Annotated in this window: 49 protein-coding genes, 1 tRNA gene and 2 CRISPR repeat arrays (1 of these 52 running past the window's edge); of the genes, 41 read left to right on the plus strand and 9 right to left on the minus strand. The window is 56.8% G+C overall.

Features of this window, described 5'->3' with window-relative positions:
- A protein-coding gene (gene gyrA / locus ABIK48_00790) for a DNA gyrase subunit A (GenBank protein ID MEO0020698.1) crosses the window boundary here: on the plus strand, positions 1-140 show its final stretch. The gene continues 2,287 nt to the left of window position 1, outside the view; only the last 140 of its 2,427 coding nucleotides appear in the window; its start codon lies off the left edge, out of view; it ends in the stop codon at positions 138-140.
- Here the strand turns inward: gyrA and ABIK48_00795 are convergent.
- The 3 genes from ABIK48_00795 to ABIK48_00805 are packed head-to-tail and all read right to left on the minus strand — an operon-like array spanning position 137 to position 3,814.
- Entirely contained in the window at positions 137-847 is a 711-nt protein-coding gene (locus ABIK48_00795) for an HAD-IA family hydrolase (GenBank protein ID MEO0020699.1), read from the minus strand. The genes gyrA and ABIK48_00795 overlap by 4 nt on opposite strands.
- A gap of 4 nt (positions 848-851) precedes the next feature.
- Positions 852-2,261: a hypothetical protein gene (locus ABIK48_00800; protein MEO0020700.1), complete on the minus strand. Its 1,410-nt coding sequence runs from the start codon at positions 2,259-2,261 to the stop codon at positions 852-854.
- Positions 2,261-3,814, minus strand: a complete 1,554-nt coding sequence (locus ABIK48_00805) for an NAD(P)H-hydrate dehydratase (GenBank protein ID MEO0020701.1) — start codon at positions 3,812-3,814, stop codon at positions 2,261-2,263. The genes ABIK48_00800 and ABIK48_00805 overlap by 1 nt, the downstream gene beginning before the upstream one ends.
- A 106-nt stretch (positions 3,815-3,920) precedes the next feature.
- Here ABIK48_00805 and ABIK48_00810 point away from each other — a divergent pair, with 106 nt between their 5' ends.
- Genes ABIK48_00810 through panC form a run of 5 tightly spaced genes read left to right on the plus strand, consistent with a single transcriptional unit; the run spans position 3,921 to position 7,059 of the window.
- Entirely contained in the window at positions 3,921-4,130 is a 210-nt protein-coding gene (locus tag ABIK48_00810; protein ID MEO0020702.1) for a cold shock domain-containing protein, read from the plus strand.
- Between the two features lie 55 nt (positions 4,131-4,185).
- Positions 4,186-4,707, plus strand: a complete 522-nt coding sequence (gene folK / locus ABIK48_00815) for a 2-amino-4-hydroxy-6-hydroxymethyldihydropteridine diphosphokinase (GenBank protein ID MEO0020703.1) — start codon at positions 4,186-4,188, stop codon at positions 4,705-4,707.
- Positions 4,692-5,360 carry a deoxynucleoside kinase gene (locus ABIK48_00820; protein ID MEO0020704.1) on the plus strand — a complete coding sequence of 223 codons (669 nt, stop codon included), beginning with the start codon at positions 4,692-4,694 and terminating at the stop codon, positions 5,358-5,360. The genes folK and ABIK48_00820 overlap by 16 nt, the downstream gene beginning before the upstream one ends.
- Before the next feature lie 3 nt (positions 5,361-5,363).
- Positions 5,364-6,188 carry a 3-methyl-2-oxobutanoate hydroxymethyltransferase gene (gene panB, locus ABIK48_00825; protein MEO0020705.1) on the plus strand — a complete coding sequence of 275 codons (825 nt, stop codon included), beginning with the start codon at positions 5,364-5,366 and terminating at the stop codon, positions 6,186-6,188.
- Between the two features lie 4 nt (positions 6,189-6,192).
- Positions 6,193-7,059, plus strand: a complete 867-nt coding sequence (panC, locus tag ABIK48_00830) for a pantoate--beta-alanine ligase (GenBank protein ID MEO0020706.1) — start codon at positions 6,193-6,195, stop codon at positions 7,057-7,059.
- Here the strand turns inward: panC and ABIK48_00835 are convergent.
- Complete coding sequence (locus ABIK48_00835; GenBank protein ID MEO0020707.1) at positions 7,019-8,305, minus strand: MFS transporter; 1,287 nt, start codon at positions 8,303-8,305, stop codon at positions 7,019-7,021. The two genes, panC and ABIK48_00835, sit on opposite strands and share 41 nt — an antisense overlap.
- Positions 8,306-8,425: 120 nt before the next feature.
- On the opposite strand from ABIK48_00835, the gene fbp reads away from it, so the two are divergent.
- Genes fbp through ABIK48_00860 form a run of 5 tightly spaced genes read left to right on the plus strand, consistent with a single transcriptional unit; the run spans position 8,426 to position 14,200 of the window.
- A complete protein-coding gene (fbp, locus tag ABIK48_00840; GenBank protein MEO0020708.1) occupies positions 8,426-9,535 on the plus strand; it encodes a fructose-1,6-bisphosphate aldolase/phosphatase in 1,110 nt (369 codons plus the stop codon).
- A 33-nt stretch (positions 9,536-9,568) separates the two neighbouring features.
- The gene (locus ABIK48_00845; GenBank protein ID MEO0020709.1) at positions 9,569-10,573 is read left to right on the plus strand and encodes a MoxR family ATPase; all 1,005 of its coding nucleotides are present in this window, start codon (positions 9,569-9,571) and stop codon (positions 10,571-10,573) included.
- Between the two features lie 33 nt (positions 10,574-10,606).
- On the plus strand, positions 10,607-11,137 hold the full coding sequence (locus ABIK48_00850; GenBank protein ID MEO0020710.1) for a DUF177 domain-containing protein: 531 nt from the start codon (positions 10,607-10,609) through the stop codon (positions 11,135-11,137).
- Positions 11,138-11,191: 54 nt separating this feature from the next.
- A complete protein-coding gene (gene hutU / locus ABIK48_00855; GenBank protein ID MEO0020711.1) occupies positions 11,192-12,898 on the plus strand; it encodes a urocanate hydratase in 1,707 nt (568 codons plus the stop codon).
- On the plus strand, positions 12,899-14,200 hold the full coding sequence (locus ABIK48_00860; GenBank protein MEO0020712.1) for a hypothetical protein: 1,302 nt from the start codon (positions 12,899-12,901) through the stop codon (positions 14,198-14,200). It abuts the gene before it with no gap.
- On the opposite strand, the gene ABIK48_00865 is transcribed toward ABIK48_00860, so the two are convergent.
- The 4 genes from ABIK48_00865 to ABIK48_00880 form a co-directional block, all read right to left on the minus strand.
- Positions 14,180-14,716: a methyltransferase gene (locus ABIK48_00865; protein ID MEO0020713.1), complete on the minus strand. Its 537-nt coding sequence runs from the start codon at positions 14,714-14,716 to the stop codon at positions 14,180-14,182. The genes ABIK48_00860 and ABIK48_00865 overlap by 21 nt on opposite strands.
- A 13-nt stretch (positions 14,717-14,729) precedes the next feature.
- On the minus strand, positions 14,730-15,329 hold the full coding sequence (locus ABIK48_00870; protein ID MEO0020714.1) for a hypothetical protein: 600 nt from the start codon (positions 15,327-15,329) through the stop codon (positions 14,730-14,732).
- 19 nt (positions 15,330-15,348) lie between these two features.
- Positions 15,349-15,708 carry a 4-fold beta flower protein gene (locus tag ABIK48_00875; GenBank protein ID MEO0020715.1) on the minus strand — a complete coding sequence of 120 codons (360 nt, stop codon included), beginning with the start codon at positions 15,706-15,708 and terminating at the stop codon, positions 15,349-15,351.
- A gap of 263 nt (positions 15,709-15,971) precedes the next feature.
- On the minus strand, positions 15,972-16,094 hold the full coding sequence (locus ABIK48_00880) for a hypothetical protein (protein ID MEO0020716.1): 123 nt from the start codon (positions 16,092-16,094) through the stop codon (positions 15,972-15,974).
- A gap of 103 nt (positions 16,095-16,197) precedes the next feature.
- Positions 16,198-17,177: a CRISPR direct-repeat array (repeat unit 37 nt; unit sequence GTCTGAATCCTGTCCCTGATTCAAAAGGGATTGCGAC).
- Between the two features lie 45 nt (positions 17,178-17,222).
- Here ABIK48_00880 and cas6 point away from each other — a divergent pair.
- From cas6 to ABIK48_00930, 10 genes are all read left to right on the plus strand, one after another.
- A complete protein-coding gene (gene cas6, locus ABIK48_00885) occupies positions 17,223-18,137 on the plus strand; it encodes a CRISPR system precrRNA processing endoribonuclease RAMP protein Cas6 (protein ID MEO0020717.1) in 915 nt (304 codons plus the stop codon).
- Positions 18,134-20,473: a type III-A CRISPR-associated protein Cas10/Csm1 gene (gene cas10 / locus ABIK48_00890; protein ID MEO0020718.1), complete on the plus strand. Its 2,340-nt coding sequence runs from the start codon at positions 18,134-18,136 to the stop codon at positions 20,471-20,473. The genes cas6 and cas10 overlap by 4 nt, the downstream gene beginning before the upstream one ends.
- The gene (csm2, locus tag ABIK48_00895) at positions 20,433-20,903 is read left to right on the plus strand and encodes a type III-A CRISPR-associated protein Csm2 (protein MEO0020719.1); all 471 of its coding nucleotides are present in this window, start codon (positions 20,433-20,435) and stop codon (positions 20,901-20,903) included. Before cas10 ends, csm2 begins: the two co-directional genes overlap by 41 nt.
- A gap of 3 nt (positions 20,904-20,906) precedes the next feature.
- Positions 20,907-21,698, plus strand: coding sequence for a type III-A CRISPR-associated RAMP protein Csm3 (csm3, locus tag ABIK48_00900; protein MEO0020720.1), 792 nt, complete (start codon positions 20,907-20,909; stop codon positions 21,696-21,698).
- Positions 21,695-22,645 carry a type III-A CRISPR-associated RAMP protein Csm4 gene (csm4, locus tag ABIK48_00905; GenBank protein ID MEO0020721.1) on the plus strand — a complete coding sequence of 317 codons (951 nt, stop codon included), beginning with the start codon at positions 21,695-21,697 and terminating at the stop codon, positions 22,643-22,645. The genes csm3 and csm4 overlap by 4 nt, the downstream gene beginning before the upstream one ends.
- On the plus strand, positions 22,642-23,625 hold the full coding sequence (csm5, locus tag ABIK48_00910) for a type III-A CRISPR-associated RAMP protein Csm5 (protein ID MEO0020722.1): 984 nt from the start codon (positions 22,642-22,644) through the stop codon (positions 23,623-23,625). The genes csm4 and csm5 overlap by 4 nt, the downstream gene beginning before the upstream one ends.
- Positions 23,622-25,022: a hypothetical protein gene (locus ABIK48_00915; protein ID MEO0020723.1), complete on the plus strand. Its 1,401-nt coding sequence runs from the start codon at positions 23,622-23,624 to the stop codon at positions 25,020-25,022. Before csm5 ends, ABIK48_00915 begins: the two co-directional genes overlap by 4 nt.
- Before the next feature lie 181 nt (positions 25,023-25,203).
- Positions 25,204-26,350: direct repeats of the CRISPR family, unit length 37 nt; unit sequence GTCTGAATTCTGTCCCTGATTCAAAAGGGATTGCGAC.
- Between the two features lie 68 nt (positions 26,351-26,418).
- Entirely contained in the window at positions 26,419-27,417 is a 999-nt protein-coding gene (locus ABIK48_00920) for an FAD:protein FMN transferase (protein ID MEO0020724.1), read from the plus strand.
- On the plus strand, positions 27,414-28,415 hold the full coding sequence (gene amrS, locus ABIK48_00925) for an AmmeMemoRadiSam system radical SAM enzyme (protein MEO0020725.1): 1,002 nt from the start codon (positions 27,414-27,416) through the stop codon (positions 28,413-28,415). Before ABIK48_00920 ends, amrS begins: the two co-directional genes overlap by 4 nt.
- A 51-nt stretch (positions 28,416-28,466) precedes the next feature.
- Entirely contained in the window at positions 28,467-28,748 is a 282-nt protein-coding gene (locus tag ABIK48_00930; protein MEO0020726.1) for a DUF4321 domain-containing protein, read from the plus strand.
- A gap of 57 nt (positions 28,749-28,805) precedes the next feature.
- On the opposite strand, the gene ABIK48_00935 is transcribed toward ABIK48_00930, so the two are convergent.
- The gene (locus tag ABIK48_00935) at positions 28,806-32,819 is read right to left on the minus strand and encodes a FlgD immunoglobulin-like domain containing protein (protein MEO0020727.1); all 4,014 of its coding nucleotides are present in this window, start codon (positions 32,817-32,819) and stop codon (positions 28,806-28,808) included.
- Between the two features lie 328 nt (positions 32,820-33,147).
- Between ABIK48_00935 and rpsJ the strand changes: the two genes are divergently transcribed.
- The 20 genes from rpsJ to ABIK48_01035 all read left to right on the plus strand — a co-directional run.
- Positions 33,148-33,471 carry a 30S ribosomal protein S10 gene (rpsJ, locus tag ABIK48_00940; protein MEO0020728.1) on the plus strand — a complete coding sequence of 108 codons (324 nt, stop codon included), beginning with the start codon at positions 33,148-33,150 and terminating at the stop codon, positions 33,469-33,471.
- Complete coding sequence (gene rplC, locus ABIK48_00945) at positions 33,468-34,088, plus strand: 50S ribosomal protein L3 (protein MEO0020729.1); 621 nt, start codon at positions 33,468-33,470, stop codon at positions 34,086-34,088. The genes rpsJ and rplC overlap by 4 nt, the downstream gene beginning before the upstream one ends.
- Positions 34,089-34,724 carry a 50S ribosomal protein L4 gene (gene rplD, locus ABIK48_00950; GenBank protein ID MEO0020730.1) on the plus strand — a complete coding sequence of 212 codons (636 nt, stop codon included), beginning with the start codon at positions 34,089-34,091 and terminating at the stop codon, positions 34,722-34,724.
- Entirely contained in the window at positions 34,725-35,012 is a 288-nt protein-coding gene (locus ABIK48_00955) for a 50S ribosomal protein L23 (GenBank protein ID MEO0020731.1), read from the plus strand.
- Position 35,013: 1 nt separating this feature from the next.
- Positions 35,014-35,838, plus strand: a complete 825-nt coding sequence (gene rplB / locus ABIK48_00960; GenBank protein ID MEO0020732.1) for a 50S ribosomal protein L2 — start codon at positions 35,014-35,016, stop codon at positions 35,836-35,838.
- A 1-nt stretch (position 35,839) separates the two neighbouring features.
- A complete protein-coding gene (rpsS, locus tag ABIK48_00965) occupies positions 35,840-36,136 on the plus strand; it encodes a 30S ribosomal protein S19 (protein MEO0020733.1) in 297 nt (98 codons plus the stop codon).
- 3 nt (positions 36,137-36,139) lie between these two features.
- A complete protein-coding gene (rplV, locus tag ABIK48_00970) occupies positions 36,140-36,496 on the plus strand; it encodes a 50S ribosomal protein L22 (protein ID MEO0020734.1) in 357 nt (118 codons plus the stop codon).
- 2 nt (positions 36,497-36,498) lie between these two features.
- Positions 36,499-37,143, plus strand: coding sequence for a 30S ribosomal protein S3 (gene rpsC, locus ABIK48_00975; GenBank protein ID MEO0020735.1), 645 nt, complete (start codon positions 36,499-36,501; stop codon positions 37,141-37,143).
- Positions 37,144-37,146: 3 nt separating this feature from the next.
- Complete coding sequence (gene rplP / locus ABIK48_00980; protein ID MEO0020736.1) at positions 37,147-37,575, plus strand: 50S ribosomal protein L16; 429 nt, start codon at positions 37,147-37,149, stop codon at positions 37,573-37,575.
- Positions 37,562-37,774 carry a 50S ribosomal protein L29 gene (rpmC, locus tag ABIK48_00985; GenBank protein MEO0020737.1) on the plus strand — a complete coding sequence of 71 codons (213 nt, stop codon included), beginning with the start codon at positions 37,562-37,564 and terminating at the stop codon, positions 37,772-37,774. Before rplP ends, rpmC begins: the two co-directional genes overlap by 14 nt.
- Entirely contained in the window at positions 37,767-38,006 is a 240-nt protein-coding gene (gene rpsQ / locus ABIK48_00990) for a 30S ribosomal protein S17 (GenBank protein MEO0020738.1), read from the plus strand. The genes rpmC and rpsQ overlap by 8 nt, the downstream gene beginning before the upstream one ends.
- On the plus strand, positions 38,003-38,371 hold the full coding sequence (rplN, locus tag ABIK48_00995) for a 50S ribosomal protein L14 (protein ID MEO0020739.1): 369 nt from the start codon (positions 38,003-38,005) through the stop codon (positions 38,369-38,371). The genes rpsQ and rplN overlap by 4 nt, the downstream gene beginning before the upstream one ends.
- On the plus strand, positions 38,371-38,694 hold the full coding sequence (rplX, locus tag ABIK48_01000; protein MEO0020740.1) for a 50S ribosomal protein L24: 324 nt from the start codon (positions 38,371-38,373) through the stop codon (positions 38,692-38,694). Before rplN ends, rplX begins: the two co-directional genes overlap by 1 nt.
- The gene (gene rplE / locus ABIK48_01005; protein MEO0020741.1) at positions 38,691-39,239 is read left to right on the plus strand and encodes a 50S ribosomal protein L5; all 549 of its coding nucleotides are present in this window, start codon (positions 38,691-38,693) and stop codon (positions 39,237-39,239) included. Before rplX ends, rplE begins: the two co-directional genes overlap by 4 nt.
- 1 nt (position 39,240) lies before the next feature.
- Positions 39,241-39,426: a type Z 30S ribosomal protein S14 gene (locus tag ABIK48_01010; protein ID MEO0020742.1), complete on the plus strand. Its 186-nt coding sequence runs from the start codon at positions 39,241-39,243 to the stop codon at positions 39,424-39,426.
- 11 nt (positions 39,427-39,437) lie between these two features.
- Positions 39,438-39,827 (plus strand): 30S ribosomal protein S8, encoded by a 390-nt coding sequence (gene rpsH, locus ABIK48_01015; protein ID MEO0020743.1) that lies wholly within the window; start codon positions 39,438-39,440, stop codon positions 39,825-39,827.
- A 1-nt stretch (position 39,828) separates the two neighbouring features.
- Positions 39,829-40,398 carry a 50S ribosomal protein L6 gene (gene rplF / locus ABIK48_01020; GenBank protein MEO0020744.1) on the plus strand — a complete coding sequence of 190 codons (570 nt, stop codon included), beginning with the start codon at positions 39,829-39,831 and terminating at the stop codon, positions 40,396-40,398.
- A 60-nt stretch (positions 40,399-40,458) separates the two neighbouring features.
- Positions 40,459-40,533, plus strand: a tRNA-Glu gene (locus ABIK48_01025).
- Between the two features lie 11 nt (positions 40,534-40,544).
- The gene (locus tag ABIK48_01030; GenBank protein MEO0020745.1) at positions 40,545-41,525 is read left to right on the plus strand and encodes a beta-ketoacyl-ACP synthase III; all 981 of its coding nucleotides are present in this window, start codon (positions 40,545-40,547) and stop codon (positions 41,523-41,525) included.
- A gap of 218 nt (positions 41,526-41,743) precedes the next feature.
- Positions 41,744-42,540: hypothetical protein (locus ABIK48_01035; protein ID MEO0020746.1), on the plus strand; the 797-nt coding region annotated here is incomplete at its 3' end.

The raw sequence follows: 42,540 nt of genomic DNA on the forward strand, positions 1-42,540 counted from the left end.
CGCGTCAGGGGGCGGTGATCCGGGTCAAGTGTTCTGATATCCGCAGGTGCGGCCGGGCGACTACTGGGGTCAAGGTGATGGCGGTGGAGAAGGGTGATGCGGTGGTCGATGTCGCCCTGATCGAAGAGGGTTCGGTTTAAGCCCGGCAGTTTTCCAGAAGGATTTTCAGGTCGCCGACCGTCCGGACATAGAGCCGGGCAGAGGGCATCATTCTGATAATGTGTTCCGGTCTTACTGCCTCAAGATGACGGGTTAAAAGCACCGGGGTCATGCCGGCACGCCGGGCACCATTGAGTTCATCTGAGCCGCCGTTGCCAATGAACAGACAGTTCTCCGGTTTAACGCCAAGCTGTTTTGCAGTAAGATGGTAGATTTCCGGATCCGGTTTCTTGAGCCGGACCTGGCAGGAGAAGACCGCGGTATCAAAGAGCGGGGCAAGCGGAGACTCGTGCCAGTGGGCAACTTCATCAAAACCGCAATTTGAGATCAGTCCCAGGCGGTAGCCCGCTTTGCGCAGGGCTTGGAGTCCAGTGAGTGTTTCCGGTTCGATGTTAGTAAGTGCATGGCGAAAGCGCTGGTGCCGGACCTGCATTGCGGTTCTGAGCTGTTCCTCAGTTACCTGCGGATTGAGCTGACGCGCCAGCCGGGCGATCGGGATCTCCACGGGCACCAGGCCGAGGCAGTAGTCCGGCGGGTCCCTGAGCCAGTGTTCATTCCAGACCTCACGGTCAATCCCCAGCAGTTCGGCGGTGTGACTCCCCGGTGCACCGGCAACCTCAAGTGAGGTCAGGGTGTGAAACAGGTCAAAGAGCAGAGCGGTAATCTTTTGCGGGCAGGAGATGTTCATCAGATCAGCGGAGCTGGCGGCGGTATTCAAACCGGCTTAAAAAACGGGAGCCGGCAATCCAGAGGTAGCGCTCATCGGCAAACAGGGCGGTGATCTCTCCTTCCGGCAGCCCGGTGCTGCGGTCAATGACAATCCACGCATCATTTTTCAGATTGAGCGTGTGAATTGTGCTGCCGTCGGCAATAAAGAGATAGTTTCCTCCTGCGGTCATTGTCCGGACCGGTCTTGACAGGTCAAATCCCGGCGGGATGATCTGGGTCCAGGTATTGGTTGTATCAAGCCGCAGAATCCGGCCCAGGGTGCCGAAGAAGAAGGTCCTATCCGCCCGGACGATGGAGTAGACACCGAAATCAAATCGGGCAAACGGGTCGGTGACCGGGATCAGGCTGTCGTCAGTCACCAGGAGCAGGCCCTCGTCGGTTGCCACAAGCAGTGTATCCCGAACCAGGCTGAGGTCGTTCAGTCCGCGTTCAAGTTTCCAGAGCAGGTTGAGTTTACTGTCCGGACTTATGGTGTAGACGCCGTTGGCGGTGGCGATCAGAGTATTGCCGGCATAATTCAGCATGCCGAGGATTTTTTCGCGATGGTGAAGTTCCAGCACCCGGTCCAGAGCGGGCAGGAAATTGATGTGCAGTGAACTTCCTGTCCTGGATGTGTAATACCAGTTTTTCATGGAGTCAATACCGGCGGCGCCGTCTTCGGTAAGAAACCACAGTTGCTGATCATACCGCAGGATGCGGGTAATCGGTCCTGCCGGTGGTCCGGGACGGAGCTCGCGTTCCTTTAAGCCGGAAAAGAGATTGTAGACAAGGATCCCATAGCCGGGGCTGGCAACATAAAGCCGGGCTAACCGTTCGTCGGGCCAGGCTTTGGTCAGTTGCCGGATGTTCAGGTCGGCGTCAAGGATGTGATAGGGTGTCAGGAAGGTCCAGCGCCGGATTGGGGTGGTATCCTTCTCTCCAAACCAGCGGACCGGCGGTTGAAGCTCTCCAGGCGTCCGGAACTGGTCCAGGGATCTGATTTTCTGAAACATGCCCTTTTCGGTGTCAAAGAAGGCACCATTCTGAGCGATTCCGATTGAACGGAGCTCGCTAAAGGGCGGATTGAGCGGCTGAAGCTGTCCGGTGCCGGGGACGAAGCTGTAGAGGCGGTTTGTGCCGGCGATCAGGAGTTCACCGCCGAACGGGTTGTAGGCACAGAACCGGATCCGGTCAGTTATGCCGTCGGCAGAGGTCAGGGTGCGCAGGTGCTGGTAGCTGTAGCGGTCAAGGATGTAGATGCCCTCCGGGACCGCGATGTAAATCTGCCGGCTGCTGAAGCTGACCGAGCCGATCTCCTCCAGCGGAGGATAGTGCAGCCACAGTTCCGGCTGATAGAAAAGAGTGAAGAAAAGCGAAATGAGGAGACCGGACATCAGGCTCCGGTTGCGGTGAGCAGCTGGTGCATTGCCTGCGGGATCAGGCTGAGGAGATCGCCCGCTGCCAGCGAGTATTCGGTTAACCGGGAGGCACCGATGTCTGCTGCCAGCCCGTGGATAAACACCGCACTGATGGCGGCGTTCAGGGGCGAAGCACCCTGAGCCAGCAGACCGGCGAGCAGTCCGGTCAGGACATCGCCCGTGCCTCCAGAGCCCAGACCCGAGTTGCCGGTGGGGTTGATAAATACCCTGCGGTCAGGAGCAGCGATGACGGTCGGGGCACCCTTGAGCACGAGAAAAAGGTTATGCAGCGAGCTGAACTCCCGGGCGATCTCAACCCGGCGCCGGTTGATCTCCTGGACCGGGATGCCGGTGAGCCGTGACAGTTCGCCCGGATGCGGAGTGAGGATCACCGGCGGTTTGAGCCGGCTGAGCGTTGTAACTTCACCGGCAAGATTGTTCAGACCATCGGCATCAATGACGAGCGGTTTTTCAATTCTGGGCAGCAGTTCCATAAGCAGCTGGCGCGTTTCAGGATGAGTTGAGATACCGGGACCGATGGCAACTGCATCCGCACCGGCAGTAAGCCGAGCGAGCGGTTCAAGTGCCTGCAGGCTCAGTGTTTTCTCTTTGGTTTCCGGCAGGGGATGCTTTACCGGCTCCAGCACAGCTGACTCAATAATCGGGCTCAGACTTTCCGGATAGGCGAGCCGGACCAGCCCGGCACCGGCGCGCACCGCCGCCATTGCAGTCAGACAGGCGGCACCGGTAAAGCCCCGGGAACCGCAGACAAGCAGGCAGGTGCCGAATGTGCCCTTGTGTCCATCCGGGGGACGGAAAGGCAGGAGTTTGCGGACCGAATCGGCGTCCACCAGAAATGTATCCCCAGCCTCCTGAAGCAGTTTCCGGGGTATTCCGATGTCGGCGATCAGCAGTTTTCCGGCACAGCTTTTTCCTGGATAGAGCAGCAGCCCCAGTTTGGGTAGCGCCATCGTGACCGTAATCCGGGCACGGGCCGCCGGTTCGAGGACCTCACCGGTATCGGCATTCACTCCGGACGGTATGTCGACACTGACAACCTGGGCACCACTCTGATTAATCAGTTCGATTGCCTGGGCATAAATGCCAGTCGGCGGGCTGGCAAGCCCGGTGCCGAAGATGGCGTCGATTATGACCTTTTCTCCGGAAAGCAGACAGGAGAGCTGTTCCATGGCGGTAATTTCCACCAGCGGGAAGCCGGCGTTGAGCAGGATTTGGGCATTGGTCCGGGCATCGCCTTTGAGTTCTGTGATCTTGCCGAGGACCGCACATTCAACCGGCAGATTGCGGTTCAGCAGATGCCGGGTTATCACCAGCCCGTCGCCGCCGTTATTGCCCTTACCGCAGATGACAAGAAACCGCTGATGGGGAAAATCGGAGAGTTCCGCAGTAAGATAGTCAACGACACTCCGGCCGGCGTTTTCCATCAGCACCAGCCCGGAAATACCCCAGTTTTCCATTGCCAGGCGGTCGATCTGCTGCATCTGTCTGCCGGTAACGACCGGAAGCATCAGCTGATTATAAGATACAGAATCTGCCAGTCAATTGAGCGATACCGTCCTGATTGACAATTCTGGCCGGGGTGGTAAATTAATCTGAAGCAGAAAAGGAGTGTGAATGCAGCATGGTGCGGTAAAGTGGTATGATGCAGAGAAGGGGTATGGATTTATCAAGCCGGAGCTCGGTGACCGGGATGTCTTCGTCTACGCCTCGGACATCACCGGAACCGAGGAGCGGGCACTGAAGCCCGGAGAGCGGGTAAGTTTTGAAATTGCTGAGACCGTGCACGGACCGCGGGCGATCAATGTCCGCCGGGAGGCGGTCTGAATTCTGTTCCTGCCTCATTTAGTTGACAGTCAAAGATAATCAAATAGTCTTTTAAATGGTGACAGAAGTGTATCTGGGCGTGGGCAGTAATTCAGGCGACCGGGAGGAAAATCTTTACCGGGCGCTTGCCGAACTGGTCAAGCTCGGTCCGCTCCAGCGGTCCGCATGGTATGAGACCGAACCCGCAGGTATGTCGGCAGGAACTCCGCATTTTCTCAACGGCGCAGTCCGGCTCTGGACCGGATTGAGTCTTGAGGCGCTTCATGTCCGGACAGGTGAGATTGAAACCAGGCTCGGCCGGGAACCGGCGCGGTCTCCAGACGGACCGAAACGGTCACGGGCCATCGATATTGATATTTTATTTTTCAATCATCAGGTTATCGGCTGGCAGGCAGATAAACCTGACCTTGGGGCACAGCTCATTGTGCCCCACCCGCGCCTGCACGAGCGGGCGTTTGTGCTTGTGCCCCTTGCCGAGCTGGCGCCGGACTTCAGGCATCCGGTGCTGGGATTGACGGTGCGGGAGCTCTTGGCAAAGGTTGATACTTCGGGGGTGCGACCTTGGGAGCGCAGCTGAGTTATCTGGCGATTGAAGGGCCGATCGGCGTCGGGAAAACCGCACTGGCAGAACTGCTGGCAAGGCGCCTGCAGGCCCGGCTGGTGCGTGAGGTGGTGGAGGAGAATCCGTTTCTGGAAAAGTTTTACCGGGATATGCGCGGCTATGCGTTTCAGACGCAGCTGTTTTTTCTGCTTTCCCGGCACCGGCAGTTGCAGGAGGTATTCCAGTCCGGGATGGTGCTGATGGAAGGGGCGCTGGTGCCGGAACAGGCGGTGGTCAGTGACTATCTGTTTGAGAAGGACCGGATATTTGCCACGCTTAATCTGACCGAGCATGAGCTGGCGCTCTATTACCGGATTTATGAGCTGATCAGGCGGGATATTCCCAAGCCGGATCTGGTCGTATATCTGCAGGCACGGGTGGAGGTACTGCTGGCGCGGATCCGGCAGCGGGGCCGGCCGTTTGAGGTGGATATTGATCCGGAGTATCTGGGCACGCTGGCAAATCTCTACAATTCATTCTTTCTCCATTACGAAGAGGCGCCGGTGCTGATTGTCAATACCGACCGGCTGGACTTTGTCGCCAGTCAGGATGATTTTGAGGAGTTGCTGCGGGCGATCCTGGAACACCGTTCGGGCAGGAAATTCTATTCGCCCCGGAGCCGGAGGTAGCAGATGGCTGCCGATTCCGGGAAAATTACCACCCGCCGGCTGCGGAAAATGAAGGCGCTCGGGGAAAAAATTGTCTGTCTGACTGCGTATGACTTCACCTTTGCCCGGATTATTGACCGCTCCGGGGTGGATGTCATTCTGGTCGGCGATTCGGCGGCAAATGTCGTCTACGGCATGCGCACAACCCTGACGATCGGGATGGAGGAGATGCTTCTGCACACGCGGGCGGTGGCAAGCGGGGTTGAGCGGGCGCTCGTGGTCAGTGATATGCCGTTTCTCTCCTTTCAGGTGTCGCCGGAAAGGGCGGTGGAGAATGCCGGCCGGCTGCTTCAGGCCGGGGCAGAGGCGGTCAAGGTCGAGGGTGCGGGTCCGGTGCTGGAGGTGGTCAGGCGGCTGGTGGCGTTCGGAATTCCGGTAATGGGACATCTCGGACTGACACCCCAGGCGGTTCATCAGCTGGGCGGTTACCGCCTACAGGCAAGAAAGCCTGAGGAGCAGGAGAGGTTGCTGGCGGATGCGCTGGCGCTGGAAGCAGCGGGCTGTTTTGCGCTCGTCTTGGAAAAGGTGCCGGCGGAAGTGGCGGCGACTGTCACGCGCCGTCTCCAGATTCCGACTATCGGTATCGGTGCCGGACCGGAGTGCGACGGTCAGGTGCTCGTGCTTCAGGATCTGCTCGGGCTGAGCGATGAACCCCGGCTCAAGTTTGTCAAGCAATATGCTGAACTCAGCCGGATTGTCCAGACGGCGGTTGCGGAGTACTGTTCCGAGGTGCGCAGCGGCAGGTTCCCCGGAAAAGAGCACAGCTTCTATCTGGATGAAGGAAAATAACCGGGTGCGGGTAATCCGCAGTGTCCGGCAGATGCAGCTGCTTGCCGACCGGCTCCGGACACAGGGCCGGATTGGTTTTGTGCCGACGATGGGGGCACTCCATGCGGGACATCTCGAACTGGTCCGGGTTGCCCGGGAAAATGCCGATTTCACCGTTGTTTCCATCTTTGTCAATCCAATTCAGTTCGGACCCAAAGAGGACTACCGGCAGTATCCGCGGGACTTCACCCGGGACCGGCGGCTGCTTGCCGGACTCGGGGTGGATGTGATTTTCTACCCGGATGCAAAGGCGATGTATCCTGAAGGGTTTGCCACTTATGTTGAGGTTGATGGGCTCACCCGTTATCTCTGCGGCCGGTCCCGACCGGGACATTTCCGCGGGGTGACTACCGTGGTGGCAAAACTGTTTAACATTGTCAAACCCCATGTTGCGGTCTTCGGGCAGAAGGATGCTCAGCAGGCGCTGGTGATCAGACGGATGGTCCGGGACCTGAACTTTGATCTGAAGATTATCGTGGTGCCGACCGTGCGGGAGCCTGACGGTCTGGCACTCAGTTCGCGCAATGCCTATCTCACCCCAAAACAGCGCCGGCAGGCGACCGTGCTCTATCAGGCATTGCAGCTGGCTCAACAGCTGATCAGAGCCGGGGAGACCGAACCGTCCCGGGTCAAGCGGGCGCTGCGCCGGCTGATCCGCACTCAGCCTGAAGCCCGGATTGATTATGTGGAAATCGTTGATACCTCCCGGCTGGAGCCGGTTCCAAGGATTCAGGGCGAGGTGCTGGTTGCGCTCGCGGTCTATTTCGGCCGGGCACGGCTAATTGACAACCTCATTGTCCGTGCCCCGCAGTCCGGCGGTAAAAACTCCTGATACCCAGCAGCGCGGCCGTCCCCAGGAGCAGAAGCACAATTCCAATTACCACCAGTGCCAGCCGGTGAGAGGTGAGGTCACCGAGGGTGCCGATGAAGAGCGTGGTCAGAAGAAAGGTGGCGTTGGTGATGAACTCGCGGGTTGAGAATATCCTGCCCCGGATATTTTCCGCCACCTCCTCCTGCAGCATCGTATTCTGGACAACGCCGAGCCAGGAAAAGGCGATGCCGGCGATTACCGCAACCAGGATCATAAACCAGAGGGTAATGAGCCAGTTGCCGATGAAAAACAGCAGACCATAGATGAGAATGATGACGGCGACAATCAGCGGGCGGTTGATGTTTTTCGGCATCAGTCCGATGACCACTGCACCGGCAATCATCCCGATGGCGAGGATGCCGGCAAAGATGCCGACGCCAGCGGTGCCCATTCCCAGCACCTGCTGGACGAGGTAGATCAGAATCGTATAGGCGACGGCGGAGATGAAGGTGGAGACGACGATCGAGCCGAGCACAAAGGCAACCAGCCGATTGATGAAGACGAGCCGGATAACTTCTGCCAGTTCCCTGAAAAACTGAACAAAAGCGTTGACAATCTCCTGGACCAGGTTTTGCTCCGAGTGTAATCCGTGTGCCAGCGGGTTTGCTGAAAGCGGACGAGTGATACTGGTACCGATGTTGAGCACCAGGATACCGGCAACCAGATGACACGAGGCGTCAATCCAGATTCCCCGCTGCCATCCGACCCATTTGATGAGAAACCCGCCGATCACCATGCCCAGCACAGTGGCGATCCGGGAAAAGAACAGACTGGCGGAGTTGGCGGCAAGAATTTCATCCCGTGCGACAAGGCTGGGCAGGAGTGCGGGGTTGGCGGTGTTGTTAAAGATATCCAGACCGAAGAACAGGGTCAGGGCGATCCAGAACGGCACAAAAGAGCGGGTGAGGGCAATGGCGAACGGGGTGAGGCCGAGAATGGCGGTCTGGATGAAATGGGTACGGGCGATCGTATTCCGCCGGTTCCAGCGGTCAACAAGCACGCCGGCAACCGGTGAGAGCACAAGTGTTGGAATAACAAAGGCAAGCGAACCGCCGGAATAGGCGAGCAGTTTTCCGGGAGCGGACATGCCGATGACGGTAATCAGCAGCATGTGAGACAGCCGGTCGCCGAGCTGGGACATGGCACCGGCGAGCGCCAGGTAAAGGAAGTTGCGGTTTTTCAGAACCGTAATCAGTCGGGATGGCATTTTAAGCGAGTTTAGCAGAAATCGATGCAATTGCAATCCGGAAATAGCGGACAGGAAAATCCTTGACCCCGGAGCAATTACTGGTATAATGACATTTTAACTAACCAAGGAGGAAATCCGATGAAGGAAAATTCCCAGTCTCCGATTACGATTTCCGTGATCAAAGCCGATATCGGCGGCTATGTCGGGCATTCTGCCAGTCATCCGGAAATTATTGATCTGGCTGAAGATAAGCTGAAGAAGGCAAAAAAGGAAGAGCTGCTTATTGACTTTTATGTCACCAGCTGCGGTGATGACCTGGAACTGATCATGACCCACCGGCAGGGAAAAGACAGTGAAAAGATTCACAAACTTGCCTGGGACACCTTCATGGCCTGTACTGAACTTGCCCGGGAACTCAAACTCTACGGTGCCGGGCAGGACATGCTCGCCGATGCCTTCAGCGGTAATGTCAAGGGAATGGGACCGGGCGTGGCAGAGATGAGCTTTGTTGAGCGCAAGTCCGAGCCGGTGATCGTCTTCTGCGGGGACAAGTGCGCACCCGGCGCCTGGAACCTGCCGCTTTTCCGCATCTTTGCCGATCCGTTCAACACCATCGGTCTGGTGATTGATCCGACGATGCATGACGGCTTCCGGTTCGAGGTTCATGATGTATTTGAGGGCCGGGATATGGTCCTCTCCTGTCCGGAGGAGATGTATGACCTCCTGGTGCTCATCGGCTCACCGGAGAATTATGTCATCAAGAATGTCTACAAGAAGGACGGTGAAATCGCCGCCACCAGTTCCACCCAGAAACTGGCACTGATCGCCGGCCGGTATGTGGGCAAGGATGACCCGGTAATGATGGTGCGCTGTCAGTCCGGATTTCCGGCGGTGGGAGAGGTGCTGGAGGCGTTTGTCTTTCCCCATCTGGTTTCGGGCTGGATGCGCGGTTCCCACTACGGTCCGCTGATGCCGGTTGCCCAGCATCAGGCAACGCCGTCAAGGTTTGACGGTCCGCCCCGGGTTATCGCTCTCGGTTTCCAGCTGGCAGAGGGGAAGCTGATCGGACCGCGGGACATGTTTGATGATCCGGGGTTTGACCTTGCCCGCAAGGAGGCGAACCGGCTGGCGGAGTTCATGCGCCGGCACGGACCGTTCGAGCCCCATCGTCTGGGCTTGAAGGAAATGGAATATACCACCCTGCCCCAGGTGCTGAAGAAACTCCTGGAGCGGGAAAAGCAGGGTTAAAGGCAGTTGGAAAAGGAAGGGATTCAAGATTTGATGAATACCGGCACCGGCAGTGATGTGCAGGCGGTGGCGCGGCTGGCACAGGCGCGTCAGCAGCTGGAGAATGAGCTCGCCAAGGTGATCATCGGTCAGAAACCGGTGATCGAGCAGGTGCTCATCTGCCTTTTGGCGCACGGTCACGGGCTTTTAATCGGTGTTCCCGGGCTGGCAAAGACCCTGCTGGTCAATACCCTTGCCCGGGTTCTGGACCTGTCCTTCAACCGGATTCAGTTCACGCCCGACCTGATGCCCTCCGACATCACCGGCACCGAGATCATTGATGAGGACCCGCAGAGCGGACGGCGCTGTTTCCGGTTTGTGCCCGGACCGGTGTTTGCTAATGTTGTCCTGGCGGATGAGATCAACCGGACTCCGCCCAAGACCCAGGCGGCACTGCTGCAGGCGATGCAGGAATACCGGGTGACGGTCGGGGGCAGAACCTATGACCTGCCCGCACCGTTCTTTGTGCTCGCAACTCAGAATCCGATTGAGCTTGAGGGCACCTATCCACTGCCTGAAGCCCAGCTTGACCGGTTCATGTTCTCAATTGTGGTTGATTATCCCAGTCCGGAGGAGGAGAAGAAAATCGTCCAGAGCACCACCTCGGCATACGAACCGGTCCTGGAACGGATTCTGGATGCGGACGAGGTGCTGGCGCTGCAGGCGCTGGTGCGCCGGGTGCCGGTGGCGGATGAGGTGCTGGACTTTGCGGTCCGGCTCACCGGCATGACCCGGCCCGGCAGTCCGGATGCACCGCAGTTTGTCAAGGACTATGTGAGCTGGGGTGCGGGACCGCGGGCGACCCAGTACCTGGTGCTCGGTGCCAAGACCCGGGCGATTCTTGAGGGCAGATACACGCCGGGAATTGATGATGTGATTGCGGTAGCCCTGCCGGTGCTCCGGCACCGGGTGATTACCAATTTCACCGCTGAGGCGGAGAACATCCGGGTTGAGGAGCTGATCCGCCGGCTGATCGAGACCTGCAGTCAGCGCCGTTAAGCCGGTCCGGTGCCGGAATTAAAAGGAGTGAAGATGAGAAAGATCGGGCTGGTGCCGCTTGCCAGTCTCAAACCCGGGGACAACCGGTTTGAACTGGAGGGAGTGGCACGGGATTACGGGCTGGAGATTCACGAGGTTCGGGAAAACCCCTCTTTTGAAGAACTGCTGGGCAGAATCCGGGTGGCGGTGGTGATCACCCGCAGTGGCAAGCGGTTTCTGGTTCGGGGCAGAGTTCACTTCCGGGCGCGGCTGCGCTGTGCGATCTGCAATGAGGAGTATGAGCAGGATTTTGATGAGGAGCTGGTTGCCGAATTCACAATGCTGGAGCGGACCGGTGCCGCCTATGCCCGGGAGCTGGAACCGGAGGAGCTGGACCGGGTGAAGATTGATGCTGACTTCATTGACCTGAGTGCGGTGATTCATGATGCGATCCATCTGGCAATTCCGATCGCACCGCGCTGCCGTGAGGACTGTCAGGGTATCTGTCCGGTCTGCGGGGCAAACCGCAACCTGGTGCGGTGCGGATGTGAACTGCGGGAAAAAGGAACGGCTGCGGGCGGTTGACCCGCTAACCGGTCAGCTATAATATTTTAAAACAGCAAGCTGTGGAGGCGTATGATGGCAGGATTCAGATATAAACCGGTGCACGCCCCGCGTGGCACCACCCTGACCTGCAAGGGCTGGCACCAGGAGGCGGCGCTCCGGATGCTTTTAAACAACCTTGACCCCGAGGTGGCGGAGAGGCCCGAGGAGCTGATTGTCTACGGCGGCACCGGCAGAGCCGCCCGCAACTGGGAATGCTTTCAGGCGATCGTCTCCTGTCTCAAGCAGCTGGAAAATGACGAGACCCTGCTTGTCCAGTCGGGCAAGCCGGTGGCGATCTTCCGGACCTTTGAGCATGCGCCCCGGGTGCTGATCGCCAACTCCAACCTCGTGCCCCGCTGGGCGACCAAGGAGTATTTTGATGAGCTCGAGGCGCAGGGGCTGATCATGTATGGCCAGATGACCGCCGGCTCCTGGATTTACATCGGCACGCAGGGCATCCTGCAGGGCACACACCAGACCTTTGTCAGTGCGGGTATCAGGCACTTCGGTTCCGGGGACCTGACCGGCAGGCTCGTGGTTTCGGGCGGGCTGGGTGGAATGAGCGGTGCCCAGCCGCTCGCTGCGACGATGGCGAATGCGGTCTATCTCGGAGCCGAGGTGGATCCGGCGCGGATTGAACGGCGCCGGGCATCGCGCAAACCCCGGTATCTGGATGAGCGGATTGATAATCTCGACCGGGCGATTGATGCGGCGCTCGAGGCAAAGGCGCACCGGCAGGCAAAGTCAATCGTCTGGTGTGGCAACATCGTTGACCTGCTCCAGCGGCTGCTCGAGCGCAATGTCACCCCCGACCTCCTGACCGACCAGACCTCAGCCCATGACGAGCTCAACGGCTATGTGCCGGCAGGCATCAGTTTTGAGCAGGCGCTGGAACTGCGACGCCGGGATCCGCAGGAGTACAAGCGCCGTGCCTACGAGACGATGGCGCGCCATGTCCGGCTGATGCTCGCCCTGCAGGAGCGGGGTGCGGTCACCTTTGACTACGGCAACAACCTGCGCGGCAAGGCGCTCGAGGGCGGATATCTCCGCGAGGAGGAGATCCGGACTCCGGGCAGAACCGGCTCCTGGAAGTATCCGGGTTTTGTGCCCGCCTATATCCGGCCGCTCTTCTGTCAGGGGATGGGACCGTTCCGCTGGGTCGCCCTCTCCGGTGAGCCGGACGACATCTACGAGACCGACAAGATCGTGATGGAGCTTTTCCCGGACAAGCCCGAACTCCACAACTGGCTCAAAAAGGCGGAAAATGAGGTGCCGTTTCAGGGCCTGCCGGCAAGGATCTGCTGGCTCGGCTACGGGGAGCGGGACCGTGCCGGTCTGGCATTCAACCGGGCGGTCCGTGAGGGCAGACTCCGGGCGCCGATTGTCATCGGCCGAGACCATCTGGACACCGGCTCGGTCGCCTCACCCAACCGGGAGACCGAGGCGATGAAGGACGGCTCAGATGCGATCGCCGACTGGCCCCTGCTCAATGCGCTGCTCAATGTTGCCTCCGGCGCCTCCTGGGTTTCAATCCATTCCGGTGGCGGCGTCGGCATCGGCTATTCGGTCCATGCCGGCCAGGTGGTGGTCTGCGACGGCACACCCCAGATGGATGAGCGGCTCCGCCGCGTTTTGACCAATGACCCGGGTCTGGGCGTGTGCCGGCATGCGGATGCCGGCTATGAGGAGGCGATCAGCCTTGCCCGGAAAGCCGGAATTGTGATTCCGATGCTGGATTAAGTGTCAAGACTGCTGCTTCTGCTTCTCCTGCCGGCTGCCTGCGGACAGCTCCGCCCACTTTCCCGGGCGGACCGGCTCGGTCCGGAGGAGAAACTGGAATACCTGATTTTACGCACCCTTGACCCGCAGGCAGGAGAGCAGTATCTCAGTCTCGGCTCGGCACAGGCACGTCAGGAGTATCTGGACTGGTTCTGGCAGGACCGGAATCCGGAGGAGCACCGGCGCTACCACGAGCGGGCAGAAAAGGCGGCAGCGCTCTTCGGCCGGCTCGACCTGCTCGGTGATGAGCGGATACCGGTCTACATCCGCTACGGACCGCCCCGGCGCGAGGAGTATGCACCCCTGCCGGTGGAAAACGAGACCCTGCGGCTTTTTGTCAACCCGGCGGAGATCTGGACCTATGACTCGCTCGGGCTCCAGTTTGACTTTGTCAAGACCGGGGTCGGGTTCCGGCAGGTCGGATTTACCCGGTTCGGCAATCGCTGGTTTCCGCCCGCATTTGAGCCGGTGGATTATGGCAGACCGGCACCGTCGCCCGGACCGGATGCCAGAAAACTGGACCTTCAGATTGCCCTTTACCGGTTAAGCCAGCACCAGGAGACGGTGCAGGTTGAGCTTCATTACGGCGTGAGACCGGCGGGTTTGAAGCCGGGCGATATCCTCCGGTTTGAATTCCGGTTTGACTCCCGGCGCTACGGCGGTTTCGTCCGCTCCGGCTGGTATGGTTTTTCCGCCGACACCGGGAACGTCCTGGTGGTCGGCAGGGAGCTTTTTTCCCTGCCTGCCGACATCTATTCGGTCCGGGTCAGTGCGGTCAACCGCGACGGCTCGGCAGCGGGCGAGGTCCGGGCAGAGCTTAACCTCGTGGACTATGTCCGGCGCGCCCAGCCCGGCTCTGATATTGTACTATATGCACTGGTGGATGATATCTTCCAGAGCCCGCAGTTTGAGCATCCCCGCTACCGCCGGGTGGTGCCGCTTGTTCTCCCTGAGGTCCGCTCCGGTGGCACCTTCTACGCCCTGTTTGAAATCTACAACCTGAAGACCGACAGCCTCAACCGCCACCGGGCACAGGTCCGCTACGAGCTGATGGACCTGGACACGAGAAGAATGGCGGTTATCCCCGCACCCTCCCGCTTCATCACCGGTGCGGGCACAACCGGCACTGCGCTGGAGCGGGTGCACACCATGGACTTGAATCCGGGCAATTACCTGCTGCTCGCCCGGGTTGAGGACCTGAACTCGGGAAGACAGCTCAGCCTGACCACCCGGTTCCGCATCCTACCGCCGGAGAAGAAATAGCCACTTCAGCCAGCCCAGCCCCCAGGCAATAAAGGTCACCAGCCAGGTCTGCCACTCCGCCAGCGCCTCCCGGATGCTGAACCCCGGACTCTCCGGCTGGGGACAGGCAAGGGCAATAATTTCCGCCTCTGCCCGGCTGATCAGCCCGTAAATCAGCAGATAGCCGAACAGCACCACCAGTGCGCTCCAGACCGGCGGATGGAAGCCGACCACCACTCCGGCAACCAGCGCAAAATTCCCCAGATAGAGCGGATGGCGGAAATAGCGGTAAGGACCGCTGACCACCAGCCGGCGGGCAGAAATCTCCGGCTTTCTGCTCTCCCTGCCAATATAGCCCGCGGTCCAGAACCGCAAAAGCAGACCGGGGAGGAGCAGCACCAGCCCGTTCAGCAGTGTTCCGGGTCCGGGTCTGCCGGTCAGGGCGACAAGGACAAAACCGAGCAGACCGGCAACCTGCCGGCAGCGGAAAAGAAACCGCCCGAGCCGGGCGGTAGGGGAAAGTTCGGAAGACGCCAATACTGTTTGAAGGTTATCTTACCCGCTCAGCGACAAACTCTCCTTCGCCGTCAATCGGGTCAACCTCAATATTGAAGATCCCGGCGCCGATCAGCTTCACCTTCGGGTCGTCAGCCAGGTCCTGCTCCTCAGATCCGCGCGCACCGACCGCGCTCTGCCGGACGATAAAGGTGGCATCCTTCGGGCTGGTGAACTGCCACACCTCCAGCTCCTCCTCGGTCACGAGCTGAAACCGGAAGGTAAAGCCGGTGCTGGCATAACCCTGGACCCGGTTCAGAACCGGCTCCTCACCCTTGGCAAGCCGCAGCCCCCATTCACAGTCAACCGAATCCCACCTTACGGTAATCCGCCACTCCTTCATTCCCTTCAGCGTCAGCGGTGCGCTCGAGTTCACCGGCACCCGCCGCGGCTCAACCCCGCTCGCCTCAACGAGCACCAAAATCCGGCTGTTCTTGGGCAGATCAAACCACAGCACCGTCTCCTCGGACCGGGTCTCAATCGTAAAGCTGTTATGCTCCCAGAGCCGGGTTACCCTGCCCTTCAGCTCCAGCCCGGAAGCGCCAACTGCCAGGATGACAAAGAGCAGTACACCTGCGACTTTAACCGACTTCACGCCGCCTCCTTTTTAATTATCAGACCAGAAGATTTTCCAGCCGCATGATTGACCACACCGGTGCGGTCCGCGGCAGATCCAGATCTACGCAGTTTGCCGGGGTTTCAGGAGCGGGCAGATCCTTATAGGGCACCGGCGGCACCTCGGGATCGGGCAGAGTCAGCCCGTCAATTCTGGCGCCCGCCACATACCCGATCACCCTGCCTCCCCGGTCATAGAGCACATTCTGGACAAAGAACCCGCGATGGGTTCCCCGGAGATCATAGACCGTCCTGCCGACGAGAAACCCGCGCGGCTTGCCCATGAAGTCATAGAAAACCACTTCCCGCAGCCGGTAGGTTGCCTTGCCGAACCTGTTATAAATCACCTTCTCCGTCATTTCTTCCTCCGTAAACAAAGAGCGCAATTAAACACAGATTAAAATTATCAGTAAAACCGGTTAAAAGTCAAGCCGGGACAAAACCCGGTCCTGAGATTGAGCACAGCCGCAATTTCTCCACCTGCCTGCTCCACTGCGGTCAGGACAGTAAACCGCTGGAAACCACCGGCATCAGCGGAGTCAACTGTCCTCCCTGCAGGACCGGGGTAGCCCGGGGCTAGCCCTTAAGTATTTGAAAACTTTTCAGTTAAGTTAAAAATACCCTAAAGCAGGAGTGTTGCGGGCGCGGGTGCTTGACAGCGCTCATTGTTCCGGATATAATGGCGTCTGATTGTGGTGCGATGGTTCCGGACCGGTTTCAGCCTGACCGCATTGCTCTTTGACAATCCGGAGTTTTTTCTGGGTTGAGCACTCAATGCCAATTCCGGCGGGGGTCAACCCAAATCCACCTTTTAACATCCTGCTCTTCAGATAGTTACAGCCCTGAGGGTCTGAATCCTGTCCCTGATTCAAAAGGGATTGCGACATCATAAGTATGATATGCCAAGCCCGTTTTATACCGTAAGTCGTCTGAATCCTGTCCCTGATTCAAAAGGGATTGCGACGGTCGGCGACAGAGATGTGATTCAGAAGGTCAGCGAGCTCGGCGTCTGAATCCTGTCCCTGATTCAAAAGGGATTGCGACTTCCGTAGGGATGTCGTTCAGGTAGTTTCTCTTATTGCTCTGTCTGAATCCTGTCCCTGATTCAAAAGGGATTGCGACTGCTCAGCACTTTTAGCTTCTGTTTTAAGCCCGCCCTCTCCTAAGTCTGAATCCTGTCCCTGATTCAAAAGGGATTGCGACCACTTGTTGTGAAGGTATCAATCACCCTGCCGAACTTTTTCGGTCTGAATCCTGTCCCTGATTCAAAAGGGATTGCGACCAACCGGTTTAGGACACTGGCGGATTATCTGCCTTGCCGTCTGAATCCTGTCCCTGATTCAAAAGGGATTGCGACACAGAACCAGTCAACCCACTCATCAAGATGTTGCCGGAATATCCTCTGAATCCTGTCCCTGATTCAAAAGGGATTGCGACCAAGTATCGCATACCCACGGATAAAGGGAAGGTTCACTTTGTCTGAATCCTGTCCCTGATTCAAAAGGGATTGCGACCGGTCTTAACTTTCACCGGCCGCCACTTTTGCCCGTCCCAGTCTGAATCCTGTCCCTGATTCAAAAGGGATTGCGACCCTGACCACAACCCCCAGTTTTCGCTTCCTAAGGGCACGCCGTCAGAATCCTGTCCCTGATTCAAAAGGGATTGCGACATTTTTTCTTCATCTCTTCGTAGAATTTAGACATGAATTTACTCGGTCTGAATCCTGTCCCTGATTCAAAAGGGATTGCGACTTAATGGCGTTAATAACTTCGTCAGCGGATAATGTGAAAGGTCAGAATCCTGTCCCTGATTCAAAAGGGATGCTGTCAGCATTTATTGACAATCGGCTTTGAAGCAGATATAAATTGTCATCTTGCGCTATCTGCCTTTGAGCGTTCAGTTTACCGCTACCGAGCCGTTGGAGCTGCCGGAATTCAAAGGGGCGGTGGTGCGGGGCGGTTTCGGGCTTGCCCTGCGCCGGGTCTGCTGTCCCTTTCCGGACCGTAACTGCCGGGGCTGTCTGCTCCGCCCGCGCTGTGTCTGGAGTTATGTGTTCAATACCCCCAAGCCGGATAACTTCCCTCTTACCTTTAAGCCAGAGACTGTGCCCCAGCCGTTTGTTCTCGAACCCCCGGATGATGAACGCACCCGTCTGCCGCGCAACTCCCGGCTGCGGTTCGGGCTGGTGCTCATCGGCAAAGCGATTGACTTTCTCGCCTATTTCATCTGTGCTCTGGAGCAGCTGGCAGAGCTGGGGCTGGGCAGAAACCGGGCGTCCCTCAGGTTCAACGGCGTCTATCAGAACGGCAGACAGATTTACAAGCCCGAGCGTCAGGTAATCACCGACAGGCTGGCGATTGAGGAGTTCAACTTTGTCCCGACTCAAACACCGGTTTCAAAAGTAAGGCTCGAGTTTCTTACTCCGACCCGCATAATCTATCAGGGCAGGCTCTGCCGGCGCCCGCAGTTTCATATTCTGGTCCGGGCGCTTTTGCGCCGGCTCTGGCTGCTGAGCACATTTCACGACCAGCCGGTTGAGTTTGACCACCGCTGGTTGCTCCGGGAAGCAGAAAAGGTCCGGCTCACCGAGGCGGTTTTTGCCGGTGCGGACTGGTATCACTTTTCCCGGCGCCAGGGCAGGTTGATCGAACGGGAAGGGGTGACCGGCTGGGCGGTTTATGAGGGTGAGCTGACACCCTTCATGCCCTTCCTTACCGCCGGTGAGATCATTCACATCGGCAAGGGGGCAACCTTTGGCATGGGAAAATACAGACTGGAGGTGCTATGAACGAGAGGGAGTTTCAGGCGGTCGTGCTTGGTGCCCTGCTGCACGACATCGGCAAGTTCTGGCATCGGACCGGAGAACTGCCGGGGACTGATCATCCGGAGCTGAGCAATAGGTTTATCACCAACTATCTTGACCCGGAGTGGGTGGATGCGGCGGATATCGCCGCCCGTCACCACCTGCGTGATGTCAAGACGGCACGCAATCCGGCGCTGACCATGATCGTCACGCTTGCCGACTGGCTCTCCAGTGGGGAAAGGATCAGCCTTGAAGAGGGAGAGGAGGGCACACCGTCGGCACTGGCGCTGATTTCTGTCTTTTCCACGCTTTATCACTCCGAGGAGTACACCCGGTTTCCCCTTTCCGAACTGCCTGAGGATGGCAAAATTGAGCCTTCTGCCAGTTACGAACCGGGGTGGGCTGATTATCAGCGGCTCTGGCACCGCTTCACTCAGGAGGCAGGTTCGCTGAAGGGGCTGGGGTTTGATGCGCTCGTCAACCGGCTGCTTGCCCTGCTGGAGAAGTATACGATGTTCATTCCCGCAGCGGCATACCGGAGTCTGGCAGACATCTCCCTTTTTCACCATCTCAAGTTAAGCGCAGCGATCGCCGCCTGTATCTACCGCACCGGGCTTGAGCCAGGCGAGGTGGAGGGGCTCATTGAGGCGCTGAAGTCGGAGCAGGTATCAGGCACAGGAGAGGTTGCAGCGCTTGTCGGCGGTGATCTGTCGGGGATCCAGGAGTTCATCTACAACCTCCGGGCAGAAGGGGCGCTCAAGAGCCTGCGCGGGCGTTCGCTTTATCTCCAGCTTGTCTCCGAGGCGGTTGCCGGCAGGATTCTCGATCTCTTCCAGCTGCCCCGCACCAATCTTCTTTACTGCGGTGGTGGTCATTTCTATCTGCTCGTGCCGGTGGTTGACAATCTGGCAGAGAAGATTGCCGGCGTTGCCCGTGAGGTTGATCAGGTTCTGCTGGCAGTCCATCAGGGCAGGTTGAGTGTTACGGTGGCGGTCGAGCGGGTCCGGGCAGAGGAGTTCAGGCTTGAGCGGTTTGGCAGGGTCTGGGAAGAGCTGCATAGCCAGCTGGGGGAGATGAAGCGGCGCCGGTTCAGCCGGCTGCTGGCGGGGACCGACTGGCAGAGGGTGCTCGGTCCGACCGGGGTTGGCGGTGAAGCGCCTGGCTGTGCAATTTGCGGCGAAGAGCTGACCCGCGGTGAGCAGGAGGTGTGTTCTCTCTGCGACAGCTTCATCCAGCTGGGCAGACAGCTGCATCAGGCAAAGTATCTGATTGAGAAGCCGGTGGCGGCACATCCCCTTGACCGCCGGGACTGGAATGCGGTGCTGGCCGCACTGGGCAGAAGTTACTCGTTTGTTACTGATATCCGCTCGGGCACGGAGGGGCAGGTTTATATCCTCAACAGCACAGAACTGCCGGCAGGAGACGGCGGTCTCCGGTTTATCGCCACCCATGTGCCGCAGGCAGAGGGCAAAACAGCAGAGCTGAAGGATATCGCCGGTAAGGCTGACGGGGTAAAACGCTGGGGTGTGCTGCGGATGGATGTTGACCGGCTGGGCGAGACCTTCCGCAAGGGTCTGGGCGAGACCGCCTCCGTTTCCCGGCTGGCGATGCTCAGCTATCTGCTGGGTTACTTCTTCACCGCCCGGGTGCAGGCGCTGGCGCAGGAGGATAAATTCCTGGACAGTATCTACCTTGCCTATTCGGGTGGTGATGACCTGTTTGTCATCGGTGCCTGGTCGCAACTGCCGCAGTTTGCCCGGAGAATTTATGAGGAGTTTCAGCGTTTCACCTCCGGCAGGCTCACCCTGTCTGCCGGTATCTTTGTTGCGCCGGCGGAGAAGTTTCCGGTCTACGAGGCGGCGCAGCGGGCTGGCGATGCCGAGGATCAGGCGAAGATGATGGGACGGAATGCGCTCGTATTTCTGGATGCGTTCGTCAGCTGGGACGATTATCCGGATGTCCGGGATATCACCTGTCAGCTCGTCGAACTGCTGGGAGACGGATACCCGGTTCCCCGCGCCCTGCTCTCAATTCTCAACTCCAGCTGGGCACTCATGGAGCAGGCAGACAGAAACGAAATTCCGGTCTTTCCGGTCTGGCGCCTGCTTTATGCCCTGACGAGATTGAAAGCCAGAATGAAGAACATGCCCGAGGCGGTGCTGAAGCTGGATGAGCTGGAGAAGCGGGTTGTGCAGGACATTAACCTTCACCCTCATCTTCCGCTCATCACCCGCTGGGCAGAACTGAGGACAAGAGAAAAACTAAAAAGGGAGGATAAGGATGCAACAATCACAAAGAACCAGCAGCCAGTCCAATCCTGAGGCAAAGTACTTCCGGGAATACAAGCCGACAGAGAAAGCCAGAGAGCATATAGAGGAGATCGTCCGCAAGGGAAATGTCAGACTCCTCAATACCTTCGCCCAGGAGCTGGGACAGATTTTCATAAACAAGATGGGCAAGGAGAAGGAGCTGACAACCTCGCAGGTCCGTTCCATCCTTGATGACATCCAGAGCATTGATACCAGCAGTGAAGACAGCGTCCGGCGTGAGCTGGAACTGCTCAGGCCGAAACTGGCCTATGCGGCGGGCAGACACAAAGGCAGGGTCAAGCAATTTCAGGGGGTTATTGATTATGCGATTGAGCTGGTGACCGATCCGAATACAAAAGCGCCAGCTTCAATGTTTGAAAATCTCAAGGCATTCATTGAGGCGGTGGTTGCCTATCACCGCTATTATGGTGGAAGGGAGTAAAAAATGGCAGAGATTAGACTGCATGGCAAGGTAATTATCAGTGCCGAGATTGTCGCCTTGACCGGAATCAGAGTTGGTGGCAGTCAGACCGGATTAAAAATCGGGGGACCGGATTCTCCGGTGATCAGCGATGCCTACGGCGTTCCATACATTCCCGGTTCGGCTCTGCGCGGTAAGATGCTGACACTGACTGAGCGTAAGCTGGCGAAGCCTCCCTCCCAGCATGGCGGACGGCACATGTGTTCATCGGGTTCCCTTTGTGAGGTGTGTAAGATCTGGGGCGTTCTTGGTGTCTCCGGCTCGGCTAACGGCGAAACTGTAACCCTCGGACGTTTGCTGGTGCGGGATGTTCCGCTGGATCAGTCAACCATAACGCCAGAGATGCAGAAGAATATGGATCTGAAGTATACCGAGGTGAAATTTGAGACCGCAATTGACCGCCGGACCGGAACTGCGCTTCATGGCAGCCTCCGTCAGATTGAGCGGGTGCCGGCAGGGGCGATCTTCCGGCCGGCAGAGTTCATCTTCAACATCTATGAGGATGGAGATAAAGACCTGCTCAAGCATCTGTTTGAGGCGATGGCGCTGCTTGAGGATGACTATCTCGGCGGGATGGGCTCGCGCGGCTACGGCAAGGTGAAGTTTGAAAATATCAGAGTCTGGTGGAACAAGAAAGAGGATTACGAAAAGGGCAATCTTGGCCTTACTGCTGAAAGAGCGGTAAACAAAACCTGGACAACTCCGCGGGAGCTGATTAATAACTTTGCAGAGTTGAAAAAGGGGCTCACCGGATGATGACTACCTTGAACGCCTGCATACTGAAACCGAAGGGTCCACTGCACCTTGGCCAGCGGGAAGGGATGCGGGAGGGCACGGAGACGCTCGTTCATTCCGACACCCTCTTTTCCGCCCTCTGCCACAGTTTTCTGCTTCTTTACGGCAGAGCGGAGCTGGAGCGGTTTCTTGCCGCCTTCGGCTCCACGCCCCCGCTCCTCATCAGTTCCGCTTATTGCCATTGCCAGGACCGGTTCTACTTTCCGGTGCCCCATAATCAGATTCCGGTGGGCAAGGAGCAGAAGAAAATCCGCTTCGTTATGCAGTCGGAGTTTGAAAAACTGCTGGCAGGCAAGGCGCTCGATGAGGAAACAGTGCAGGCAAAGCTCCCCGAAGGCGTAATCACAACCGACGATGTTCCCAGAGTTACTGTCTCCCGGCTTACCGGCACGGCAGCCGAGGAGGGCGGGTTCTATCATCTCGGCCAGGTCTGGCTCCATAATGCCGCTTTCTTTTTCCTCTACGAGGTCAAACCGGAGTGGAAGGAAAAGTTTGAGGCAACAGTCCGGCTGATGTGCGATGAGGGGGTCGGCGGCTATCGCACGGTCGGCAAGGGGCAGTTTTATCCGCCCGAGTTTCGCCAGATTGAGCTCAACCTGCCTTCCAGTGCCGACGCCGAACTCCTGCTGTCACTCTACTACCCTGCCGAGGGCGAGACCGCCCGGCTGGCTGAAGGCTGGTATCAGCTGATTTTCCGCCGGGGCTATGTCTACTCACCAGACAATCGCTCCTGGCGGCGCAAGGCGGTCGGTATGTTTGCCGAGGGGTCGGTGTTTCCCGGTGGTAATCACCGCGGGATGCTGGTTGATGTTACCCCGGACAGGGTGCTGCTTCCGCATCCGGTCTATCGTTACGGAGTTGCTTTTACCCTGCCCTGCCGCTTCAGGCCGGAAAGGAGGGGTGAATGAGTTCAAATTCCTTTACTGTCCGGTTGAAGATCCTGACTCCGGTTCATATCGGCTCCGGCGAGACCGTCAGCATACTGGACTACTTCCTTGAGGCTGGACAGCTCTGCCGGGTGGATATTGCCGGCCTTTTCAGCGACCCGGATTTCGTTTCCATCAAAGACAAGTTTCTGCAGTCTGCTGCCAGCGGTCAGGCGATTGACAAGCTTCTGCCGAAAGAGCTGCTCCGGAAGCACATTCTGTACCGGATTCCGGTTTCACCCAGTGCCCGGAATACCAATCAGATTGAAGTCCGGCTTTTTATCCAGTCTGCCGGCAGAGTCTACATTCCAGGTTCCTCCCTCAAGGGTGCGATCCTCGCCGCCCTGTGCTATGATGTTCTCAAACAGTCAGATTATCATACGTTAAGCTCTATACTTGAAGGTTGGGAAAAAGAGAACCGGAGGGGCAAAAAGACAAGGGAGTACGAGGACCCGCTCAATATCGTACTGCCGGCGTTAATCGATGCGGGAGATCTCCAGCTCAAGAAATTCACCCGCTGGCTGGATGTTACCGATTCCGATTTTAAGAACCCCTCGGACGCTCTGGAGCTTTCCCTTGCCCGGGTGATTGGTGCCCGGCGTGGTGTGATCCTGGTTCTGTATGAAACCCTCAGACCCGGCATCACCTTCAACCTGACGCTCAGGATCCCGCCTCAGTCAAAGCTTACTCCCGAGACACTGCTGGAAAGGGTCAACGAGTTCTACCGCAAGGTGCTGGAAAAGGACCGTCAGCCAACGGATGTGCAGGTGAACTCCAGCCGGGTCCTGATCCGGCTCGGTCAGGGTTCCGGAATGTTTGCCACCGCTCTGCTCATTCTTGCCCAGGAGCTGAATTTAACTCATATTTACCGTCTGCCCAAGGTTGATACCCGGATCGGACCGCGGACCCGCAAGCGGATCGGGTCAATACCTATGGGCTGGGCGGAGCTGGAGGTGGTATGAGCAGAGATAAGGGAACTGTCGATGATAAAAACTTTAATGAATTGGTAGAGCGTTGGCGAACAGCATCTTCTGACGAGCGCGACACGTTTTATCGCGAACGGTTATGGCCCGAACTCAAGAAGCGATTTAAATCAATTTCCGGTTATGAGCAACCGGAAATATTGCTTTCGCTGGTTGGCACCAGTCCCGAACCAGTCATTTTGACGATTCTGGCACTTGCCCCTAGGAGGGTGCATTTCATATGCTCGACCGAAACCGAGAGACAGTTGCGTTTCATCGTCAGTGAAACCGGACTTCAGCCCGACCAGTACGACAAAACCATTCTGAAGGGTATCGAAACAGGCGAGGTATATCAGGGATTCAACGAACTGCTGAACCGTTATCAGGGGCGGAAACTCGCCTGTGACATCACCGGCGGCAAAAAAGCCATGGTCGTGGGTGCAGCGTTGATTTCGTTTCTGAAAAATATCCCTTGCTATTATGTTGACCCCAGGGAGTATCTTGCCGATCTGCGTCGCCCCAGGCCCGGAAGCGAAGAGATTGTGCAGCTTTCCAACCCCTATCAGGTTTTCCGTTCGGTTGAAGAAGAGCTGGCTGATAAGCTTTATAATTGTGGCAGTTATCAGCCGGCAAGTGAGATTTACAACACGCTGTGCCGGAAGATACCGGACCCCAGAAAATGTCATGTAAAAGCGCTTGTTTCCAGTTCCTATGGCGAGTGGTTTGAGTTTCGTTTCCGCAGCGCCTATAATTTTTTATCCGAGGCAGTTAATTGTGCTGAACAATATCGCCTGTTCATGGACCATGTACCCAGGTGGAAAGAACAGATGGAATTTCTCAAGCCGCTGACCGAAGATGACCGGAATAAATACTACGAATTACTGAAAAAAGAGGAGTACCGAAGGTCAGCTCTTATTTCCCTTGCAGTCAAGGCGCAAATAGCGCTTGATGCTCAGCAGGCAAGTGTTATTGCTCTCTGTTCCTATCGGATCATAGAGCTGGCTGGACAGATAAGTCTGGTGCAGCACAACATCAATCCCGGTCAGGTTGAAGGGAAAATCCGGCAGGATTATCAACAGGCTTTCAGCAGGTTGCACAAAGAGGTTATGGGCAGTGGGGCTGAGGTGCCGGTGCGTCTGGGTCTGATTCACACTTACATGATGCTTTATCTGCTTAAAGACCGACTGGTAGCTGAGGAGAATGAGGATTTCTTAAAAGGAATGCGAAAGAAGCTGGACATTCGCAATGGCTTGTGGATTGAGCATGGAAATGCGACCATTACTATGAAGGAGGCGGAAGAATTTTTCGGCTACGCCCTGAACTGGCTGAAAAAACTGTATCCCGACTATCAGGATATGATTCACAGGATCAAGCCCGTTCCCTGGACAACAACATAGTTCCTCAAACCGGCATCGCTCTTTGACAATCGGGAGTGATAATCGGTACCGGAGAGATTTGTGAGGATGAGGATGTGTATGTGGTTTAATTCTGGGTTGACGCTGAAAGTGCGTTTTTCCCGGCTCTCAACCCATACGGCATACATAACCTCCAGCTGTTCAAATACTTGCGATGTCGAGAGTCTGAATTCTGTCCCTGATTCAAAAGGGATTGCGACTGAGGATTTTGCCAGTTATCTGCTTCATCAATCACCAGCAAGTCTGAATTCTGTCCCTGATTCAAAAGGGATTGCGACTGCGGATTTCAAGCCCAGAACCAAGGGCGTCAATCAGCGTTCGTCTGAATTCTGTCCCTGATTCAAAAGGGATTGCGACGGATATTCCTGATATTCGCCCAGCGTGTCAATAATAACAACGTCTGAATTCTGTCCCTGATTCAAAAGGGATTGCGACCATCAAATCGGCGACACGGTGAAACTGACAGCCGACACCGTCTGAATTCTGTCCCTGATTCAAAAGGGATTGCGACTTTCGCTTTAGTGAGATAGGCATCCATGCCCCCCTTCATTTTACGTCTGAATTCTGTCCCTGATTCAAAAGGGATTGCGACTGCGGAAAACACGAGTTCCCTCCATCACCGTCAATCTGAATCCGTCTGAATTCTGTCCCTGATTCAAAAGGGATTGCGACCTCTGAGAGGCGAAGATTTCTTCGCCCACCGGTTCTACGGTGTACGTCTGAATTCTGTCCCTGATTCAAAAGGGATTGCGACTGCGGAAAACACGAGTTCCCTCCATCACCGTCAATCTGAATCCGTCTGAATTCTGTCCCTGATTCAAAAGGGATTGCGACCGCCGCCATGAGCCAGCATCGCAAGCGTTCGGAATAGCCCCGTCTGAATTCTGTCCCTGATTCAAAAGGGATTGCGACGCCCGGGAGATTTCGTTCCACGATGGCGATGACACCGGAATACCCGTCTGAATTCTGTCCCTGATTCAAAAGGGATTGCGACGGTTAACAATTCCGCCAAAACCAAGTCTCTATTTTCCTTCGGTCTGAATTCTGTCCCTGATTCAAAAGGGATTGCGACCGCCTGCCAGCCTTTGACCGCCTGCCCACCAAACTATTCAGTATGTCTGAATTCTGTCCCTGATTCAAAAGGGATTGCGACATAGCCAGTCATTAATTCGCTCATTTTTTTACAACAAGCGTTCGTCTGAATTCTGTCCCTGATTCAAAAGGGATTGCGACCATCAGGATGCTTGGCAATCCAATCCTCAAGAGCCTGAAAGTCTGAATTCTGTCCCTGATTCAAAAGGGATGCAATTTACTGTTAAAATCAGACGGTTCTCCGGTCTGTGCTTGACCGGTTGAGCGGCTTTTATATGCTTTGGCGATGAAGCGGCTGGTTTTTCTGTTTGCAGGGGTGATGCTCGTTGTTTCCGGTTGCGGTAAGCGGGCGCCGGAGAGCGATTTGAAAAATCTGAAGGCGGTGGATACAACCGGTTCCGCATTCGGCAGTTATCTGCGGGTGATGGCAGCCGGGAAGGATGAGGCGCAGGTGCGCCGGGCGGTGGACAGTGTTTTTGCGCTCTGCGACTATTTCAACCGGCTGTGGTCGCCGTTTTCCGAGTCGAGCGAGATCTCCCGGCTGAACCGGGAGGGGTGTCTTAAGGTTTCAGCTGACACCCGCCGGCTGATTGAGGAGGGGCTGAAGTTTGGCCGGCTGACCCGGGGCGCATTTGACATTACCGTGGCACCGCTGATGCGGCTCTGGGGTTTCCGGGACCGGCGGTTCCGGGTGCCACTGCCCGGAGAGGTTGAGGCGATCAGGTGTTTTGTCGGTTATGAGCGGGTGCGGCTCGGTCTGGGCTATAAGGTTGTGCTGGAGCCGGGGATGGAGGTTGATCTGGGCGGGATTGCGGTCGGCTATGCGCTGGACCGGGTGGTGGAGGTGCTGAAGCAGAACGGGGTTGAGGTCGGGCTGGTGGATGCGGGCGGTGATATCGTGGTGTTCGGCAATTACCAGGCGGCAATCGGGGTGCAGAATCCGCGGAGTGAAGGGGTGGAGCGGGTGGTGGTGCTCAGGGATTGTGCGATCGCCACTTCGGGCGATTATCAGCAGTTTTTTGAGGTTGACGGGAAGCGTTACACTCACATCATGGACCCGCGCACCGGCTATCCGGCAGAGCGGTGTGCAGCGGTGACGGTGCGGGCACCGAGTGCGATTGAGGCGGATGTTTATTCGACCGCCCTGTTTGTGATGGGTCCGGAGGAGGGGAGGCGTTGGCTGGAGCTGCATCCGGAGCTGGGGGTAATCTTTTATGTGGTCAGTGGTGATTCGCTGGTCCGGTATGAGTTCGGGCTGAAGCCCGATTCCGGGGCAGGAAGATGAGCGGAGCGGTGCGCCATCCGGTGGCAAAATACTGGCATTCTGAGGATGGCAGGGTGCGGTGTCTTCTGTGTCCGAACCGGTGTCTGATCGCACCGGGGAAGACCGGCAGGTGTCTGGGCAGGCGGAATGTTGAGGGCAGGCTGATTGCAGAGAATTACGGCGAGGTGGTCTCCTGGGCAATTGATCCGGTGGAGAAGAAGCCGCTTTATCACTTTTATCCCGGAGAGGAGATTTTCTCCGTTGCCACCTACGGGTGTAATCTGCTGTGTCCTTTCTGTCAGAACTGGGAGATCTCCCAGTGCCGGGCACCGACACGGTATATCCCTCCTGAGGAGCTGGTGAAGATGGTGCAGGATGCCGGACTGAGGCTGGTCTCCTATACCTATACCGAGCCTCTGATCTGGTTTGAGTATGTCCTGGACTGCGGACGGCTGATGCATGAAGCCGGGATCAGGAATGTGCTGGTGACAAACGGGATGGTTGAGCCCGAGCCGCTTGAGGAGATTCTGCCGGTGATCGATGCGATGAATATTGATCTGAAGTCAATCCGGGAGGAGTTCTACCGGGATTATGTGCAGGGGTTTCTGCCCGCGGTGCTGAATACAATCCGGCAGGCAAAAGTCAGATGTCACATCGAGCTGACGACGCTGCTGATTCCGGGAAGAAATGATTCCGAGGCGGAGCTGGAGGCGCTTACCGATTTTGTTGCCGGTCTGGGCAGAGATACGGTGCTGCATTTTTCCCGGTATTTTCCCCGGCACAAGGCTCGTGAACCGGTGACACCCGAGGCGACGCTGATCCGGGCGGCAGAGATTGCAAAGCGGAAGCTGGATTATGTCTATCTGGGGAATGTGCATCTCGGTCCGGAGTTCCGGGATACCTTCTGTCCCGGTTGCGGGACGGTGCTGGTGGACCGGAGCGGTTATCAGGGCAGGGTGGTGAATGTCGAGGCGGGGAGATGCCGGGTGTGTCACCGGCAGGTTGAGCTGATTCTGTGATGGCAGGGTTGATTGGTGATTTTCTGTAGGTATATTTGATGTGAGGTCAACTTGAAGAAGCGGACGATGGCAGCAGGCGGTCGTTCAGTCGGACTTCTGATTGTGGCGATTGTGGTCGCTGCGGTTTCGGGGAGTGTGATTTCCTATTTTGTCGCCGGGGTTTTTCCCCATGGTCCGGTCCGGGATTTTTTCTTCAAGGCGGTGCAGTTCGGAGTGCGGGAGCTTGTGCTGAATCTGGGGTTTGCGACCGTGAGTTTTGGCATTTCATTTTATATCACCACCTTTACCGTGCTGCTGGTAATTCTCGCGGTTTATCTCTGGTACCGTTTTTAGGGTTTGGAAAAAATTAAGGGGGGCTGTTCAGCCCCCCTTTTTATTTTACCTTCCGGTTCAGCGCTCCAGAATCAGTTTCCGCGTGAGCCGGGTTGAGCCGGTTTCCAGTTTGATGAAGTAGATCCCGGGTGCTGCCCGTTTGCCCTGATCTGTGCGTCCATCCCAGCTGACGGTGTAACTGCCCGCAGGCACACTACCATCCGCCAGCGTTCGGATGAGCGCACCGGTGGCATCGTAGATGCGGAGCTGGAGCCGGGCGTTATGAGGCAGGTTGAAGGCGATCCGGAGACGCTCTGCGGTTGCCGGAGTCGGGTAGACCGCAAGGTTAAGTTTTGCCGGCAGGGCTGTATTCCGGCTCTGGACCCCCTGCCGATCCGGCGCGGATGCGAACAGGGCATTGCCGAGTGAGTCGGTGTGCGGACGGTACTCCCAGAATTCGTAGACCGATGAACCCTTGAGGCAGAAGACCGCGGAGTCGGTGCCTGCCATTGCCGCACCGCGCTTGGGCCGGACCCGTTTGCCGGTGAGGGCAACCGGGAGGTCGGAGCGCCGTGACCAGGTGTCCGGTCCGCCAATCCGGTAGGACCAGAACTCCTGGGTGTTGCCACCTTTGAGCACAAACAGACTGCCGTTGAGCCAGGCAAGGGCACCGCCGTTCTTGACCCGGCGGTTGCGGTTGCCAATCATGCTCACCTGATCCAGTGTGGTCATCGCCCAGGTGTCAAACTGGGGATAGTATTTCCAGACCTCGGTGGTATTGGAGCCCTTGAGCAGGTAGATGATTGAGTCGCCGTCATAGACCATGTCGGTGCCGTAGCGGCAGGTGCGCTTGCGCAGCGGGTTGAAGGGAACATCGGGACAGCGGGACCAGGTGTCAGCGGCAACATCGTAGGCGATGAAGGTGAGCGAGTTGTTGCCCGGTGCACAGTAGACCGTGCCCTGAGGACCCCGGGTGGGCACATAGGCGAGCGCCGCACCGCGCTTGGGCAGGCGGAAGTTGAAGTTGCGGACGCTCAGAGAGCGCTTCGGCGTCCAGGTGCTGGTGGCGATGTCATAGGCGTAGAAGTCGGCAGTACCACCGCCCTTGATCGCATAGATGGTGCCGGCAGTACCCTGGAACCGGTTGAAGGTCAGGTCACAGCCATCCCTTGCCTTCTTGCCCGATGGGTCAAGGGGCATGCTCGGCAGGGACTCCCAGGTGCCGGTGGCGATGTCATAGGCGTAGAATTCGTTGGAGTTGCCGCCCTTGAGCGCATACAGCCTGCCGGTGGTGGGCGCATAGACCAGTGAGGCGTCCTTGACCCGGCGGCGTGCCGGTCCGACCGGAATATCCGCACGCTGGACCCAGGGAGAGGAGACAAACACCCGGCTGAATACATCGTTTCCCGGGTTGACATCACCGGTCATGGCGGTGGAGCAGATCGCGGTGAAGGTGCCTCGACCGAACCACGGTGTCGCAAGGGTGACAGTTGTGTCTCTGCCCGGCAGGAGTCCGGTAATCAGGATGGAGTCCAGATAACCACCCGGGCTGATGCGCAGAAATGCCATTATCGTATCGCCGACCGTGCCGTAGTTCTGAACCTTGATCACCGGCAGGATGGTCTCGGGGAAGACATAGGTTGCCGGCTGGATGATGTCCAGTGCGGCTGCGTCCCGGAATTCGCGGTAGAGTTTGATCGCCCTGCCCGGAGTGAGCCGGTTCTGGAGGTCGTTCGTGGCAGTGGACATCGGCGGGAAGGAGAAGAGGTAGTTGACTCCGGCGGTGCCATCCCTGTTTTCGACTCCGATGGAGGCACACCGGCCGTTGTTGTAAACGAGGCTGCCAGTCTCGACATCCCGGTACTGGAATACCACCGTGCCGTTTTCGTTGAGGATTGCTTCAAAGGTGATGGTGTTGGTGGTGTCGGTGCCCTTGATGTTGACATCCTGCCAGATGACGACAAATTTGCGGTTGGGTTCGGTGCCGAAGGTGCGATAGTAGACCCTGCCCGCACCACTGACCACCAGGTCCTGCCACCAGGGGGCGATGAGGGCGTTGGGCAGGCTTTCGTTGGGAATGCGGGTCGGGGTCGGCAATGCGGTGTGCGGGTCCGGACCAAGGGAGAGCCAGCCGTTGGTGGTGACATAGCAGTTGTCATAGGTGGTATCAGACCAGGGGAAGTTGAAGCCGATGGGCACAAAGATGCGTTCGTCGTCACCGCTGGTGAACAGGATGTTGAAGCCGGTGGTGTCAATCCAGTCATAGACCGGTCCGGTGAGGGTGTCGGAGTCAATCCAGGCATAGCCGGCAATATGTCTGCCGGTGAAGGCGCCCTTGATCACATCAAAGCCGTAGCGTTTATCGTCGTTCTGCGGCTGGAGGTCAGGCTGAATTGAACTGCTGGTGTTTGCCCGGACGATAATGGAGCAGGGGACACCGTAATAGGGAACCCAGTTGGGGAAATCAACCGCAATTGTCTGCCCGGGGGTGAGCATGGCAATATTGGCGGTGTAGTTGTAGTAGACACTGCCGTTGGTGGCATCGATGATCGAGCAGATGGCGGCAACGCTGTAGAGGGTATCCAGTCCGAAGTTCTGGACATGGGCGCGGAGCGGACAGACCGCATTGTAGGGGCGCTGGATGAATTCGTAAAGCGGCTGTTCAATGAAGGTGACCCGGGCATCGGTCTGCACCGGGGTGATCGGGTCATGATTGACAAACACCCGCAGCAACAGGTCGCCTGCTGGTGCAACCGGATAGCGGGTGCCGTCCGCATAATACTCCCAGTAGCTGTTGGGATAGTTGAGGCTGTTGTCAATGCCCAGTTCCGGTGCCTCTGGCGGTTCGCCGACCTGAAGGTAGAAGATGTAGAAGCTGCCGGCAACGGTGATCTGTTCGCCGGTGTCGGCAACAAACACCGAGTTCCAGCCGGCACCCGGCTGGGCATAGAGTACCGGAGTCTTGTAAATGAATGGACCCGGGTTGCCACTGCCATCATCAAGTGCGACTGCGAGCTGGTAGCGCCGGAATGCCGGGTTTACCGGTGCCCGCAGATAGAGCTTGAGGGATTCAAGATAGACCGGTGTCGCAGTGATGAACTGGGTGCACCAGCCGTAATGCCCCACAGGCCAGGAGAGATAGCCGGCAGGAGCGCCGTTGTCATGGACCAGTTCCTCGAGCGGTGAGACGATGAAGGTGCGCTGCAGGGTGTCATTGGTGCGGTTATAGTCCGAGTCGGCGGCATGCCAGAACCGGATGGTATACCGGCCGGTGGTCAGCGGGAATGTCGTGGAGTCAAAGAAGGCAACCTTTTCCCCGGAAAGTGCCAGCAGGGTATCAATGGTATCTGCCCACATATAAAGTGTATTGCCGAGGCTGTCAAAAAGTTCGGCAAAGACCGGAATATTAAACTGGTCATAAAGCCCGATGTTGCGGAAGCGTGCCTGCGGAATCAGGTTGCCCGGCAGTTCATAATAATCAGGCCGGATGATCCGGGCACAGCGGATGTCATAAGGCAGGATTGATTCGCCGGTAACCACCACATCATCAAAGAACCACCAGTTGATGTCAAACAGGTTACCCTGGAAGACCCAGGCGATGCGCACGCTTTCCTGGCGGGCAGCACTTGACAGGTTCAGGGATTCCAGTATACCCGGACCGACATTCTGTCCGTAATAGTCACGCAGGACATAGGGGAAGGTGGCACCGCCATCAATGGAGTAGCGGATCTGGGCGGTGTAGGGGTTGGACAGTTTGTGGGAGAAGTAGGTGCTGCAGTAGAGGACGATGTTGCGGAAGGCGGAGCAGTTGATGACCGGCGAGATGATGATGTCCGGGGTCTGGTTCGGGTTGAGCTGCCACATGATCGCAGCATAAGGGGTCGGATGGTTGATCCAGGGTGCAGCATTCGCCGGCTCCCGGTGCCAGTCGTCAAGGTACTGGGGTGGATGGGGGTTGAGGGAGTCGCGGATGATGATCCAGCCGGCAGGCGGATTTGCCGGTGTCCAGTTCGTGTCAAATGTTTCAATGAGCAGGGTATCGGCAGAAACCAGCAGGAAGAGTCCTGCCAGCAGAATACCCAACTTTTTCATCATTGCCTCCTTATCGGTTTCCAGGCTTCTAAAAACATGTAACCCGCGGGGACAAAGCTAACCTGTATCCCCGGTTGTGGCAGAGATTTTCATCTGACCGCCTGAGTAATTATAATTCCGGGTAAACTGGTGTCAATGATTTGTTGCTATTCCGGGCTGTTTTTTGCAGTTTAAGGTTTGTCAAAAAACCTGCACGGAATATGTTGACAGCGGTTTTTAAATTTGTATATTTGCTAATTAGGTCTGACAACGCACGGGACGATTAACAGTCCCCGGATATTAAGGTGTCAGAAAAGATGGCAGTGAAAACAGGAGATTTTTATTTGATATGAGTTTGTTAAGAACATCGAAGAAGATCAGAATCAAGCTCAAGGCGTATGATCACCGGCTGCTTGATCAGTCGGCACGGGATATCGTTGATGTCGCCAAGCGCACCGGCGCTCAGGTTGCCGGTCCGGTACCCCTGCCGACGAAGCGGACGCTGTTTACCGTGCTGCGTTCTCCGCATGTGGACAAGAAATCACGGGAGCAGTTTGAGCTGCGGGTGCATAAGCGGCTGATTGAGATTTCCAATGCGACCCCGGAGATGGTGGATGCGCTGATGAAGCTGGAAGTGCCGGCCGGGGTGGAAGTGGAGATTAAATCGGCATGATCGGACTGATCGGACAGAAGGGTGAGATGACCCAGTTCTATGATGAGCAGGGTCAGGTGGTGCCGGTGACCGCAATTGAGGTGGGCAGGTGCGTGGTCGTCGGGTTGAGGACCAGGGAGAAGCATGGCTACTGTGCGGTGCAGGTGGGCTGGGGTGAGGCAAGTAAAAGGCAGCGCACCAAGCCCTATGAGGGTTATTTCAAGAAGGCAAATCTGCCGGTGATGCGTGCGGTCCACGAGTTCCGGGTGGAAAGTGTTGATGGTTTCCAGCCCGGGCAGGAGCTGAAGGTGGATCTGTTCAAACCGGGTGATTATGTCTCGGTAACCGGCTGGACCAAAGGTCGAGGGTTTGCCGGCGGGATGAAGCGCTGGGGCTGGAGCGGCGGTCCGGCTTCGCACGGGTCAATGTCCCATCGCCGGATCGGTTCGCTGGGTGCCGGCTCTTCACCCGGCCGGGTCCTGCCCGGCAGGACACTGCCCGGACATTATGGTTGCGAGCGGGTGACGGTGAAGAATCTGAAGGTAATCAGGGTTGAGCCCGACACCGGTGTGATTTATGTCAAAGGGGCGGTTCCGGGGTACCGGGGTTCACAACTGCTGATCCGGAAGGCGGAATAGATGGATGTGCTGAAGATTACCGGTGAGGTTAAGGGGCAGATTGAACTGCCGGAGCAATGGTTCAACCGGGAAGGTCCGAAGAGTCTGCTCTGGGAGGCGGTCCGGTGTTATCTGGCAAATCAGCGTCAGGGGACTGCCAAGACCAAGACCCGGGCTGAGGTTTCCGGAACCGGGAAGAAGCCCTGGCCTCAGAAGCATACGGGCCGGGCACGGCACGGTTCGCGGCGTTCGCCGATCTGGGTGAAAGGCGGAATCGCCTGGGGTCCGAAGCCGAGAGATTACAGTTATGAACTGCCGAAAAAGGTGCGCCGTTATGCGCTGGCGCTGGCATTGACCGCCAAGGTTAAGGAGAACGGTATTAAATTAATAGAAGATTTTGAGCTGAATACACCCAAAACCCGGGAACTGGCAGGGATATTTAACCGGCTGGGGTTGAATGATTCGGTACTGCTCCTGGTTCCTCAAGTCTCAGAAAATCTGCGCCGGGCAAGTGGCAATATCCCCTGGCTGGATGTGATGCCAGCAGCCCAGCTTAATACTTATGCGGTTCTTGCCCATAATCAGGTGGTGTTTACTGAAAGCGGGTTGCAGGAATTTATCACCCGAGTTGGTGGTACCGGGACAGAGGAGGCATAAGTGCTGGAGCCGACAAAAGTTGTGCTGGGTGTTGTGGTGACGGAAAAGTCGGAGCGAATGAAGGAAGAGGGTAACAGTTATACCCTTAGGGTGCACCCGAAGGCGAATAAATATCAGATTCGTGCTGCGGTTGAGGCGCTGTTCAATGTTCATGTGACTGAGGTCCGGGTGCTGAATTTTCTGGGAAAGAAGCGGCGGATGGGAATGTTTGAAGGTTATCGACCGGACTGGAAAAAGGCGGTGGTGAAGCTGAAGCCGGGCGAAAAGATTGAGGCACTGGAGCGGTAGTATGGGAATTAAGGCATATCGACCGATAACACCGGGCAGAAGGCATTACACCGTGTCCGATTTTTCCGATATCACCCGGGAGGAGCCATTCAAGCCTTTGTGTGTACCGCTCAAAAAGAAGGGCGGTAGAAATAATCTGGGAAGAATAACCGCCAAATACCGGGGTGGCGGGGAAAAGCGGTTTTACCGGATCATTGATTTCATGCGGGATAAGACTGGTATTCCGGCAAAGGTGGTTTCCGTGGAGTATGACCCGAACCGTTCCGCACGGATTGCCCTGGTATGTTATGCCGATGGTGAATACCGGTACATTCTCTGTCCGGAAGGGCTGAAGGTCGGTGATGAAATCGCCTCCGGCAGTAATCTGCCGATCCGGGCAGGCAATGCGATGCCGTTGTCCGATATTCCGGTCGGAGTGGAGATTCACAATCTGCAGCTCTATCCCCAGAGCAAATCGTTCCTGGTTCGATCTGCCGGTACCGCTGCCCAGATTCTTGCCAAGGAGGAAGGCTGGGCGGTAGTGAAACTGCCATCAGGTGAGATCAGAAAGTTTGATCTGCGCTGCTGGGCAACCATTGGCCGGGTTTCCAATGCCGAGCATAAGGACATTTCCATCGGCAAGGCGGGCAGGTCACGGCATATGGGAATCAGACCCCGGACCCGGGCGGTGGCAATGAATCCGGTTGACCATCCGATGGGCGGTGGCGAAGGTAAGAGTTCGGGCGGACGGCATCCCTGTTCAGAAAAGGGTATTATTGCCAAGGGTTACAAGACCCGCAACCCGAAGAAGAAGTCAAGTAAGCTGATCATCCGCAGGAGGAAGTAGGATGGGCAGGTCAATCCGCAAGGGTCCGTATATTGATGAGAAGCTTTTCCGCCGGATTAAGGAGATGATGGAGAAGGGTGAGCGGCGGGTGATCAAGACCTATGCCCGGCGGAGCGTAATTCCGCCGGAATTTGTCGGACAGACGATTGCAATTCACAACGGTAACCGGTTTGTCCCGGTTTACATTACTGAACGGATGGTGGGACACCGGCTGGGTGAGTTTGCACCTACCAGAACTTTCCGTGCCCATTCCGGACAACGCAAGGAAAAGTCAGCTGAGGAGAAACGGGAGCATTAAGGCATGGATGCGGTTGCCAGAAGCCGGTTTCAACGGGGTTCGGCAAAGAAGTTGAACCGGATTGCCGAGTTGATCAGAAATAAGGATGTGCCGAGCGCTCTTGCGATCATGGCTTTCCTGCCCAAACCTTCGAAGCGGCCGATTCTCAAGACGCTGCGTTCGGCGGTTGCCAATGCAATTAACCAGGCGGGCAAGGCAAAACTCAAGGAGGAGGATCTGGTGGTTAAGGAGGTCCGGGTGGATACGGGACCGAATGTGCTGAAACGGTTGATGCCCGGACCACGGGGAACCGCTTCGATTTTTGTCCGACGGATGTGCCATGTTTATGTGAGAGTGGGAACGAGAGAGGAGCAGGCTTAACTATGGGGCAGAAGACGCATCCCTTGGGATTCAGACTGGGTATTACCAAGGACTGGAAGTCGGTCTGGTTTGAGCACAAGTATTACCGGGATTTCCTGCTTGAAGATCTGAAGATCCGGCGTTATATTGAGACAAAGCTTGCCGAAGCGATGATCGCCGACATCGCGATCAAGCGCGTGGGCAGTCGGATGACGATTACGATTCTCACCGCCCGTCCCGGAATGGTTTTCGGACCGAAGCGTCAGAATCTGGATGCGTTGCGGGATGAGATCCGGAAGCTGACCGGTGGTAACAAGGAGATTACACTGCTGGTTGAGGTGGTCAGAGTTCCCGAGCTGGAGGCAAAGCTGGTCGCGCAGAGTATCGCCCGTCAGCTGGAGCAGCGGGTGGCGCATCGCCGGGCAATGAAGCGGGCGGTGATGCAGGCGATGCGGCTGGGCGCGCTGGGAATCAAGGTCATGGTCGGTGGCCGGCTCGGCGGCGCCGAGATCGCGCGCAGTGAGTGGTATCGTGAGGGCAGAGTGCCGCTGCAGACATTGACCGCCGATATTGATTATGCAATTGATGTTGCCAAGACGATCGCCGGTACCTGCGGCGTCAAGGTCTGGATTTACAAGGGTGATATTACACCTCAGCGGAGGAGCTGATCTATGCTGATGCCGAAAAGGGTCAAGTACCGCAAGGCGATGCGGGGCAGAATGAAGGGTAAGGCGACGAGTGCGAACCGGGTTGATTTTGGGGAGTTCGGACTGGTGGCGCTGGAGCCTTCCTGGATCACCGCCCGGCAGATTGAGGCGGCACGCTTGTGCATGACCAAGTTTCTCAAGCGGGCGGGCAAGATGTGGATTCGTATCTTTCCGGATAAACCGGTGACCAAGAAGCCGGCAGAGTCCCGAATGGGGAAGGGCAAGGGGACACCGGAAGAGTGGGTGAGTGTCGTCAAGCCAGGAAGAGTACTGTTTGAAATTGGCGGTCTGCCCCGTGAGGAGGCACTGACCGCACTGCGACTTGCCGCCAGCAAGATGCCCTGCCGGACCAAGCTGATTGAACGCGAGGAGTTTACCTATGAAGGCTTCTGAGCTCCGGGAACTGGGCAGGGAAGGAATCAAGCGCCGGCTGGCTGAACTGGAGGATGAGCTGTTGAAGCTGAAGCTGCGCCGGGCAACTGAGGAACTGCCCAACCCGCTGCGGTTGCGGGTGCTGCGCCGCGAGATTGCCCGCTGTCACACCGTGCTCCGGGAGCTGGAATTAAAGGAAAGTGAGGGCAGGAATGCGTAGTCTGCGGCGAACGGTAGTGGGTACTGTGGTTTCGGCAAAAATGCAGAAGACGGTGGTGGTGCAGACCGAAAGGCTGGTCCAGCATCCGAAGTATAAGAAGTATGTCCGGCGCCGGACCAAACTTTATGCCCACGATGAACGGGCGGAATGCCGCGAGGGCGACCGGGTATTGTTGATGGAGACCAGACCGTTGTCCAAACTCAAACGCTGGCGGGTGGTGAAGAAATTATGATTCAGGAGTATTCAAGACTTAAGGTTGCGGATAATTCCGGTGCCCGGGTGGCAATGGTGATTAAAATCTATGGCGGCTCCAAGCGGAAGTTCGGCTGGCTTGGAGATACGGTGCTCGTTACAGTCAAGGATGCACTGCCGAACGGTCCGATCAAGCCCGGCGATAAGTCTAAGGCGGTGGTCATCCGGACGCGCAAGGAATGGCGCCGGGCTGACGGTACTTATATCCGGTTTGATGATAATGCCTGTGTGCTGATTGATGACAAGGGTGAACCCAAGGGGACGCGCGTGTTCGGACCGGTCGCGCGCGAACTGCGGGAGAGGCAGTTTACCAAGATCATTTCACTGGCAACCGAGGTGGTTTGATGCAGCTGCGCAAGGGTGATGTGGTGGAAGTGATTTCCGGTGAGGAGAAGGGACGCCGGGGCAAGGTGCTGCGGATTGAGTGGCATGAAAAGTCAAAGAGTTACCGGGCGATCGTTGAAGGGGTGAACCTGGCAAAGAAACATCAGCGCACCCGGGGTCCGGATAAGCCGGGCGGGATTGTGGATCTGCCGAATCCGATCGATGTATCCAATCTCGTGCTCATCTGTCCGAAGTGCGGGAAAAAGGCAAAGGTGCGACGCGAGGAGCATGAAGGCCGGCGGGTCCGGGTCTGCCGGGAGTGCGAAGAGATTATTGATGTATGAGCGCAAGATTAAAGGAACATTATCTTAACAAGGTCGTGCCCGCCCTGATCAGCCGGTTTGGTTATAAAAACCGGCATCAGGTGCCGAAGCTGGAGAAGGTGGTAATCAATGTTACGACTAAAGAGGCGGTGAATGACTCCAAGGTGCTGGATGTAATTGCCGAGGACTTGGCGCTAATCACCGGACAGAAACCGGTGCGGACTTATGCCAAGCGGGCGATCTCCGCATTCCGTATCCGCGAGGGAATGCCGCTGGGAGTGAAGGTTACGCTGCGCGGTGAGCGGATGTATGAGTTCATTGACCGGTTTTTCAATCTTGCTGCCCCCAAGATCCGGGACTTTCGCGGTTTTCCGACCGATTCATTTGACGGCCGGGGCGGGTACAGTATCGGTCTCAATGAGCAGGTGATTTTCCCGGAGATTGAGGTTGCCAAGGTAAAGAAGATTTTCGGTATGACGATAACCTTCCAGACAACGGCAAAACATGATGACGAGGCGCGGGCACTGCTTGAAGAGTTAGGCATGCCTTTTGCAAAAAGGAAGTGATATGGCAAGAAAATGTCTGATTGTAAAATCACAGCGTGAGCCGAAATTTCCGGTGCGCAAGCACAACCGGTGTCAGATCTGCTTCAGACCCAGGGCATATTATCGGAAGTTCGGACTCTGCCGGCTGTGCTTCCGGGAACTGGCACTGCGCGGTGAGATACCGGGCGTGCGCAAGGCGACCTGGTAAGGAGGAATGAGTTGGATACGATTGCCGATTTTCTGACGATGCTCCGGAACGCACTTGCTGCCCGGCACAAGGAAGTTACCGTCAAGTTTACCCGGATGCGTTATGAGCTTGCCCGGGTTCTGCTGGAAGAAGGGTTCATCAGCAACTTCCGGGTAGATGGCGAAGGGATCAGGAGACAGCTGATCATCAGTCTCAAGTATCTTGATGATGGCACACCGGTGATCAGAGGGCTGGAGCGTGTTTCCAAACCGGGACGCCGGATTTATGTCGGCTGGGATGAAGTACCGCGGGTGATGGGAGGACTGGGAATTGCGATTCTGACCACCCCCACTGGAATTGTTACTGACCGGGAGGCAAGGAACCGCCGGGTCGGTGGCGAATTAATATGCAAGGTGTGGTAAGATGGCTAAGAGTTACCGTCCATTGAGTATCCCTTCCGGGGTGGAGATTAGAATCAGCCCGGAGCTGGTGCAGGTAAAAGGCAAGCTGGGTACGCTGGAACTCAGGGTGCCGCGCGGGGTGCAAGTTAAACAGACCGACAGCAGCATCGTGGTCGAGGGTGAATCTGGAGTGGAACGGGCACTCGTGGGCACAACCCGGGCACTGCTGCGAAATATGTTTGCCGGCGTTACCAGTGGTTATAAGAAGATTGTCGAACTGCGGGGAATGGGGTATCGAGTGCAGAAGACGAAGGCCGGGCTTCAGATTAATTGCGGATTTTCACATCCGGTTGATTTTCCCATACCGGCAGGAATCACAGTTGAGATTAATCAGGTCCCGAATCCTGATGACACAAAAGAGCAGATGTTCGAAATCATTATCTCAGGAATTGACAAGCAGGTGGTGGGCGATGTTGCCGCCCGGATCCGAGCGATCAAACCGGCAGACCCGTATCATGGCAAAGGATTCAGGTACCGGGGCGAGCGGGTGCGCAAGAAGGCGGGTAAGCGCGCGGTTGGCGCTCAGGCGTAATTCTGATACAATCAGGTCGGTTCTTGACTTTTGCCCGTTAACCAATAACATAAACAACGCAGCCCCATCGTCTAGTCCGGCCCAGGACGCCTGGTTCTCAGCCAGGAGACTGGGGTTCAAATCCCCATGGGGCTATATTATTTTATATGAAGTCAATTAAGGTTATCGGTACCGGTAGAGCCCTGCCGGAAAAGGTGCTCACAAATTTTGATCTGGAGAAGATGGTCGATACCAGTGACCAGTGGATTGTGGAGCGGACCGGTATTCGTGAGCGCCGTATTGCGGATGAAAACACCGCTACCTCCGATCTGGCAGCAGTGGCGCTGGAACGTGCCTGCGATAAGGCGGGCTTGAAACCTGCTGACTTGGATACCATAATTGTTGCTACGTCAACGCCCGATACGGTCTATCCGGCGACCGCCTGCTGGCTGCAGAAGCGGCTGGGAATCACCGGCAGTGCTGCATTTGATATCAGTGCCGGCTGTTCCGGATTTCTGTTTGCGCTTGAAGTGGCGGCAAATCTTCTGGTCACCGGTACCGCAAAAAAGGCAGGTGTAATTGGTGCGGAGGTGATGTCCAAGGTGGTTAACTGGCAGGACCGGGCGACTTGTGTGCTGTTTGGTGATGGTGCTGGTGCGGCGGTGGTCGTGCCCGGTGACGGCAGTTCCGGGATACTTGCCTCCAACTGGGGGTGTGATGGTAATCTGGCACCTTTGCTCTATCAGCCGGCAGGGGGGACGAGAATGCCGACGAGTGAAAAGACGCTCCAGGAAATGGCGCATACTGTCCATATGGAAGGCAATCAGGTGTTCAAGCATGCGGTCCGGGCGATGGGCAATTCATCGGTCAAGGCACTGCAGGATGCCGGACTGGCGGCAGCCGATGTCAAGCTCTTTATTCCTCATCAGGCAAACATCCGGATTATGGAGGAGGCAAGGGTCCGCGCCGGTATTCCACCGGAGAAGATGTATGTGGTTCTGCACAAATATGGTAATATGTCTGCTGCGACCATTCCGGTGGCAATTGACGAAGCATTTGAGGAGGGAAGGCTTCAGGACGGGGATATCATCCTGCTGACCGCATTCGGGACCGGTTTCACCTGGGCAGCTGCAGTTCTGCGCTGGTAAGTGATGGAAGATAGGCATTACTGTAAGTTATTAATGATAAACAAGTTGTAATATCAGTGAAAAATTTCGCCAGTTGATAAAATTTTCCTGACTGTCCTGTTCAGGTTAAAAAGTTAAAAAATTGCTTGACAAAAAATTTTCTGATGATATAATATGATCGTTGTGTGAGCTCATAAGGGGGGCTCAGAACAACATAGGGAAAAACAAGGAGGGTAGTTATGCACAAAATAACGCTCATAGCGTTAGCTCTCCTGGTAGGACTGAGCCAGGCGGGCGATGATGCGGTAATACTTCCATCTCAGGGTGTCACCGCAGCACCCGTAGTTGAAAGAGCAATAGGCAAAACTGATGAAATCACAATTCCGCGTCTGCTTTCCTATCAAGGAAAACTTACTGATACTCTTGGAAATCCGGTTCCTGATGGCTACTATCAGCTGACTTTCCGGCTTTATTCTCAGGAGACGGGCGGGACGCCACTATGGGTTGAACCCCAGACCATTCCGGTGAAAAACGGTATTTTCTCTACGCTGCTGGGTTCAGTGGTTCCGATTCCGGCTCTGCCGGATGAAGGGACGCTGTATCTCAGTCTGCAAGTTGGGCTTGCACCAGAACTGAGTCCCCGCCTCAGGATCGGTTCAGCTGCCTACGCATTTCTTGCTGAGAGGTCAGCAAATTCCGACCTCCTGCAGGGGAGAGACACAAGCTACTTTGCCCGTGCCACCCACACTCATGCATATGTGGACAGTGCTGGTGGGGCACAGCGTGTTGGCGGGCTGGATCTGAGCGGGCTGGATGAGCGGTATGTTGAGGCGGGTGAGGCGGATGCGATTACCAGCGGGATGATTGCGGACGGGACGATTGAGCGTGGTGATGTGGCTTCGGACTTCAAGGCGCCGTATGCGGACACCGCAGACTATGCCCTTTATGCACCAGCGGTTGACAGCGCCCGGGTTGCGGGCAACGCATATCTGTTGCAGGGCATGGAGCCGGACGACTTTGCAGCGGCAGATCACAG

Source organism: candidate division WOR-3 bacterium, from assembly GCA_039801085.1.
Lineage (GTDB): Bacteria > Hydrothermota > Tepidihabitantia > Tepidihabitantales > Tepidihabitantaceae > JAOABP01.

Bases quoted from the DNA above. Each gene is read 5' to 3' on its own strand.
- ABIK48_00795 (MEO0020699.1), bottom strand. From the start codon at position 847: ATGAACATCTCCTGCCCGCAAAAGATTACCGCTCTGCTCTTTGACCTG.
- ABIK48_00800 (MEO0020700.1), bottom strand. From the start codon at position 2,261: ATGTCCGGTCTCCTCATTTCGCTTTTCTTCACTCTTTTCTATCAGCCG.
- ABIK48_00805 (MEO0020701.1), bottom strand. From the start codon at position 3,814: ATGCTTCCGGTCGTTACCGGCAGACAGATGCAGCAGATCGACCGCCTG.
- ABIK48_00810 (MEO0020702.1), top strand. From the start codon at position 3,921: ATGCAGCATGGTGCGGTAAAGTGGTATGATGCAGAGAAGGGGTATGGA.
- folK (MEO0020703.1), top strand. From the start codon at position 4,186: ATGGTGACAGAAGTGTATCTGGGCGTGGGCAGTAATTCAGGCGACCGG.
- panB (MEO0020705.1), top strand. From the start codon at position 5,364: ATGGCTGCCGATTCCGGGAAAATTACCACCCGCCGGCTGCGGAAAATG.
- ABIK48_00835 (MEO0020707.1), bottom strand. From the start codon at position 8,305: ATGCCATCCCGACTGATTACGGTTCTGAAAAACCGCAACTTCCTTTAC.
- fbp (MEO0020708.1), top strand. From the start codon at position 8,426: ATGAAGGAAAATTCCCAGTCTCCGATTACGATTTCCGTGATCAAAGCC.
- ABIK48_00845 (MEO0020709.1), top strand. From the start codon at position 9,569: ATGAATACCGGCACCGGCAGTGATGTGCAGGCGGTGGCGCGGCTGGCA.
- ABIK48_00850 (MEO0020710.1), top strand. From the start codon at position 10,607: ATGAGAAAGATCGGGCTGGTGCCGCTTGCCAGTCTCAAACCCGGGGAC.
- hutU (MEO0020711.1), top strand. From the start codon at position 11,192: ATGGCAGGATTCAGATATAAACCGGTGCACGCCCCGCGTGGCACCACC.
- ABIK48_00875 (MEO0020715.1), bottom strand. From the start codon at position 15,708: ATGACGGAGAAGGTGATTTATAACAGGTTCGGCAAGGCAACCTACCGG.
- cas10 (MEO0020718.1), top strand. From the start codon at position 18,134: ATGAACGAGAGGGAGTTTCAGGCGGTCGTGCTTGGTGCCCTGCTGCAC.
- csm2 (MEO0020719.1), top strand. From the start codon at position 20,433: ATGCAACAATCACAAAGAACCAGCAGCCAGTCCAATCCTGAGGCAAAG.
- csm3 (MEO0020720.1), top strand. From the start codon at position 20,907: ATGGCAGAGATTAGACTGCATGGCAAGGTAATTATCAGTGCCGAGATT.
- csm4 (MEO0020721.1), top strand. From the start codon at position 21,695: ATGATGACTACCTTGAACGCCTGCATACTGAAACCGAAGGGTCCACTG.
- csm5 (MEO0020722.1), top strand. From the start codon at position 22,642: ATGAGTTCAAATTCCTTTACTGTCCGGTTGAAGATCCTGACTCCGGTT.
- ABIK48_00915 (MEO0020723.1), top strand. From the start codon at position 23,622: ATGAGCAGAGATAAGGGAACTGTCGATGATAAAAACTTTAATGAATTG.
- ABIK48_00920 (MEO0020724.1), top strand. From the start codon at position 26,419: ATGAAGCGGCTGGTTTTTCTGTTTGCAGGGGTGATGCTCGTTGTTTCC.
- amrS (MEO0020725.1), top strand. From the start codon at position 27,414: ATGAGCGGAGCGGTGCGCCATCCGGTGGCAAAATACTGGCATTCTGAG.
- ABIK48_00935 (MEO0020727.1), bottom strand. From the start codon at position 32,819: ATGAAAAAGTTGGGTATTCTGCTGGCAGGACTCTTCCTGCTGGTTTCT.
- rpsJ (MEO0020728.1), top strand. From the start codon at position 33,148: ATGAGTTTGTTAAGAACATCGAAGAAGATCAGAATCAAGCTCAAGGCG.
- rplC (MEO0020729.1), top strand. From the start codon at position 33,468: ATGATCGGACTGATCGGACAGAAGGGTGAGATGACCCAGTTCTATGAT.
- rplD (MEO0020730.1), top strand. From the start codon at position 34,089: ATGGATGTGCTGAAGATTACCGGTGAGGTTAAGGGGCAGATTGAACTG.
- rplB (MEO0020732.1), top strand. From the start codon at position 35,014: ATGGGAATTAAGGCATATCGACCGATAACACCGGGCAGAAGGCATTAC.
- rpsS (MEO0020733.1), top strand. From the start codon at position 35,840: ATGGGCAGGTCAATCCGCAAGGGTCCGTATATTGATGAGAAGCTTTTC.
- rplV (MEO0020734.1), top strand. From the start codon at position 36,140: ATGGATGCGGTTGCCAGAAGCCGGTTTCAACGGGGTTCGGCAAAGAAG.
- rpsC (MEO0020735.1), top strand. From the start codon at position 36,499: ATGGGGCAGAAGACGCATCCCTTGGGATTCAGACTGGGTATTACCAAG.
- rplP (MEO0020736.1), top strand. From the start codon at position 37,147: ATGCTGATGCCGAAAAGGGTCAAGTACCGCAAGGCGATGCGGGGCAGA.
- rpmC (MEO0020737.1), top strand. From the start codon at position 37,562: ATGAAGGCTTCTGAGCTCCGGGAACTGGGCAGGGAAGGAATCAAGCGC.
- rpsQ (MEO0020738.1), top strand. From the start codon at position 37,767: ATGCGTAGTCTGCGGCGAACGGTAGTGGGTACTGTGGTTTCGGCAAAA.
- rplN (MEO0020739.1), top strand. From the start codon at position 38,003: ATGATTCAGGAGTATTCAAGACTTAAGGTTGCGGATAATTCCGGTGCC.
- rplX (MEO0020740.1), top strand. From the start codon at position 38,371: ATGCAGCTGCGCAAGGGTGATGTGGTGGAAGTGATTTCCGGTGAGGAG.
- rplE (MEO0020741.1), top strand. From the start codon at position 38,691: ATGAGCGCAAGATTAAAGGAACATTATCTTAACAAGGTCGTGCCCGCC.
- ABIK48_01010 (MEO0020742.1), top strand. From the start codon at position 39,241: ATGGCAAGAAAATGTCTGATTGTAAAATCACAGCGTGAGCCGAAATTT.
- rplF (MEO0020744.1), top strand. From the start codon at position 39,829: ATGGCTAAGAGTTACCGTCCATTGAGTATCCCTTCCGGGGTGGAGATT.
- ABIK48_01030 (MEO0020745.1), top strand. From the start codon at position 40,545: ATGAAGTCAATTAAGGTTATCGGTACCGGTAGAGCCCTGCCGGAAAAG.